The sequence below is a fragment of the Streptomyces sp. NPDC002795 genome (genome assembly GCF_042888725.1).
GTDB lineage: Bacteria > Actinomycetota > Actinomycetes > Streptomycetales > Streptomycetaceae > Streptomyces.
This window is the reverse complement of the sequence record NZ_JBIAQB010000012.1, coordinates 218,551-273,433: the sequence shown is the minus strand read 5'-3', so window position 1 is coordinate 273,433 and position 54,883 is coordinate 218,551. Positions and strand designations below refer to the sequence as shown.

54 protein-coding genes and 1 pseudogene (2 of these 55 running past the window's edge) are annotated in these 54,883 nt (G+C 70.4%); 21 read left to right on the top strand and 34 right to left on the bottom strand.

Annotated elements, in window-relative coordinates; genetic code table 11:
• Positions 1–1,463, top strand: the 3' end of a protein-coding gene (locus ACFYWS_RS32555; protein WP_389282415.1) for an NACHT domain-containing protein. 1,585 nt of this gene lie to the left of the window's left edge; the window shows 1,463 of its 3,048 coding nt (coding positions 1,586–3,048); the start codon falls outside the window, past its left edge; the stop codon is at positions 1,461–1,463.
• Between the two features lie 83 nt (positions 1,464–1,546).
• Here ACFYWS_RS32555 and ACFYWS_RS32550 read toward each other — a convergent pair whose 3' ends face one another.
• Positions 1,547–4,075: an ATP-dependent Clp protease ATP-binding subunit gene (locus tag ACFYWS_RS32550; protein ID WP_389282414.1), complete on the bottom strand. Its 2,529-nt coding sequence runs from the start codon at positions 4,073–4,075 to the stop codon at positions 1,547–1,549.
• A gap of 430 nt (positions 4,076–4,505) precedes the next feature.
• Here ACFYWS_RS32550 and ACFYWS_RS32545 point away from each other — a divergent pair, with 430 nt between their 5' ends.
• On the top strand, positions 4,506–5,153 hold the full coding sequence (locus tag ACFYWS_RS32545; protein WP_389282459.1) for an SCO3374 family protein: 648 nt from the start codon (positions 4,506–4,508) through the stop codon (positions 5,151–5,153).
• On the opposite strand, the gene ACFYWS_RS32540 is transcribed toward ACFYWS_RS32545, so the two are convergent.
• From ACFYWS_RS32540 to ACFYWS_RS32495, 10 genes are all read right to left on the bottom strand, one after another.
• On the bottom strand, positions 5,132–5,470 hold the full coding sequence (locus ACFYWS_RS32540) for an Lsr2 family protein (protein ID WP_389282413.1): 339 nt from the start codon (positions 5,468–5,470) through the stop codon (positions 5,132–5,134). The genes ACFYWS_RS32545 and ACFYWS_RS32540 overlap by 22 nt on opposite strands.
• Positions 5,471–5,719: 249 nt before the next feature.
• Complete coding sequence (locus ACFYWS_RS32535; RefSeq protein ID WP_351343040.1) at positions 5,720–6,280, bottom strand: amino-acid N-acetyltransferase; 561 nt, start codon at positions 6,278–6,280, stop codon at positions 5,720–5,722.
• Between the two features lie 9 nt (positions 6,281–6,289).
• Entirely contained in the window at positions 6,290–6,706 is a 417-nt protein-coding gene (locus ACFYWS_RS32530; RefSeq protein ID WP_266711308.1) for a BlaI/MecI/CopY family transcriptional regulator, read from the bottom strand.
• A gap of 126 nt (positions 6,707–6,832) precedes the next feature.
• On the bottom strand, positions 6,833–7,021 hold the full coding sequence (locus ACFYWS_RS32525) for a hypothetical protein (protein ID WP_389282411.1): 189 nt from the start codon (positions 7,019–7,021) through the stop codon (positions 6,833–6,835).
• Positions 7,022–7,034: 13 nt separating this feature from the next.
• Complete coding sequence (locus ACFYWS_RS32520) at positions 7,035–7,634, bottom strand: hypothetical protein (protein WP_389282410.1); 600 nt, start codon at positions 7,632–7,634, stop codon at positions 7,035–7,037.
• A gap of 84 nt (positions 7,635–7,718) precedes the next feature.
• A complete protein-coding gene (locus tag ACFYWS_RS32515) occupies positions 7,719–8,516 on the bottom strand; it encodes a type III pantothenate kinase (RefSeq protein ID WP_389282409.1) in 798 nt (265 codons plus the stop codon).
• Entirely contained in the window at positions 8,516–9,517 is a 1,002-nt protein-coding gene (gene nadC / locus ACFYWS_RS32510; protein WP_389282408.1) for a carboxylating nicotinate-nucleotide diphosphorylase, read from the bottom strand. The genes ACFYWS_RS32515 and nadC overlap by 1 nt, the downstream gene beginning before the upstream one ends.
• Positions 9,514–11,229 carry an L-aspartate oxidase gene (locus tag ACFYWS_RS32505; RefSeq protein ID WP_389282406.1) on the bottom strand — a complete coding sequence of 572 codons (1,716 nt, stop codon included), beginning with the start codon at positions 11,227–11,229 and terminating at the stop codon, positions 9,514–9,516. The genes nadC and ACFYWS_RS32505 overlap by 4 nt, the downstream gene beginning before the upstream one ends.
• Complete coding sequence (panC, locus tag ACFYWS_RS32500) at positions 11,226–12,185, bottom strand: pantoate--beta-alanine ligase (protein WP_389282405.1); 960 nt, start codon at positions 12,183–12,185, stop codon at positions 11,226–11,228. Before panC ends, ACFYWS_RS32505 begins: the two co-directional genes overlap by 4 nt.
• Before the next feature lie 95 nt (positions 12,186–12,280).
• Positions 12,281–13,180: a Rossmann-like and DUF2520 domain-containing protein gene (locus ACFYWS_RS32495; RefSeq protein ID WP_389282404.1), complete on the bottom strand. Its 900-nt coding sequence runs from the start codon at positions 13,178–13,180 to the stop codon at positions 12,281–12,283.
• A 170-nt stretch (positions 13,181–13,350) separates the two neighbouring features.
• Between ACFYWS_RS32495 and ACFYWS_RS32490 the strand changes: the two genes are divergently transcribed.
• Positions 13,351–14,514, top strand: coding sequence for a threonine aldolase family protein (locus ACFYWS_RS32490; RefSeq protein ID WP_389282402.1), 1,164 nt, complete (start codon positions 13,351–13,353; stop codon positions 14,512–14,514).
• Between the two features lie 21 nt (positions 14,515–14,535).
• Here the strand turns inward: ACFYWS_RS32490 and ACFYWS_RS32485 are convergent, their stop codons facing one another.
• The gene (locus ACFYWS_RS32485; RefSeq protein WP_389282400.1) at positions 14,536–14,805 is read right to left on the bottom strand and encodes a hypothetical protein; all 270 of its coding nucleotides are present in this window, start codon (positions 14,803–14,805) and stop codon (positions 14,536–14,538) included.
• 144 nt (positions 14,806–14,949) lie between these two features.
• On the opposite strand from ACFYWS_RS32485, the gene ACFYWS_RS32480 reads away from it, so the two are divergent.
• Positions 14,950–16,056 carry a DUF5937 family protein gene (locus ACFYWS_RS32480; protein WP_389282399.1) on the top strand — a complete coding sequence of 369 codons (1,107 nt, stop codon included), beginning with the start codon at positions 14,950–14,952 and terminating at the stop codon, positions 16,054–16,056.
• Positions 16,057–16,072: 16 nt separating this feature from the next.
• Here the strand turns inward: ACFYWS_RS32480 and ACFYWS_RS32475 are convergent, their stop codons facing one another.
• A complete protein-coding gene (locus tag ACFYWS_RS32475) occupies positions 16,073–16,747 on the bottom strand; it encodes a response regulator (protein WP_389282397.1) in 675 nt (224 codons plus the stop codon).
• A 62-nt stretch (positions 16,748–16,809) separates the two neighbouring features.
• Positions 16,810–18,012: a sensor histidine kinase gene (locus ACFYWS_RS32470; RefSeq protein ID WP_389282395.1), complete on the bottom strand. Its 1,203-nt coding sequence runs from the start codon at positions 18,010–18,012 to the stop codon at positions 16,810–16,812.
• Between the two features lie 126 nt (positions 18,013–18,138).
• Between ACFYWS_RS32470 and ACFYWS_RS32465 the strand changes: the two genes are divergently transcribed.
• The gene (locus ACFYWS_RS32465) at positions 18,139–19,164 is read left to right on the top strand and encodes an SAM-dependent methyltransferase (RefSeq protein WP_389282393.1); all 1,026 of its coding nucleotides are present in this window, start codon (positions 18,139–18,141) and stop codon (positions 19,162–19,164) included.
• Here ACFYWS_RS32465 and ACFYWS_RS32460 read toward each other — a convergent pair.
• Positions 19,129–20,313, bottom strand: coding sequence for an NADH-quinone oxidoreductase subunit D (locus ACFYWS_RS32460; RefSeq protein WP_389282391.1), 1,185 nt, complete (start codon positions 20,311–20,313; stop codon positions 19,129–19,131). The genes ACFYWS_RS32465 and ACFYWS_RS32460 overlap by 36 nt on opposite strands.
• On the opposite strand from ACFYWS_RS32460, the gene ACFYWS_RS32455 reads away from it, so the two are divergent.
• Together ACFYWS_RS32455 and ACFYWS_RS32450 are read left to right on the top strand one after the other, a co-directional pair.
• Positions 20,312–20,827: a PH domain-containing protein gene (locus ACFYWS_RS32455; protein WP_389282389.1), complete on the top strand. Its 516-nt coding sequence runs from the start codon at positions 20,312–20,314 to the stop codon at positions 20,825–20,827. The two genes, ACFYWS_RS32460 and ACFYWS_RS32455, sit on opposite strands and share 2 nt — an antisense overlap.
• A complete protein-coding gene (locus ACFYWS_RS32450; protein WP_389282388.1) occupies positions 20,824–22,188 on the top strand; it encodes a PH domain-containing protein in 1,365 nt (454 codons plus the stop codon). The genes ACFYWS_RS32455 and ACFYWS_RS32450 overlap by 4 nt, the downstream gene beginning before the upstream one ends.
• On the opposite strand, the gene ACFYWS_RS32445 is transcribed toward ACFYWS_RS32450, so the two are convergent.
• From ACFYWS_RS32445 to ACFYWS_RS32430, 4 genes are all read right to left on the bottom strand, one after another.
• The gene (locus ACFYWS_RS32445; RefSeq protein WP_389282386.1) at positions 22,179–23,138 is read right to left on the bottom strand and encodes a hypothetical protein; all 960 of its coding nucleotides are present in this window, start codon (positions 23,136–23,138) and stop codon (positions 22,179–22,181) included. The genes ACFYWS_RS32450 and ACFYWS_RS32445 overlap by 10 nt on opposite strands.
• 122 nt (positions 23,139–23,260) lie before the next feature.
• Positions 23,261–24,229, bottom strand: coding sequence for an ABC transporter substrate-binding protein (locus tag ACFYWS_RS32440; RefSeq protein WP_389282384.1), 969 nt, complete (start codon positions 24,227–24,229; stop codon positions 23,261–23,263).
• Between the two features lie 82 nt (positions 24,230–24,311).
• Complete coding sequence (locus tag ACFYWS_RS32435; RefSeq protein WP_389282382.1) at positions 24,312–24,980, bottom strand: ABC transporter permease; 669 nt, start codon at positions 24,978–24,980, stop codon at positions 24,312–24,314.
• Positions 24,977–25,732 carry an ABC transporter permease gene (locus tag ACFYWS_RS32430; RefSeq protein WP_389282381.1) on the bottom strand — a complete coding sequence of 252 codons (756 nt, stop codon included), beginning with the start codon at positions 25,730–25,732 and terminating at the stop codon, positions 24,977–24,979. The genes ACFYWS_RS32435 and ACFYWS_RS32430 overlap by 4 nt, the downstream gene beginning before the upstream one ends.
• Before the next feature lie 196 nt (positions 25,733–25,928).
• On the opposite strand from ACFYWS_RS32430, the gene ACFYWS_RS32425 reads away from it, so the two are divergent.
• From ACFYWS_RS32425 to ACFYWS_RS32395, 7 genes and pseudogenes are all read left to right on the top strand, one after another.
• Positions 25,929–27,092, top strand: a complete 1,164-nt coding sequence (locus ACFYWS_RS32425) for an ABC transporter ATP-binding protein (RefSeq protein ID WP_389282380.1) — start codon at positions 25,929–25,931, stop codon at positions 27,090–27,092.
• A 168-nt stretch (positions 27,093–27,260) separates the two neighbouring features.
• A pseudogene (locus tag ACFYWS_RS32420) lies at positions 27,261–28,127 on the top strand (phosphatidylglycerol lysyltransferase domain-containing protein); the annotation flags it as partial.
• Positions 28,128–28,213: 86 nt separating this feature from the next.
• The gene (gene folP / locus ACFYWS_RS32415) at positions 28,214–29,077 is read left to right on the top strand and encodes a dihydropteroate synthase (RefSeq protein WP_389282378.1); all 864 of its coding nucleotides are present in this window, start codon (positions 28,214–28,216) and stop codon (positions 29,075–29,077) included.
• Positions 29,074–29,595, top strand: coding sequence for a nuclear transport factor 2 family protein (locus tag ACFYWS_RS32410; protein WP_389282376.1), 522 nt, complete (start codon positions 29,074–29,076; stop codon positions 29,593–29,595). Before folP ends, ACFYWS_RS32410 begins: the two co-directional genes overlap by 4 nt.
• 209 nt (positions 29,596–29,804) lie before the next feature.
• Complete coding sequence (gene folB / locus ACFYWS_RS32405) at positions 29,805–30,164, top strand: dihydroneopterin aldolase (protein ID WP_267070060.1); 360 nt, start codon at positions 29,805–29,807, stop codon at positions 30,162–30,164.
• Positions 30,161–30,760 carry a 2-amino-4-hydroxy-6-hydroxymethyldihydropteridine diphosphokinase gene (gene folK, locus ACFYWS_RS32400; RefSeq protein WP_389282375.1) on the top strand — a complete coding sequence of 200 codons (600 nt, stop codon included), beginning with the start codon at positions 30,161–30,163 and terminating at the stop codon, positions 30,758–30,760. Before folB ends, folK begins: the two co-directional genes overlap by 4 nt.
• 73 nt (positions 30,761–30,833) lie before the next feature.
• On the top strand, positions 30,834–31,316 hold the full coding sequence (locus tag ACFYWS_RS32395; protein ID WP_389282374.1) for a DUF3180 domain-containing protein: 483 nt from the start codon (positions 30,834–30,836) through the stop codon (positions 31,314–31,316).
• Positions 31,317–31,343: 27 nt separating this feature from the next.
• Here ACFYWS_RS32395 and folE read toward each other — a convergent pair whose 3' ends face one another.
• From folE to dacB, 6 genes are all read right to left on the bottom strand, one after another.
• Positions 31,344–31,949, bottom strand: a complete 606-nt coding sequence (folE, locus tag ACFYWS_RS32390; RefSeq protein ID WP_389282373.1) for a GTP cyclohydrolase I FolE — start codon at positions 31,947–31,949, stop codon at positions 31,344–31,346.
• Positions 31,950–32,069: 120 nt separating this feature from the next.
• Positions 32,070–34,085, bottom strand: coding sequence for an ATP-dependent zinc metalloprotease FtsH (gene ftsH, locus ACFYWS_RS32385; protein ID WP_389282372.1), 2,016 nt, complete (start codon positions 34,083–34,085; stop codon positions 32,070–32,072).
• Positions 34,086–34,308: 223 nt separating this feature from the next.
• Positions 34,309–34,869: a hypoxanthine phosphoribosyltransferase gene (hpt, locus tag ACFYWS_RS32380; RefSeq protein ID WP_389282457.1), complete on the bottom strand. Its 561-nt coding sequence runs from the start codon at positions 34,867–34,869 to the stop codon at positions 34,309–34,311.
• Positions 34,870–34,912: 43 nt separating this feature from the next.
• Positions 34,913–35,911: a tRNA lysidine(34) synthetase TilS gene (gene tilS, locus ACFYWS_RS32375; RefSeq protein ID WP_389282369.1), complete on the bottom strand. Its 999-nt coding sequence runs from the start codon at positions 35,909–35,911 to the stop codon at positions 34,913–34,915.
• Positions 35,912–36,135: 224 nt separating this feature from the next.
• The gene (locus tag ACFYWS_RS32370) at positions 36,136–37,293 is read right to left on the bottom strand and encodes a zinc-dependent metalloprotease (RefSeq protein WP_389282368.1); all 1,158 of its coding nucleotides are present in this window, start codon (positions 37,291–37,293) and stop codon (positions 36,136–36,138) included.
• A gap of 89 nt (positions 37,294–37,382) precedes the next feature.
• Positions 37,383–38,879: a D-alanyl-D-alanine carboxypeptidase/D-alanyl-D-alanine-endopeptidase gene (gene dacB / locus ACFYWS_RS32365; RefSeq protein WP_389282366.1), complete on the bottom strand. Its 1,497-nt coding sequence runs from the start codon at positions 38,877–38,879 to the stop codon at positions 37,383–37,385.
• Between the two features lie 56 nt (positions 38,880–38,935).
• Here dacB and ACFYWS_RS32360 point away from each other — a divergent pair, with 56 nt between their 5' ends.
• A complete protein-coding gene (locus ACFYWS_RS32360) occupies positions 38,936–39,427 on the top strand; it encodes an inorganic diphosphatase (RefSeq protein WP_351334330.1) in 492 nt (163 codons plus the stop codon).
• Between the two features lie 123 nt (positions 39,428–39,550).
• A complete protein-coding gene (locus tag ACFYWS_RS32355; RefSeq protein WP_389282364.1) occupies positions 39,551–41,218 on the top strand; it encodes a threonine/serine exporter ThrE family protein in 1,668 nt (555 codons plus the stop codon).
• Here the strand turns inward: ACFYWS_RS32355 and ACFYWS_RS32350 are convergent.
• Together ACFYWS_RS32350 and ACFYWS_RS32345 are read right to left on the bottom strand one after the other, a co-directional pair.
• Positions 41,215–41,916 (bottom strand): DedA family protein, encoded by a 702-nt coding sequence (locus ACFYWS_RS32350; protein WP_389282362.1) that lies wholly within the window; start codon positions 41,914–41,916, stop codon positions 41,215–41,217. The two genes, ACFYWS_RS32355 and ACFYWS_RS32350, sit on opposite strands and share 4 nt — an antisense overlap.
• Before the next feature lie 144 nt (positions 41,917–42,060).
• Entirely contained in the window at positions 42,061–42,819 is a 759-nt protein-coding gene (locus tag ACFYWS_RS32345; protein WP_389282360.1) for a MerR family transcriptional regulator, read from the bottom strand.
• 122 nt (positions 42,820–42,941) lie between these two features.
• Between ACFYWS_RS32345 and ACFYWS_RS32340 the strand changes: the two genes are divergently transcribed.
• On the top strand, positions 42,942–44,234 hold the full coding sequence (locus tag ACFYWS_RS32340) for an ion channel protein (RefSeq protein ID WP_389282358.1): 1,293 nt from the start codon (positions 42,942–42,944) through the stop codon (positions 44,232–44,234).
• A 46-nt stretch (positions 44,235–44,280) separates the two neighbouring features.
• Here the strand turns inward: ACFYWS_RS32340 and ACFYWS_RS32335 are convergent, their stop codons facing one another.
• The 3 genes from ACFYWS_RS32335 to ACFYWS_RS32325 all read right to left on the bottom strand — a co-directional run bounded on the left by ACFYWS_RS32335 (position 44,281) and on the right by ACFYWS_RS32325 (position 46,715).
• The gene (locus ACFYWS_RS32335) at positions 44,281–45,048 is read right to left on the bottom strand and encodes an ABC transporter permease (protein ID WP_389282356.1); all 768 of its coding nucleotides are present in this window, start codon (positions 45,046–45,048) and stop codon (positions 44,281–44,283) included.
• Positions 45,045–45,971, bottom strand: coding sequence for an ATP-binding cassette domain-containing protein (locus tag ACFYWS_RS32330; protein ID WP_389282355.1), 927 nt, complete (start codon positions 45,969–45,971; stop codon positions 45,045–45,047). The genes ACFYWS_RS32335 and ACFYWS_RS32330 overlap by 4 nt, the downstream gene beginning before the upstream one ends.
• A 102-nt stretch (positions 45,972–46,073) precedes the next feature.
• Complete coding sequence (locus ACFYWS_RS32325; protein WP_389282354.1) at positions 46,074–46,715, bottom strand: PadR family transcriptional regulator; 642 nt, start codon at positions 46,713–46,715, stop codon at positions 46,074–46,076.
• A 499-nt stretch (positions 46,716–47,214) separates the two neighbouring features.
• On the opposite strand from ACFYWS_RS32325, the gene ACFYWS_RS32320 reads away from it, so the two are divergent.
• Entirely contained in the window at positions 47,215–47,457 is a 243-nt protein-coding gene (locus ACFYWS_RS32320) for a DUF397 domain-containing protein (RefSeq protein ID WP_389282353.1), read from the top strand.
• A gap of 20 nt (positions 47,458–47,477) precedes the next feature.
• Here ACFYWS_RS32320 and ACFYWS_RS32315 read toward each other — a convergent pair whose 3' ends face one another.
• Positions 47,478–47,975 carry an ATP-binding protein gene (locus ACFYWS_RS32315; protein WP_389282352.1) on the bottom strand — a complete coding sequence of 166 codons (498 nt, stop codon included), beginning with the start codon at positions 47,973–47,975 and terminating at the stop codon, positions 47,478–47,480.
• Between the two features lie 257 nt (positions 47,976–48,232).
• Here ACFYWS_RS32315 and ACFYWS_RS32310 point away from each other — a divergent pair, with 257 nt between their 5' ends.
• The 3 genes from ACFYWS_RS32310 to ACFYWS_RS32300 all read left to right on the top strand — a co-directional run bounded on the left by ACFYWS_RS32310 (position 48,233) and on the right by ACFYWS_RS32300 (position 51,235).
• Complete coding sequence (locus ACFYWS_RS32310; RefSeq protein ID WP_389282351.1) at positions 48,233–49,129, top strand: helix-turn-helix domain-containing protein; 897 nt, start codon at positions 48,233–48,235, stop codon at positions 49,127–49,129.
• A gap of 96 nt (positions 49,130–49,225) precedes the next feature.
• Positions 49,226–50,683, top strand: a complete 1,458-nt coding sequence (locus tag ACFYWS_RS32305; RefSeq protein WP_389282350.1) for an aldehyde dehydrogenase family protein — start codon at positions 49,226–49,228, stop codon at positions 50,681–50,683.
• A gap of 39 nt (positions 50,684–50,722) precedes the next feature.
• A complete protein-coding gene (locus tag ACFYWS_RS32300; protein WP_389282348.1) occupies positions 50,723–51,235 on the top strand; it encodes a hypothetical protein in 513 nt (170 codons plus the stop codon).
• Between the two features lie 2 nt (positions 51,236–51,237).
• On the opposite strand, the gene ACFYWS_RS32295 is transcribed toward ACFYWS_RS32300, so the two are convergent.
• The 3 genes from ACFYWS_RS32295 to bla all read right to left on the bottom strand — a co-directional run.
• Positions 51,238–53,598, bottom strand: coding sequence for an FUSC family protein (locus ACFYWS_RS32295; RefSeq protein ID WP_389282346.1), 2,361 nt, complete (start codon positions 53,596–53,598; stop codon positions 51,238–51,240).
• A 106-nt stretch (positions 53,599–53,704) separates the two neighbouring features.
• Positions 53,705–54,829, bottom strand: a complete 1,125-nt coding sequence (locus tag ACFYWS_RS32290; RefSeq protein WP_389282345.1) for a DUF2786 domain-containing protein — start codon at positions 54,827–54,829, stop codon at positions 53,705–53,707.
• A gap of 18 nt (positions 54,830–54,847) precedes the next feature.
• Positions 54,848–54,883 carry the final stretch of a class A beta-lactamase gene (gene bla / locus ACFYWS_RS32285; RefSeq protein ID WP_389282456.1) on the bottom strand. The gene runs 876 nt beyond the window's last position, so the window shows 36 of its 912 coding nt (coding positions 877–912); its start codon lies beyond the right edge, outside the window; its stop codon occupies positions 54,848–54,850.

Genomic DNA, 54,883 nt, shown 5'->3' with positions numbered 1-54,883 from the left:
CCGTGGCCGCGGCGGCGGCGCACGGCGGCGCGGCAACCGTCCTGCGCACTCTGCTGCTACGGAGCGGCCTGCTGCGCGAACCCGCCGCCGACACGGTCGACTTCGGCCACCGCACCTTCCAGGACTACCTCGCCGCCCGCTACGCCGTGGAGGAGGGCCACGCGCTCCCCTTCGTGCAGCGCCTCGCCGAAGACCCGCAGGGCGAGGACGCGATCCGGATGGCCGTCGCCCACGCCCGTCCCGGCGAACGCGCCCAACTGCTGCGTGAGTTGCTCGCACGCGACCACCCGCGCCTCACGCTCCTGGCACTGGCCTGCCTGGAGCATGCGACGGCCCTCGACCCGACGGTGCGCGCCGAGGTGGAGCACCGGGCCGGGGCCCTGATTCCGCCGCGCACCACGCAGGACGCGAAAACGCTGGCCGAGGCGGGTCCCCTGGTCCTGGAGCTGCTGCCGCACCCGGACGGCCTCGACGACGACGCGGCCCACGGTGTCGCGGTGACCGCGTCGCTCCTTGGCGGCCTGGAACCGGCGGGCGCGCTGGGCGTCCTGCGCCGGCTGCGCGGGCACCCGTCGCTTGAAGTACGGCGCCAACTCGCCGGTACCTGGAGCCGGTTCCCCACCGAGGAGTACGCGACGGAGGTCTTGGACCACCTGGTGCGCAGCGGCCTGCTCATCACCTGCGAGACCGAGGAGCAGCGCGCCGCCCTGGCCGGGATGCGGCCCTGGAAGCGGCTGGAGTTCCGCGGCCCGCACGCGCTGCGCGACGTGGTCGGCGCGATCCCGGATCCGGGCGCTGTGCGGCTCGTCTACTTCCAGGACAACCCGCTGGCCGGGGATCTCGGCGCCCTGACCGTGTTCCCGGCGCTGTCCGGGCTGTGGGTCGCGGGCTGCCCCGCTGCCCGCGGGCTCGGCTCGCTCGCCGGTCTGCCGCTGGTCGACGTCACATACGGGCACAGTGACTTCACGGGCCTGTCCGCCCTGAACTCGCTGCGCCGGCTGTCCCTCAACGGGGAACTCGCGGTCGACTCGCTCGCCGAGGCACTGCCGACCGGGGCCCCGTTGGACTTCCTGTTCCTGGGCGGCGACGCCACCCGCGACACCGGCCTGCGAGGTCTCGACGCCTGGCCCACGCTGACCACCCTGAGCCTCGGCCGCCTCACCACCCCACCGGCCCTCCAGGACTGGCGCCACGTCGCCGCGCTCCCCGCACTGACGCACCTCTACCTGAACGCGGCCTTCTTCACCGACCAGCCCGAATCCGTCGAGGCCCTGCCCGAACTCCCCGGCATCGAGGTGCTCCGCCTCGCGGCCCTGCACGGCGACGAGGACCTGTCGGCGCTGCCGCCGCGCCTCCCCTTCGTACGCGAGGTCGTCGTCCAGACCGCCCCCGGCGTGACCTTCCCGCCCGACCACCACGCCCGCCTGTTCCCCACCGCCCGGATCACAGTCGAACAGCGCTGAGCGGCACACGGAAAACGGGTGGGCCCGAACCGCTCCGTCAGGAACAGCTCGGGCCCACCCGTATCAGGCTCGCCCCGGAGGGGTTACGCCTCCTTGCTCAGGTTCGGGCCGCCACCGGCAGCCGCGTCCTCGATCGGCGGGGCGTCGGGCAGTGCCGCCTTCTCCTCGCCGCGGAAGGTGAAGGTCTTGTTCTCGCCCTCGCCCTCCGTGTCCACGACCACGATGTGGCCCGGGCGCAGCTCGCCGAAGAGGATCTTCTCCGACAGGCTGTCCTCGACCTCGCGCTGGATCGTGCGCCGCAGCGGACGCGCGCCGAGCACGGGGTCGTAGCCCTTCTTCGAGAGCAGCTCCTTGGCGGACTGCGAGAGCTCGATGCCCATGTCGCGGTCCTTGAGGCGCTCGTCCACCTTCGTGATCATCAGGTCGACGATCTCGAGGATGTCGTCCTGGCTGAGCTGCGGGAAGACGACGACGTCGTCGACACGGTTGAGGAACTCGGGGCGGAAGTGCTGCTTGAGCTCGTCCGACACCTTGTTCTTCATGCGCTCGTAGTTGGACTTCGAGTCGCCCATGGCGGCGAAGCCCAGGTTGAAGCCCTTCGAGATGTCACGGGTTCCAAGGTTGGTCGTCATGATGATGACCGTGTTCTTGAAGTCCACGACGCGGCCCTGGGAGTCGGTCAGACGACCGTCCTCCAGGATCTGCAGAAGGCTGTTGAAGATGTCCGGGTGAGCCTTCTCGACCTCGTCGAAAAGAACCACCGAGAACGGCTTGCGCCGCACCTTCTCGGTCAGCTGACCGCCCTCTTCGTAGCCCACGTATCCGGGCGGGGAACCGAAGAGACGCGACACCGTGTGCTTCTCGCTGAACTCCGACATGTCGAGGGAGATCAGCGCCTCCTCGTCACCGAAGAGGAACTCGGCGAGGGCCTTGGAAAGCTCCGTCTTACCGACACCGGACGGGCCCGCGAAGATGAACGAACCACCGGGACGCTTCGGGTCCTTCAGACCGGCCCGCGTACGGCGGATCGCCCGCGAGAGCGCCTTGACGGCGTCCTTCTGGCCGATGACCCGCTTGTGGAGCTCGTCCTCCATGCGCAGCAGACGCGAGGACTCCTCCTCGGTCAGCTTGAAGACCGGAATGCCGGTGGCGGTCGCGAGGACCTCGGCGATCAGATCGCCGTCGACCTCGGCGACGACGTCCATGTCGCCGGCCTTCCATTCCTTCTCGCGCTTGGCCTTCGCGGCGAGCAGCTGCTTCTCCTTGTCGCGGAGAGAGGCCGCCTTCTCGAAGTCCTGGGAGTCGATGGCCGACTCCTTGTCGCGACGCACGCCCGCGATCTTCTCGTCGAACTCGCGGAGGTCCGGCGGCGCGGTCATCCGGCGGATGCGCATCCGGGAACCGGCCTCGTCGATCAGGTCGATCGCCTTGTCCGGCAGGAAGCGGTCCGAGATGTACCGGTCGGCCAGGGTCGCGGCCTGGACGAGGGCCTCGTCCGTGATGGAGACCCGGTGGTGGGCCTCGTACCGGTCACGCAGGCCCTTGAGGATCTCGATCGTGTGCGGCAGCGACGGCTCCGCGACCTGGATCGGCTGGAAGCGGCGCTCGAGGGCCGCGTCCTTCTCCAGGTGCTTGCGGTACTCGTCGAGCGTCGTCGCACCGATGGTCTGCAGCTCACCGCGGGCCAGCATCGGCTTCAGGATGGAAGCCGCGTCGATGGCGCCCTCTGCGGCACCCGCACCGACCAGCGTGTGCAGCTCGTCGATGAACAGGATGATGTCGCCGCGGGTGCGGATCTCCTTGAGCACCTTCTTGAGGCGCTCCTCGAAGTCACCGCGGTAGCGGGAGCCCGCGACCAGCGCGCCGAGGTCAAGCGTGTACAGGTGCTTGTCCTTCAGCGTCTCCGGCACCTCGCCCTTGACGATCGCCTGGGCGAGGCCCTCGACGACCGCCGTCTTGCCGACGCCGGGCTCACCGATCAGGACCGGGTTGTTCTTGGTCCGGCGCGACAGGACCTGCATGACGCGCTCGATCTCCTTCTCGCGCCCGATGACCGGGTCGAGCTTGGACTCACGAGCGGCCTGCGTCAGGTTGCGGCCGAACTGGTCGAGCACCAGGGACGTGGAGGGCGTGCCCTCCGCAGGACCGCCACTGGCGCCGGCGGTCTCCTTGCCCTGGTAACCGGAGAGCAGCTGGATGACCTGCTGCCGCACCCGGTTGAGGTCTGCGCCCAGCTTGACCAGGACCTGGGCGGCGACGCCCTCGCCCTCACGGATCAGGCCGAGCAGGATGTGCTCCGTGCCGATGTAGTTGTGGCCCAGCTGAAGGGCCTCGCGGAGCGACAGCTCCAGGACCTTCTTGGCACGGGGGGTGAAGGGGATGTGGCCGGACGGAGCCTGCTGGCCCTGCCCGATGATCTCCTCCACCTGCTGGCGGACCGCCTCGAGCGAAATCCCGAGGCTCTCCAGGGCCTTAGCGGCGACACCCTCGCCCTCGTGGATCAAGCCCAGGAGGATGTGCTCGGTGCCGATGTAATTGTGGTTGAGCATCCGGGCTTCTTCCTGAGCCAGGACGACAACCCGCCGCGCGCGGTCGGTGAACCTCTCGAACATCGTTAATCGCTCCTCAGAGCGGTCAGGCAGTTAGGGGTCGGTCCCCTCCCTGTCCTTCCGCAGCTTAGTCCCGCAAGCGGGGACCGCTCATTCCATCTGCCGACACCCGTTCATGGTCTCCTGCCCCGAACGCCGACAACTGCTCCAACCCGATGGTGCGAGACGATGTTCCCGCAGGCCAGGCAGATACCCCCACCATCAGTACGCCGATGGCGAACGCAGGCTGCCCGTCCCGCACGTGTCGCCCCTCCCACTAGGGATGTCTTACCCGCACGGACTGACACTCCATGCGGCGCGCCCCGGTTCCCTCCGCTACGGGCGAACATCTTTGCGCCGCCCAGCGCTCCCGTACGCCCCTTTTGCAGACACGGTACGCATGCACTCGGAGACGTTGCGTAACTCGGGAGCGTCGGTGGCTGTTGCTCCTGGCATGGTCACCACCTCCGGCACGACCGTTCCCGCTCCCCGACCCCCGCTGACCGACACCGGACGCGATCCGGTCCGGCGGTGGTACGACGACGAGCTCGGCTGGGCGACCGCGGCAGGGCCCGACGGCGCACTGCTGCACACCGGGCTGCGCTTCGACGTCCTGGAGGTGCCGGCCGACGCCGGCTTCGCGATGCTGCGCAGACTCGATCCCCGGTCACCGGTGGCCGTGTGCGGGGAAACGATGCGTCTCCTTGTCGCCGCGGGCAGCGCGGACGAGTTGCCGGGGCTGCTCGACTGGCTGGAGTGGGGGGCGCTGCCCCTGGACCTCGTCGCCGTCGGAGCGGGCGGTCTCATCGACGCGCCGACGCCTCCGGGGTGGTCCGGCTCGCAGGAGGCCGCTGTCTGGGTGCGGCCCCCCGAGCCCGGCTGCGAGGTGGAACCGGTGCTACCGGCCCTGACGAGCCTGACGGCCGTCTCGACCTGGTCGGTCGTGGGGGGCGGTGGGGGCGCCCCCGATCTCGTACGCCTCGTGGACACGGCGGCGACGCACTGCCACCGGGCCCGCCTGCGTCGCGGCGCGGCTGCGCCGGCGACCACGTCAACAAAGCGACCAATGCGGCCGTCCCGTCAGCCGTTGGCCTTCTCGTAGGCCTCACGGATCGACTGGGGAACACGGCCGCGGTCGTTGACCTCGTAACCGTTCTCCTTCGCCCACGCGCGGATCTGCGCGGTGTCCTGGTTGCCACCGCCGCCGGACGTGGCGCGCGCCTTGCCCCGGCCGCTGGAGCGGCCACCGGTGCGACGACCGCCCTTGAGGTACGGCTCAAGGGCGCCACGGAGCTTGTCCGCATTGGCGGTGGTGAGGTCGATCTCGTACGTCTTACCGTCGAGCGCGAACGTCACCGTCTCGTCCGCCTCGCCACCGTCGAGGTCATCGACAAGAAGGACCTGAACCTTCTGTGCCACCGGATTTCCTTTCATCGAAATCTGAAGGCCGGCCCCGCGACCACGGCCGCCGATTCGCCGTCCCCTTGTTATATGCAGTACTGCAGTACGTCGGAAAGCAAACCGCTTTTGCCCGAAAAACACAAACCCCTGGCTGAGATCGGCAAGAGATCCCGGAGTTGAACACTGCCCGCGCGGACCAAAAACATGCGCGATTCGGACATAGGGAACCGTTGCAAGCACGCATGCCGGAATAGCGCCCGGCGGCGATCACAGATGCAGAAGCATCCGGCTGTTGCCCAAGGTGTTCGGTTTCACTCGTTCGAGACCGAGGAACTCTGCTACGCCCTCGTCATAGGAACGCAGCAGCTCACTGTAGACATCGGTGTCGACCGTATCGACGGGTGTCTCACCGATCTCCACGAAGGCGTGCTTGGCGAAGAACTCGACTTCGAAGGTGAGGCAGAAAACCCGCCGAACACCGATCCAGCGCGCGGTCTGCAACAGCTTCTCGAGCAGCAGATGCCCCACGCCCGAACCCTTGACCTGCGGATCCACCGCGAGGGTGCGGACTTCCGCGAGGTCTTCCCACATGATGTGCAGTGCGCCGCAGCCGACGACAGCGGCGTTGTCGTCGCGTTCCGCGACCCAGAACTCCTGGATGTCCTCGTAAAGCGTCACGGTGGCTTTGTCGAGCAGGATCCCCTGTCGGCTGTACGCGTCGAGCAGGCGGCGCACCTCCGGCACATCGGCCGTCCTCGCCCTGCGTACGGTGACTGCTTTACGGGTCGATTCGACGGTTGACCCGACTTCTGGGAGCTCTGCTGGCATGTCCGGACGCTATCGCCCGGCTCCGTCGCCCGCTTCCTCGGGGGCCGAGGGGACTTCAGCCGGCAGTTCGGGCGAGACGATCCGCATGGCATCCCTGAGTGCCTCGCGCTGCCCCTGCGACATCATCCCGAAGAAGGCGACGAGGGCGGCGGCCGGGTTGTCGCTCTGCGCCCAGGCCTCGTTCATCAGCGCCGCCGAGTACGCGGCCCGTGTGGAGACCGCCTCATATCGATAGGCCCGGCCTTCCGCTTCGCGGCGCACCCAGCCCTTCTGATGGAGATTGTCCAATACGGTCATGACGGTCGTGTAGGCGATGGACCGTTCCTGTTGGAGGTCCTCCAGGACTTCCCTCACGGTGACCGGGCGGTTCCACTTCCACACCCGCGTCATCACTGCGTCTTCGAGTTCTCCCAAGGGGCGCGGCACGAGAAGCACAATAGTGGGAGAAGTCGGTAATTCAACGTGGGACGTGGCGATGATCGCCGAGCAATGACAAAAGGGGCGCCCGATGGGCGCCCCTCACTGCGGTTTCCGTACCGGTCGCGACCGCGCTCAGGCGGTCGCGTCCTGCTGCGCGCCGCCGCTCTGCCGGGCGGACTCGGCGCGCGCGATGGCGGCGTCGACGGCCGCGTCCTCCTTGGCCTTCTTGTCGCCGCCCTGCGACTTCACGATGGTCACGATCAGACCGATGAAGAGCGCAGCCATCACGACCGGGGGCACGAGCGCGGAGACGTAGTCCATGCCCCCAGAGTAGCTACCCCACGGCCAGCCGCCGCGTCGGGGCCGGAGGTTGGGCGGGGCGGCGCTTCGGCGGGAAGACCTCGGCAGGGGTGGGGACCGGGCGTTGCGGCGCCTGGGGGGCCGGATTGGCGGGCTTGCCGCCGTCCGCCGCCGAGAGGCCGCCCGGCAGGGCGAGCAGGTGGGTGCGGGAGGCCGGGACGAGGGGCCGGTGCCGCGCGTCGAACTTGTCGCGTACGCCCTGTTCCGCCAGGTCACGGCAGTGGGCGAGGAGGGCCGCCGCTCCGGGGTTCCCGGGGAGCGCGCGCAGCGCCGCGAGGTCGTCGGCGCCTGGCCTGTGGCCCGCCGCCAGAGCCTCCTTGAGGAGGCTCAGATAGCCGGGAGCGGAGCCGGGCAGGGCGGTCCGGTAGCGGTCGAGGTCGGAGCGGAGGAAGGCCCGCATACGGAGGCCTTCCCTGGTCACTTCGTCGACCGACTCCGCGAGTCGCAGACAGGCCCGGACCTCTTCGTCCGAGACGGGGCTGGGATGGAGGGCTAGGGCGAGGGCGCGTCGGAGCACACGCAGCTCTTCTGCACCGAACGCCATGCCGCCGCGGTTTCCGTAGGGCGTGGGCATGAAATGACGGTACGGCCTATTACGGACAAATCGGCTTAACCGGCAATTTCCGGGCGCGCCTTATCGGGTGCCCCGAAGATGTCCTCAGAGCCGCGAAACGTTCCGCTCGTACACAAGACGCAGCCCGATCAGCGTCAGCCACGGCTCGTGCTCGTCGATCACTGTGGCCTCGCCGAGGACCATCGGCGCGAGCCCGCCCGTCGCGATGACGGTGACGTCGTCCGGGTCGTCCGCGAGCTCCTTCGCCATCCGGTTCACGACCCCGTCGACCTGGCCCGCGAAGCCGTACACGATGCCCGCCTGCATCGCCTCGACGGTGTTCTTGCCGATGACGCTGCGCGGCCTGGCCAGCTCGATCTTGCGCAGCTGGGCGCCGCGCATGCCGAGCGCCTCGACGGAGATCTCGATGCCGGGCGCGATCACGCCGCCCGCGTACTCGCCGCGCGCGGACACCGCGTCGAAGGTCGTCGCCGTGCCGAAGTCCACGACGATCGCGGGGCCGCCGTACATCTCGACGGCCGCGACCGCGTTGATGATGCGGTCCGCGCCGACCTCCTTGGGGTTGTCCATGAGGATCGGCACACCAGTCTTGATGCCTGGCTCGACCAGGACGGCGGGTACGTCGCCGTAGTAGCGGCGGGTGACCTCGCGCAGCTCGTGCAGGACCGAGGGGACGGTCGAGCAGATGGCGATGCCGTCGATGCCGTCGCCCAGTTCGTCGCCGAGCAGCGGGTGCATGCCCATCAGACCCTTGAGCAGGACGGCGAGTTCGTCGGCGGTTCTGCGCGCTTCCGTAGAGATGCGCCAGTGCTCGATGATCTCCTCGCCGTCGAACAGGCCGAGGACGGTGTGGGTGTTGCCCACGTCGATGGTGAGCAGCATCAGGCGTCCGCCTCGCACAGGTCGAGCCCGATGTCGAGGATCGGCGAGGAGTGGGTGAGTGCTCCTACGGCGAGGTAGTCGACGCCCGTCTTCGCATACGTAGCGGCGTTTTCCAGCGTGAGGCGGCCGGAGGACTCCAGGAGCGCGCGACCGTCGGTGAGGGCCACGGCCTCCTCCGTCTCGCCCGGCGTGAAGTTGTCCAGGAGGATCAGGTCGGCGCCCGCGTCGAGGACCTCGCGCAGTTGGTGCAGGGTGTCGACCTCGACCTCGATCGGCAGGCCGGGGAAGCGCTCACGTACGGCCTGGAAGGCCTGGGCCACACCGCCGGCCGCGACCACGTGGTTGTCCTTGACCAGGGCCGCGTCCGACAGGGACATGCGGTGGTTGACGCCGCCGCCCATGCGGACCGCGTACTTCTCCAGGGAGCGAAGGCCGGGGGTCGTCTTGCGGGTGTCGCGGACCTTCGTCTTCGTACCGTCCAGAACGTCCGCCCACGCGCGCGTGGCCGTCGCGATGCCGGAGAGGCGGCACATGATGTTGAGCGCGGTGCGCTCGGCGGTGAGCAGGTCGCGGGTGCGGGTGGTGACGGAGAGCAGCTTCTGGCCCGCCTCGACCCGGTCGCCGTCCTCCGCGTGCCGCTCGACCTCGAACTCGTCCGTGGCCACTACGGAGACGACCGCCTCAGCGACGCGCAGGCCCGCCACGACGCCCGCCTCGCGGGCCGTGAAGTCGGCAGTGGCGACGGCCTCTTCGGGGATCGTGGCGACGGTCGTGACGTCCACGCCGCCGTCCAGGTCCTCGGTGATCGCCATGTGGGCGATGTCCTCGATCTCGACCGGGTGCAGGCCCGCGTCGAGCAGCAGCTGGGCGAGCGACGGGTCGAGGCCGCACTCCATGACGTCGGCGGCGGTCTCGTCGCTGCCCTGCGCGCAGCCGCAGCTGTCGCCGCAGCCGCCGCTGTCGGCGAGGGGGAGGTCGGGGGTGGCGCTCACGTCGGTCACTGCTCCTGAGGGTTCTCTGCCGTTGCCGGGAAGTCTGCTGTGGGTGTGGTGTACGTGGCCAGAGTCCTGTCCGGATTCAGGCGTACGACGATGTGGCGGCGCCACGTGGCATCGTCGCGGTCCGGGTGGTCCTCGCGCCAGTGGCAGCCGCGGGTCTCCTCGCGGCGGCGGGCGGCGGCGACCAGGACGCGGGCCACGCACAGGAGGTTGGTGGCCTCCCAGGTGTCGACCCCCGGCTCGGCCGTCTTGCCGTTCTCCGTGAGGGAGTTGACCGCTTCGGCGTGGATGCGGCCGAGCTGGGCGGCGGCCTCGGCGAGGGAGTCGGCGGAGCGCAGGACGCCCGCGCCCGCCGTCATTACGCGCTGGATGGCGAAGCGTGCCTCCGGGGGGAGCAGCGGGTGCGTCGGGGTCCGCGGGTGCTCCACTGGCACGGGCACGCGCGCGTGGAGGCCGTTCGCCGCGTGCTGCCGCTCGATGTCGTCCGCGATGCGCTCCGCGTAGACGAGGCCTTCCAGAAGGGAGTTGGAGGCCAGCCGGTTCGCCCCGTGGACGCCCGTGCAGGCGGTCTCCCCGCACGCGTACAGGCCGGGCACCGTGGTGCGGCCGGAGAGGTCGGTGCGGATGCCTCCGGAGGCATAGTGCGCGGCGGGGGCGACCGGGACGGGCTCGGTGACCGGGTCGATCCCGTGGGCGCGGCAGGCCGCGAGGATCGTGGGGAACCGGTGCTCCCACATGTCGGCGCCGAAGTGCCGCGCGTCCAGGTACATGTGCTCGGCGCCCTGCTCCTGCATGCGGCGCGTGATGCCCTTGGCGACGATGTCGCGGGGCGCCAGTTCGGCGAGTTCGTGCTGCCCCACCATGAAGCGCACGCCGTCGGCGTCCACCAGGTGCGCGCCTTCGCCGCGTACGGCTTCGGAGACGAGCGGCTGCTGGCCCTCGGCGTCCGCGCCCAGGAACAGCACGGTCGGGTGGAACTGGACGAATTCCAGGTCGCTGACCTCGGCGCCCGCGCGCAGGGCGAGGGCCACGCCGTCGCCCGTGGACACGTGCGGGTTCGTGGTCGCCGAGAAGACCTGGCCCATGCCGCCGGTCGCGAGGACGACGGCGGGGGCCAGGACCGCGCCGACGCCGTCGTGCTGGCCCTCCCCCATGACGTGCAGGGAGACGCCGGCCGTACGGCCCTCGGTGTCCGTCAACAGATCGAGGACCAGGGCGTTCTCGACGGTTTCCACTCCACGCGCACGTACGGCTTCCACCAGTGCGCGGGAGATCTCCGCTCCGGTCGCGTCGCCGCCCGCGTGCGCGATGCGGCGACGGTGGTGGCCGCCCTCGCGGGCCAGCTGGAGGTCGCCCTCGGCGGACTCGTCGAAGTGCGCGCCGGTCTCGATCAGCCGGCGGACGGCGTCGGGGCCCTCGGTGACGAGGACGCGCACGGCCTCCTCGTCGCACAGTCCCGCGCCCGCGACCAGGGTGTCGTCCAGATGCTGCTCGGGGGTGTCGCCCTCGCCGAGCGCCGCCGCGACACCGCCCTGCGCCCAGCGCGTGGAGCCGTCGTCGAGGCGGGCCTTGGTGACGACGACCGTGCGCAGGCCCGCGGCCTGGCAGCGCAGCGCCGCGGTCAGGCCCGCGACTCCGGAGCCGACGACCACGACGTCGGCCGCGACGGACCAGCCGGGGGTGGGGGCGTGCAACCGAATGCCGGTGTTGCTCACGAGTGGCCTCCGAAGGTCAGCGGCAGGTTGTCGATGAGGCGGGTGGCGCCCACGCGCGCGGCGACCGCGAGCACGGCCTCGCCCTCGAAACCGTCGGTCACGTCGGTGAAGTCGCGCGGGTCGACCAGGGCTACGTAGTCGAGCTTGATCGGCGGCTGGAGGCGCTTGGCCTCGTCGAGGATCTGGCGGGCCGCCGCGAGGACGGTCGAGGGGCAGCCCGGGGACGCCGTGGCGACGGCGTGTGCGTCGGCGGCGGCCCTGGCCTCGCCGATCCTGCCGAGCGCCTTGGCCCGCGCGCGCGAGGTGGGGCTCTCGGCGGCACGCGCGCGCAGGGCCTCCTGCGCCGCATGCCGGTCGCGGCCCGTGAACAGGGCATCGGAGAGGGCCAGCGCGGTGCGGCGCTCGGCCGGCGACAGGTAGCGGTTGCGGGAGGAGAGCGCGAGCCCGTCGTCCTCGCGGACCGTGGGCACGGCGACGATCTCCACGTCGAAGTTCAGATCCCGCACCATGCGGCGCACCAGGGCGAGTTGCTGCGCGTCCTTCTGGCCGAAGAGGGCCACGTCCGCGCGCGTGAGGTGCAGCAGCTTGGCGACCACGGTGAGCATGCCGTCGAAGTGGCCGGGGCGTGAGGCGCCTTCGAGCCGCTCCCCCATGGGGCCCGCCGTGATGCGGACCTCGGGCTGCCCGCCCGGGTAGACCTCGTCGACGGACGGCGCGAACACGGCGTCCGCGCCCGCCTGTTCGGCGATCTTGACGTCCGCTTCCAGCGTGCGCGGATAGCGGTCGAGGTCCTCCCCCGCACCGAACTGGAGCGGGTTCACGAACACGGTGACGACCACTTCGCCGTCCGCTCCCGCGCGGGCCCTCGCCGCGCGGATCAAGGTCGCGTGGCCCTCGTGCAGGGCGCCCATCGTCATGACGACGACGCGGCGGCCGGTACGCGTGCGTGCCCGCATGTCCGCGCCCTTGTGGACGAGCCGCGTAGGCGACGTCTTCGAAGAGCTCGCTTTTGACGTCTCCGTAGAGCTCGCTTCTATGGAGTCCGTGGGGCTCATCGGGTCTCCTCCGCGCCGGTCGCGAGGACACCCAGCAGGTCCTCGGCGAGCTCCGGCTTCAGCAGACCGCGATCGAGCGCGCGGTCGGCGGTCGCGCGGGCCATCGCGAGATAGCCGGCGACGGTCTGCGGCGCGTGCTCGCGCAGCTCCGCGATGTGGGCGGCGACGGTGCCCGCGTCGCCGCGCGCCACCGGGCCCGTGAGGGCCGCGTCGCCGGACCTGAGCGCGTTGTCGAGCGCCGCGCCGAGCAGCGGGCCCAGCATCCGGTCGGGGGCGGCCACGCCCGCCTCGCGGAGCAGTTCCATGGACTGTGCGACCAGGGTGACCAGGTGGTTGGCGCCGAGCGCGAGGGCCGCGTGGTAGAGCGCGCGGTTCTCCTCGGCGATCCACTCGGGTTCGCCGCCCATCTCGATGACCAGGGCCTCCGCGGCCAGCCGCAGTTCCTCGGGCGCGGTGACACCGAACGAGCAGCCCGCGAGCCGCTGGACGTCGACGGCGGTGCCGGTGAACGTCATCGCGGGGTGCAGCGCGAGCGGCAGGCCGCCCGCGCGCAGCGCCGGTTCGAGGACCTTCGCGCCGTACCGCCCCGAGGTGTGCACGAGGAGCTGTCCCGGCCGTACGGCGCCGGTCTCGGCGAACCCCTCGACCAGGCCCGGCAGGACGTCGTCGGGGACGGTGAGGAGCACCAGGTCGGCCTGCGCGAGGACCTCGGCGGGCGGCACCAGGGGCACGTCGGGCAGCAGCGTCGCGGCCCGTCGCACGGAGGCGTCGGAGACTCCGGAGACGGCTACGGGGCGGTGCCCTGCCAGTTGCAGGGACGCGGCGAGCGCGGGACCGACACGGCCCGCGCCGACGACGCCTACGGTGAGGCGGGCGGGGCGGTCCTTGGGATCCATGGGTTCGGGTCGCGGGTTCGGAGGGGGTGTTGTCACGAGGCGATGGCCTTCCGTTCCAGTCCGCTCGGGGTACCGGACGATTTCTCGTCATGTTAACGCTATCTGTGGGTGCGGGTCCCAGCTGTCCACAGGCTGTGGGCAAGCGCACGCGGGTGCGCCATGATCGACGAATGGACGGAACCGCCGAGAACACTGCCACCTCCGAGAAGACGCAGGCCGACCGGCTGATCGCGGCATTGCGGGGTGCGCGGCGCACGCTGGGCCGCAGGCCGAACGAGGCCACGCTGGGCGAGCGGTGGGAGAGCCTGTACGGCGCCGCGGCGGCGGTGGCCGACCTGTCGGGCGACGTCGACATCTACGGGGACGGCGTCGTGGCCGACCTGGAGACGAAGGTCGCCGCGCTGCTCGGCAAGGAGGACGCCGCGTTCTTCCCCACCGGCACCATGGCCCAGCAGGTCGCGCTGCGCTGCTGGGCGGGCCGCACCGGCAACTCCACGGTGGCCCTGCACCCGCTGGCACACCCGGAGGTCCACGAGCGGGAGGCGCTGACCACGGTGGCGGGGCTGCGCACCGTGCACCCCACGAGCGCGGCGCGGCAGATCGACGCCGAGGACGTGCACGACCTGGACGAGCCGTTCGGCACGCTGATGCTCGAACTGCCGCTCAGGGACGCCGGGTTCGTACTGCCCACCTGGGAGGAGCTGGAGGAGGCCTGCGAGGCGGCACGCGCGCGTGACGCCGTGATCCACTTCGACGGGGCCCGGCTGTGGGAGACCACGGCGCACTTCGGGCGCCCGCTGGACGAGATCGCGGAGCTCGCGGACAGCGTCTACGTGTCGTTCTACAAGTCGCTCGGCGGCCTCAGCGGCGCGGTGCTCGCGGGCCCGCGGTCGTTCGTCGGCGAGGCCAGGGCATGGCGGCACCGCTACGGCGGCCAGGTCTTCCAGCAGTTCCCGCAGGCGATCGCGGCGCTGGTGGGGCTTGAGCGGGAGTTGCCGCGGCTTCCCGATTACGTGGCGCACGCGCGCGTGGTCGCGCAGGCGCTGCGGGAGGGTTTCGCCAAGGCCGGTGTCGCCGGGGCGCGGGTGTTCCCCGAGGTGCCGCACACGCACCAGTTCCGGGTCTGGCTTCCCTACGACGCCGAGGCGCTCACGGAGGCCGGGATCACGCAGGCGCAGGAGACGCGGACGGCGCTGTTCGGGACCTGGCGGGCCGAGGGCGCGGTGCCGGGACTCGCGACAACGGAGGTCACGGTCGCCGCGGCGGGGCTGGAGTGGAGCCCGGACGACGTCCGCGCGGCCGTCGCGGACTTCGTGGGGCGGCTCCCCTCGTAGGCCGCTCATGGGCCATGGGGGTCAGCAACCGGCGGGATGGCCGCGGCGCCCCGACAACCGGCGTCCTGCGAGCCGGCGGGCCAGGGCCGCCCGGATCCGGCCGCGGGCCGGGCGGCCGGCCACGACCGCCTTGAACCGGCGGTAGTCGCGCAGCTCCCGGAAGGCGGCGACCTCGTACAGGCCCGGCGCCGGCGGGGCTGCTTCGCCGCGCTGAGCGGCCCGGTAGAGGTCGATGGCGTACTGCTGGGTGACGCTCATGTCGAACACCTCGCCCTTCATCTCAATTGTCATGCTGCGCCCCAGAAACATCCTGTTTGCTGCTGTTCGGGGCCGATGAGTACGAGATTGCGCCCGGCGCCACCGCTCGGTCACGTCGATTGACGGGAGCCGTCAATCGACGACCCGACTGTCAGTGGCGGCGTGCACCATGGGGTCATGAGCGTGAGCATCGACATCACGGGCCTGGCGCCCGAGCGCATCGACGTCGTGCCCTCGCCCCTGGCCGAGCTCGGCACGGCGCTGCACGCACTGTCCGAGCCCGCGCACCACCCGGGGCTGCAGGGCTGGACGACGAGTGTGTCCGCGCGCCTGGAACCGTGCCTCGCGGACCGGCTCTCCGAGGCGGACTTCCTGTGGCGGACGACGTTCTCGGACGTCTTCATGCCGTTCGCCGGCGTGCCGGGGCAGCGCACGCTGCCGGGTGCCACGCTCACCGAGGACCTCGACCTGCTCGACAAGTTGTCCGACGAGCAATTCGTGGACGCCGCCCTGGAGTTCACCTGCCAGCTGTCCTACGGGAGCCCGGGCCATGGCCGACTGTCGGACCCGCGCACCCGCGAGCGTGCCCTCGATCTCGCGGCGGCGCGCGGGGCGCACCAGGTGCGGTTCACCCAGCGTCTCCTGGACGATCCGCCGACCATGCGCGCCTGGTTCCGCGAGCTGATGGAGGACTGCGACGAGGCCTTCTTCGCGGACACATGGCCGCGCCTTCAGCACCAGTTGGCCGCGGACGCGCGGCACAAGAAGGAGCTGCTGCGCCACAAGGGCCTACGGGAAGCGCTCACGTCCGTGTCCGCGGCGGTCTCGGTGGACGAATCGGGGCGCACCATCTCCGTCGACAAGGTCGTGGAGGGTCGTACGGTGACGGCGCACGGCGGCCTGGTCCTGTTGCCGACGAGCCTCGGCTGGCCGCACCTGATGGTGCTGCACCGGCACGACTGGCAGCCGGTGATCCACTACCCCGTGGCCTCGCCCGGCCTCGCGTCACCGCCCTCCGTGGAGCAGCTGACCCGAAGGATGTCAGCCCTCGCCCACCCGATGCGGATACGGCTGTGCCGACACCTGGCCCGCGGCCCGTACACGACGGGCGAGCTGGCCGACGCGCACGGAATATCGGCGCCGGAGATATCCCGGCACCTGTCGGTCCTGAAGAAGGCCGGCCTGATCACGACGCGGCGGCACGGCCGCTATGTGCAGCACCAGCTGGACCTGAGCGCGGTCTCGCGCCTCGGCGGGGACTTCATCGAGGGAGTGCTCCGCTGACCGCCCGGACGGGACCTCAGGCCCCGGCGCCGCCCGCCCGGACGACCCCCGTCTCGTAGGCGAGGACGACGACCTGGACCCGGTCGCGCAGGTCGAGCTTGGTCAGGATGCGGCCGACATGGGTCTTCACCGTGGCCTCGGAGAGGACCAGGCGCGCGGCGATCTCGCCGTTGGAGTGCCCCTGGGCGACCAGGACCATGACCTCGCGCTCGCGCTCGGTCAGCCGCTCCAGCTGCTTGTGCTGCGGCTGGTCGGGACCGCTGGGCAGCATCGGCGCGAACCGGTCGAGCAGGCGCCGGGTCGTGGACGGGGCGACCACCGCGTCGCCGCTGTGCACCGAGCGGATCGCGGTGAGCAGTTCACCCGGCGGCACGTCCTTGAGCATGAAGCCGGAGGCCCCCGCCCTGAGCCCCGAGAACGCGTACTCGTCGAGGTCGAAGGTGGTCAGGATGAGGACCTTGGGCGGGTCGGTCTCGGCGCAGATCCGCCGAGTCGTCTCGACTCCGTCGAGCTTCGGCATGCGGACGTCCATGAGGACCACGTCCACGGAGGCGGAGCGCAGCACCTCCAGCGCCTCGACGCCGTCGCCCGCTTCGGCGACGACCTCCATGTCCGGCTGCGCGGCGAGCACCATCCGGAAGCCGGTGCGCAGCAGCACCTGGTCGTCGACGAGCATGACCCTGATCGGCATCGGGCGGTCCTCACTTGTACGTGTCGGTGGACTTGTACGTGTCGTAGGTGGACTTGTACGTGTCAATGGGCGGGCTTGAGAGGCAGCAGCGCGCTGATACGGAAACCACCGCCGGGACGCGGGCCCGCGTCCAGCGTGCCGCCGACCATACCCACGCGCTCACGCATCCCGATGAGGCCGTGGCCCCGGCCGTCCGCACCCCCGTCCTCGTACAGCTCGTGCGGGGCGCCCTTGCCGTCGTCCTCGACGAGCAGGCCGAGGCCGTCGTCGAAGTAGACGAGGCGGACGCTGGCGCCCACGTTGGGACCGCCGTGCTTACGGGCGTTGGTGAGGGCTTCCTGGACGATGCGGTACGCGGTCAGCTCGACGCCGCTGGGCAGCGGGCGCGGGGTGCCCTCCACCCTGAAGTCGACCGGGAGGCCCGCCGTGCGCACCTCGTCGACGAGTTCCTCTATCTGCTCGACGTCGGGCTGCGGAACGTACTCGCCGGCCTCCTCGTGCTCGCCGGTGCGCAGCACGCCGAGCAGCCTGCGCATCTCCGCGAGCGCCTGCCTGCCGGTGCCCGAGATGGTCTCCAGGGCCTTCTTGGCCTGGTCGGGTGCCTGGTCGAGGACGTACGCGGCGCCGTCGGCCTGCACCACCATCACCGACACGTTGTGCGCGACGACGTCGTGCAACTCGCGTGCGATGCGCGCCCGTTCGGCCGCCACCGCGACCTTCGACTGCGCCTCGCGCTCCTTCTCCAGGCGGTTGGCACGCTCCTCCAGCTGTGCCAGATACGCGCGTCTGGTGCGCAGCGAGTCGCCGAGCACCCAGGCGAGCGCGAACGGCACCATCTGGAAGACCGTGACGAGGATCTGGCCCGTGGTGCTGATCTGGCCGACGGTGGGCCAGCGGAGCTGGGAGAGCGGCGCCGCGAGCAGTCCGCCGATCAGGCCGAAGCGGGACGCCCAGCTCGGGCCGCTCACCGCGCAGGTGTAGATGATGACCAGCATCGCGAAGTCCGAGGGGTTGACCCTGGCGTCGAACACCAGCTGGCCGAGGCCCGTGGCCACCGCGAGCAGCAGCATCTTCTCCGGCATCCGGCGGCGCAGCGCGACCACCAGGGACATCAGGACGGCGCAGACGAACAGCGCCACCTCGTTCCCGTGCCGCGCACCGACGCCCCCGTTCGCTCCGACCACGGACATGCCGAGAAGGATCACGGCCCAGAAGCCGTCGACCCAGGTCGGGTGTCTGCGGATGAAGTCGTAGACGCGCTGCACGTAACCCAGAGTAGGGAAGCGTGCAGCGTGCAGGGGTCAACCGGAGGGTCGATCCGGACCCGGCGCGCGTACTCCTGAAGGTGGAGACCCCACGGCGCACGCGCCCGGCGCACTTAGCCTTCAGGTGTGGAGAACGGACGACATAGGGCACCGCGCGGATGGCTCGCGGCCACCGAGGAGGCGCTGTACGGGCCGGCCGGCTTCTACCGCGGCCCCGAGGGCCCCGCCGGGCATTTCCGCACGTCAGTGCATGCGTCGCCGCTGTTCGCCGGGGCCGTCGCCGAGCTGTTGTGCCGGGTGGACGCGGTTCTCGGCGAGCCCGCGGAGTTGGCGTTCGTCGACATGGCCGCGGGGCGCGGCGAGCTGGTTTCGCGCGTCCTACAGGTGCTGCCGGAAAAAGTGGCGCTACGCGTGCGTGCCTACGCCGTGGAGAAGGCGGAACCTCCCGCAGGACTCGACCACCGGATCGAGTGGCGGGCCGAACCGCCCACCGGGGTCACCGGCCTCCTCTTCGCGAACGAGTGGCTCGACAACGTTCCGCTGGAGGTCGTCGAGGCGGACACGGACGGCACGGCCCGGCTGGTCCTCGTACGCGAGGACGGCATGGAGACCCTCGACGCGGCGCCCCTCGACGAGGCCTCGGCGGACTGGCTGCGGCAGTGGTGGCCGCTGCCGTCCGAGCCGGGCCTGCGCGCCGAGGTGGGGCGGCCCCGCGACGCGGCCTGGGCGGCGGCCGTACGGACCCTGGAGCGCGGCCTGGCGGTCGCGGTGGACTACGCGCACACGCGTGCCTCCCGGCCGCCCTTCGGCACGCTCACGGGCTTTCGCGAGGGCCGGGAGACGACACCCGTGCCCGACGGCTCCTGCGACATCACGGCGCACGTGGCGCTGGACGCGTGCGCGACCACTCCGGGAGCCCGTCTCCTCACGCAGCGCGCCGCTCTGGGCGCCCTGGGAGTGCGGGCCGGCCGGCCGCCACTGGCCCTCGCCTCGCAGGACCCGGCGGCGTACGTCCGGGCGCTCGCGGGTGCGGGAGAGGCGGCGGAGCTGACGGCGCGGGGCGGGCTCGGCGACTTCGGGTGGCTGGTCGAACCGGTGGATCTCCCCGTGGACGGCCTACTTGTCGATGTCCCCGACCACGAAGAACAGTGACCCGAGGATCGCCACCATGTCGGCGACGAGCGTCCCCGGAAGCAGCTCGGTCAGCGCCTGGATGTTGTTGTACGAGGCGGAGCGCAGCTTGAGCCGGTACGGCGTCTTCTCGCCCTTGGAGACGAGGTAGTAGCCGTTGATGCCGAGCGGGTTCTCCGTCCACGCGTACGTGTGGCCCTCGGGTGCCTTGAGGACCTTCGGGAGGCGCTGGTTGACCGGGCCCTGCGGGAGTTCCGCGATCCGGTCGAGGCAGGCGTCGGCGAGGTCGAGCGCGTTGTGCGCCTGCTCCAGGAGGCACTCGAACCGGGCCAGACAGTCGCCTTCTTGTCGCGTGACGACCTTCAGGGTGTCCTGCAGCTCTCCGTAGGCGAGGTACGGCTCGTCGCGCCTGAGGTCGAAGTCGACGCCGGAGGCGCGGGCGATCGGCCCGCTGACTCCGTAGGAGTGCGCGGCCTCGGCGGACAGCATGCCCACCCCGCGCGTGCGGCCCCGGAAGATCTCGTTGCCGAGGACGAGGTTGTCGTAGACGTCCATGCGGGAGCGCACGCTGGCGACGGCCGCACGCGCGCGGGAGGTCCAGCCGAGCGGCAGGTCCTCCTTGAGGCCGCCGACGCGGTTGAACATGTAGTGCATGCGCCCGCCGGAGACCTCCTCCATGATGTTCTGGAGTTCCTCGCGCTCACGGAAGGCGTGGAAGACGGGCGTGATTCCGCCCAGTTCGAGCGGGTACGAACCCAGGAACATCAGATGGTTGAGAACCCGGTTCAGCTCGGCGAGCAGCGTCCGCAGCCACACGGCGCGCTCCGGTACCTCCATGCCCAGCATCCGCTCGACGGCGAGCACGACGCCCAGCTCGTTCGAGAACGCGGACAGCCAGTCGTGGCGGTTGGCGAGCATCACGATCTGCCGGTAGTCGCGCGCTTCGAAGAGCTTCTCCGCTCCGCGGTGCATATAGCCGATGACCGGCTCCGCGTGCTGGATCCGCTCGCCGTCGAGCACGAGACGCAGGCGCAGCACACCATGGGTGGAAGGGTGCTGCGGACCGATGTTGAGCACCATGTCGGTGCTCTCCGCGGCACCACCGATGCCGACCGTGGCCTGAGTCGTGGGCGTCATGGACACAGTCTGTCGTACGTAGGGTGACCTCATGAAGACAGGGGCGGCAGGGGCGGCGGGTCCGGCGGGACCGGCGAGCACGACAGGGCCGGACTGGACCGGGCTACCTACCGGGTTGCTGAAACTGCGCCGCTTGCTGCTGCTCGTGTGGCTGGTGCCGCTGACGGTGGCACTCGGGGTGCTGCTCGCCATGTTCGTGGGCCCCGGCTGGACGGCGTTCGCCGTGCTCCCGCTCGCGCTCCTCGCCTGGGGCTGGGTGATGCTCGGCCGCAACTGGCGCTCGTGGCGGTACGCGGAGCGGGCCGACGACCTGCTGATCAGCCGCGGCGTCCTGTGGCACCAGGAGACGATCGTGCCGTACGGGCGTATGCAGCTCGTCGAGGTGACATCCGGCCCGCTGGAGCGGAAGTTCGGCCTGGCCAGCCTGCAGCTGCACACCGCCGCCGCGGCCACCGACGCGACGATCCCCGGCCTCGTGCCCGCGGAGGCCGAGCGCCTGCGCGACCGGCTCACCGAACTCGGCGAGGCCCGATCGGCGGGCCTGTGACGGCCTCCCGCGCCCCCGAGGGCGTCCCGGTCCAGGAGGCCGCCGGGAACGTGCGAGAGCGGCGCCTGCACCCCGTCACGCCGCTGCGCCGCGCGTGGGCGCCCATCGCGATCCTGCTCGGCTGGGCCGTCCACGACATGGACCAGGCGCAGCGCCAGCTGTCCCACCTCAGCACCGCCATGCTGCTGATCGGCATCGGAGTGCTGGTGCCGGCGGCCGCCCTGTACGGATTCCTCACCTGGTGGTTCACGCACTTCGCGGTGACCGACACCGAACTGCGCATCCGTACCGGCCTGTTGTTCCGCCGCACCGCCCACATCCGGCTCGACCGCCTCCAGGCGGTGGATGTCACGCAGCCGCTTCTCGCCCGCTTCGTAGGCGTGGCAAAGCTGAAACTCGACGTAGTAGGAGCCGACAAGAAGGACGAGCTCGCCTTCCTGGGAGAGCGCGAAGCGGGGAAGCTGCGTGCCGAACTCCTCGCGCGGGCCGCCGGATTCGCGCCAGAGTCGGCGCAGGACGTCGGCGAGGCGCCGGCGAGGCCGATCCTGCACACGCCCCCGCGGATGCTCGCGGTGGCGCTGCTCCTGACGGGCACACCCTGGGCGATGCTGCTCGCCGCGGTCGCCGTCCCGACGCTCCTGTGGTTCGCCACCCACAACCTGTGGACAGTGATCGCGGTCGCGGTGCCGCTGGCCGGCGCGGCCTTCACCAACAGCGCGGGCCGGTTCATCAAGGAGTACGACTGGACGGTCGGCGAGTCCCAGGACGGGCTGCGCATCGACCACGGGCTGCTCGACCGGGTGCACGAGACGGTGCCGCCTGGGCGGGTGCAGACCGTACGGATCGTCGAGCCGCTGCTGTGGCGGCGCCGCGGCTGGGTCCGCGTCGAGCTGCACGTCGCCGGGTCGTCGAACACCGTGCTCGTCCCGGTGGCGCCGCGCGAGCACGCCGAGGACGTCGTCGCGCGGATCCTGCCGGGAGTCTCGGTACCGAAGCCGGGCGACTTCGCGGGGGCGGAGCGGCGCGGGCGCTGGTGCGTGCCGGTGTGGTGGCGGAGCTACGGGGTGGCGGTCACGGAAACGGTGTTCGCCGCGCGCCACGGACTGCTGCAGCGCCGTCTCTCGCTCGTCCCGCACGCCAAGGTGCAGAGCGTGCGCGTCACTCAGGGGCCCTGGGAGCGCTACTGGCGCGTCGCCGATCTGCACCTCGACACGGGCGCCAACAAGACGGTGACGGCCCGCCTCAGGGACGTGGACGAGGCGTCCGACCTCCTGCGGGCGCAGGCGGACCGCTCCCGCACGGGGCGGCGGGACGCGCGGCCCGACCGGTGGATGGCGTCACCCCCAGAGCGTCACGCCTGAAGCGCCGACCTCAGCTCGCCCATGTCGATCTGCTCCGTCTCGTCGTGCGCGGTGAGGTCGATGACCTGCTGCTCGCGCTCGGCGTTTGCGGTGTCGTCAACGTCTTCTGAGGCCTCGGGGACCTCGGGGGCCTCGGTCTGGTCGGCGCCATCGCTGGCTTCGGTCTCCGCCGCGACCTCCGCCGCCAGCTCCTCGCCCACGACATCCGCCAGGTCTTCCCCGTCCTGCGGGGCGCTCCCCGAGCCGAAGAAGTCGAAACCGCCCTGGGGGACCTTCCGCGCGGGTGCCGCGGGTACGACCATCGCGGCGGCAGGCACGGTGAAGTGACCGGCCGCCGCCTCGGACTTCCCCCGGGAATCGGCCTCCTCCGCCACGGGCGCCGACGGTTCGGGCCGCGCGAGACGCTTGAGCGCGACATTGGCCCGCCGGTACATCTCCGGGGTCGGCCTGCCCGGCACGGCCGGGGGAACGGGCGGCAGCGCCCTCGCCGGGGCGGCGGCCTCTATCGCGAGCCGACGCCGGCCTTCGAGCGCGCTGGCCCGCTCCGTCTCCGCGTTCGCATACCGCCGCAGCAGCGCCGCGTGCTCGCCCCGCAGCGCGGCGAGCTCGGCACGCTTCGCCCGCAGCTTGCCCTCCAGGCGGGTGCGCAGCTCACGCGACTCGTCGAGGTCGCCCTCCAGCTCCGCCACGGCCTCCTCGTGCCGCCACCGCTCGCTCGCGGCGCCACGCGTCAGCTCGGCGACACGCTTGCCGGCGAACCTGTCCCAGCGGCGCATCACCACGGCGCCGACCACCGCCGCCGCGGCGGCCGCCGCGGCGACGCCCCGCAGTACGAGCGGATCCTCGGACAGCCAGGCGGCCCCCGCGCAGACGAGAGGCACGCCGGCGATCACCGTCGGAGGCAGGAGGCGGTGCAGGGGCGGAGAATGGCGGTGGCGTCCACGTGGCATGGCCAGAAACTTACCGCGCGTAGGCAAATCGCGAAGCCCCGCCCGGCAATATTCGGACACACCTGTCACAGAAACCACCTAACCCCCGTACGGGGAAGGTCACTTACCGCCACCGCTCAAGATCATTTAGCGATGAGGTCCTTGGACTGCAGATACTCCTTCGCGACATCGCCTTCCTTCTGCCGCTCGGCGTCGACCTTCCGGTTCAGCTCGACGAGATCATCGGTCGTGAGCGCCTTCGTCAACTTCCCGAGGGCATCGGCAATCTTCTTGTCGCCCGCATCCTTGGCGTTCACAACCGGAACGATGTTGTCCGCGTTCTGCAGCTTCTTGTCGTCCTCCAGAAGAACAAGCCCGAAGTTCTCCAGCGTCGCGTCGGTCGTGGTCGTCAGGACCAGCTGGTCCGTGCCGTTCTTCACCGCCTGCTTCGACTGCGTGGTGCCGACGCCCTTGGGGTCGATTCCCGTGACATCGATACCGTAGGACTTCTTGAGTCCCGGCGCGCAGAACGGCCGGGTCTCGCATTCGTCACCGGCCGCGATCTTCACCTTCTGGCCCGACTTGCCAAGATCCGAAAGGGTCTTCAACTTGTGCTTGTCGGCGAAGTCCTCGCTCACCGCGAACGCGTTCTGATCGACGGCCTCTCCCGCGTCCAGAACCTTCAGACCCTGCGGCTCGGCCAGCTTGCGCAGAGCGGTCACCGTGGCATCGACATCACTCGACGCGACCGGCTTCGCCTTGGACCCGTTCTTCTTCAGATTGAGAAATTCGGCGAGCGTCGCCGCGTATTCGGGCACCACGTCGATGGCGCCCTTGGCGAGCTGCGGTTCGTAGATCTCGCGGTTCTCCACCGTCTTGACCGACGCGTCGTACCCGGCGTCGGCCAATATCTGCCGGTACAGCTCACCGAGCACCTTGGCCTCGGTGAAACGCGCGGCGCCGATGACGACCTTGCCCTTGCCGCCGCCACCCGACCCGCCCGCATCGTCCTTGTCCTCGAGGCTGTCACCACCACCGCACGCGGTGAGCCCCGCGGTCAGCGCACCCACGGTCACGGCCGCCAGGGCCACTCGACGCGTTCTGCTGTTCATCGCTCTCCTCGTCGCACTACCGGAACTGACAACAAACCCAAGCCATCGGACCCGGGCCCGGGACCTGCCCGGAGCCCCCGGGTCACGCCCGCCTCCGCATGGGGTCGAAGACCCACCCCGCCGCGACGAACAGGCCCTCCACCGCCAGCGCGAGCGCCGCCACGAGCACCGCTCCGGCGACCACCTGCGGCGTGTCCTGGAGGTTGAACCCCGCCGTGATGATCCGCCCGAGCCCGCCTTCCCCGGCCATCGCCGCCAGCGTCGCCGTCGCGATCACCTGCACCGTCGCGGACCGCAGTCCGGTCATCACCAGCGGGTACGCCAGCGGCAGTTCGACGCGGGCGAAGACCTGGCGGCCGCTCATCCCCATGCCGCGCGCGGCCTCCACCACCGAGCGGTCGACCTCGCGCATCCCCACGTACGCGTTGGTGAGCAGCGGCGGCACCGCGAACAGCACCAGCGCGATCAGCGTCGGCACATCGCCGTGCCGGCCGAGCGGGGTGAGCGTGAGCAGCACGAGGACGGCCAGCGTCGGTACCGCGCGCCCCACGTTCGAGATGTTGATCGCGAGCGCGCCGCCCTTGCCCTTGTGTCCGAGCCACAGGGCCAGCGGCAGCGCGATCAGGCAGGAGACGGCGAGCGCGACACCGCAGAAGTACAGGTGCTCGGCGAGGCGGTGCCACACCCCCTTCTCCCCTTGCCAGTTGGCACCCGTGGCCAGCCAGTCGTAGGCCCCCGATATCGCGTTCATGCCACCTTCTCCGGCTCGACGCGCGCCACATCGCCATCGCCGCGGCCGCGGAGCCCCCGTATTCGGAAGCCGCCCCGCGCGGGCGCCCCCACCCTCGTCCACGGCGTCAGCCGGCGCTGCACGCCGAGCAGCAGCAGGTCCGCCAGGATCGCGAGCAGCACGCACAGCACGGACGCGGTGAGCACCTGCGCCTTGAAGTCGCTCTGCAGGCCTCCGACGATCAGCGTGCCGAGCCCGCCGTAGTCCACGATCGAGCCGACCGTCGTCAGCGCCACTGTGGAGACCGTCGCGATCCGCACCCCGGCGAGCATCGCCGGGAGCGCCAGCGGCAGTTCGACCTCCCACAGCAGCCGCAGCGGCCCGTACCCCATCCCGCGCGCGGCCTCTCGCGCCTCCTGCGGGACCGCCTGAAGTCCCGCCAACATGTTCCGCACGAGGATCGTCAGGGAGTACAGCACGAGCCCCGTGATCACCAGCGAGACCGAGAGCCCGAACAGGGGCAGCAGCAGCGAGAACATCGCGAGCGACGGGACCGAATAGAGCACCGTGGTCACACCGAGCACCGGTCCCGCGAAGGCGCGTGCGCGCCGGGCGAGCAGCGCGAGCGGGAAGGAGACGAGGACACCGATCACCACCGACGCGGCGGTGATGCCGAGGTGCTGGACGGTCGCGTCGACCAACTCCTGGCTGCGGGTGCGCAGATACTCCCCGCACACCCAGTCATTGGCCACCAGGCAGTTCCGCTCGCTCACGCCGGCCACCTCCCCCGATTCCCCGAACGTATGTCAGCCGACCGCACAGCCGCACGCACGTTTCCCAACTGCCGACGACCCTAACCGGGCCCACTGACAATGGCCGAGGCCCAGGCGCCGGACGCAACACGGCCGTCACATGACTGCCTCGTACGGGCATCCCCAACCGGGCCGCGGCGCGGCAGAATGGGGTCCCATGATCCGGTTCGAGCACGTCAGCAAGCGGTACGCGGACGGCACCACCGCCGTCGACGATCTGTCCTTCGAGGTGAACGAGGGCGAACTGGTCACGCTCGTCGGCCCGTCGGGCTGCGGCAAGACCACGACGATGAAGATGGTGAACCGGCTCATCGAACCCACCGCGGGCCGGATCTTCCTCGGCGGCGACGACATATCCGGGGTCGACCCGGTCCAACTGCGCCGCCGCATCGGCTATGTGATCCAGCAGGTCGGTCTGTTCCCGCACAAGTCGGTTCTCGACAACACCGCGACCGTGCCGCACCTGCTGGGCGTCAAGCGCGCCAAGGCCCGTGAGAGGGCAGCGGAGTTGCTCGACCTGGTGGGCCTCGACCCGAAGGTGTTCGGGGAGCGCTACCCCGAGCAGCTCTCCGGCGGGCAGCGCCAACGGGTGGGCGTGGCAAGGGCCCTGGCGGCCGACCCGCCCGTCCTGCTGATGGACGAGCCGTTCGGCGCCGTCGACCCCGTGGTGCGCGAGCGCCTGCAGACCGAGTTCCTGCGCCTGCAGCAGACGCTCGGCAAGACCGTCCTGTTCGTCACGCACGACATGGAGGAGGCCGTCCGGCTCGGCGACCGTATCGCCGTCTACGGAGAGGGCCGTATCGAGCAGTACGACACCCCGTCGGCCGTCCTGGGCACGCCCGCCACCGACTACGTGGCCGACTTCGTGGGCGCCGACCGCGGGCTCAAGCGTCTCTCGGTGACCCCGATCGAGGAGGGCGACCTGGAGCAGCCGCCCGTCGTGCACCTCGACGACCCGCTGCCCAGGGAGCTCGACGCCCGCTGGGCCGTCGTCCTGGACCACGACAACAACCTGCACGGCTGGATCTCCGCCGAGCACGCGCGCGTGGCCGCGAACAAGGGCGACACCGTGCGGGACCACGCGCGCCGCATGGAGGCCTGGCTGCCCGTGGGCGCCCCGCTCAAGCAGGCGTTCGCGACGATGCTCCAGCACGACGCGGGCTGGATCGCGGTCATCGACGAACACAGCGAGGGCCGCTTCCTCGGCGTGCTCACCCCGGCCCGCCTGCACGAGGCACTGCGCCGCTCCACGGCCGCGGACGCGCGGGACATCACGCGCGCGGAGGTCGACCTGGAGACGGTGGAGCAGCTCCTTCCCTAGGGTTTCCTAGGGCGTGCCGAGGTTCGCCGTTCACACTCTCGTGGGGTTCACCGTCCACGAGTGAACCCGCGTCGCTCCGCTTCCGTCCTACAGGGCGTACGTCACGGATGCGGCATTCGCACCGTGTTCATATGTCTCGCGGGGCGAGCGGCTGGAGGAGGCGCGGGGATGCGGCGGATCGCGGGCGCCTGCCTCCTGGCCGGCGGCGCGGACATCGTGGCGGGTGTCCTGCCGCGGTTCGCACGCGGCCGCACGGGCGCCGTCACGGAGGCACTCCCGGGCCCGCTCAGCCCCTACGCCGCGGCCCTCGCACTCGGCAGCGGCGTGCTGCTCGTCCTGCTCGCGCGCATGCTGCGGCGCCGCAATCGGCGGGCCTGGTGGGCGGCGACGGTGCTGCTGCCGCTCGGCGCCGCCGGACAGTTCGCGTACCGGGACTCGCTCATCGGGGTCGTCGGCGTCGCCCTGTCCCTGGTGCCGTTGTGGCTGCTGATACGCGACAGGAAGCGGTTCGACGCACCGCCCGACCCGCGCGGCCGCTGGCGCGCCCTGTCCAACTTCGTGCTCCTGGGCGCCGGTTCACTGCTGATCGGCCTCGCCGTCGTCAGCGCGCACCCGCAGCGGCTCGCCGGCGCCCCGAGCCTCGTGGACCGCCTGGAGCACGTCCTGTGCGGACTGCTCGGCATGGAAGGGCCGCTCGTCTACGTAGGCGGCACGGCGCGCACGGTCGCTCTCTCGCTCGGCGCCCTCGGGCTGGTCACCGCGCTGACCACGCTCTACCTCGCGTTCCGCCCCGAGGACCCGGCCGCCCGCGACAAGGGGATCGTGTTCTCGCCCAGCGGCAAGGCGGCGGTCCGCTACCGGGTCGTGTCGGGCGTGATGCTCGCCAAGGGCGACCCCATGGGCGACGTAGAGGCGTGGCCAGGGGCGATGGAGCGCTTCATGGACGAGGCGCGGACCCACTCCTGGACGCCGGCCGTCATGGACTGCTCCGAGACGGGGTGCGCGGTCTGGACCCGCGAGACCGGCCTCGCCGCGCGGCCCCGCCACGAAAAAGGCGGCGCCTTCAGAGGCCGCCAAAGCCGCGAGTTCCGGCCCGCCGCGAAGGGCCTAGGCTTGAGGCCATGAGCACGTCGCAGGTCCGCCGGGGCCACGTAGCCAACCTCCCCGTTTGGGACCGCTGCGCGGTCATGGGCGTCGTCAACGTGACGCCGGATTCGTTCTCGGACGGCGGCCGCTGGTTCGACACGACCGCCGCGATCAAGCACGGCCTCGACCTGGTCGCCGAGGGCGCCGACCTCGTGGACGTCGGCGGCGAGTCCACCCGCCCGGGCGCCCGCCGCGTCGACGAGGACGAGGAGCTCAGGCGCGTCATCCCCGTCGTACGAGGACTCGCCTCCGAAGGCGTGACGATCTCGGTCGACACCATGCGGGCCTCCGTCGCCGAGCAGTCCCTCGCCGCGGGCGCCTCCCTGGTCAACGACGTGAGCGGCGGCCTCTCCGACCCGGAGATGGTCCCGGTCGTCGCCGCCACGGGAGCGCCCTTCGTCGTGATGCACTGGCGGGGCCTCCTGGAGGGCACCAATGTGCCCGGCACCTACGAGGACGTCGTCTCCGAAGTCGTGAACGAGCTCCACGCGCGCGTGGAGGCCGCCATCGAGGGCGGCATCGCCCCCGACCGCATCGTCCTCGACCCGGGCCTCGGCTTCTCCAAGAACGCCGAGCACGACCTCTCCCTGCTCGCCCACCTCGACCGGTTGCACGCGCTCGGCCACCCCGTCCTCGTCGCGGCCTCCCGCAAGCGGTTCCTCGGCCACGTACTGGCCGGCGAACAGGGCGCCCCGCCGCCCGCCCGCGAGCGGGACGCCGCCACCGCCGCCGTCTCCGCGCTCGCCGCGCAGGCGGGCGCCTGGGCCGTACGCGTCCACGAGGTGCGGGCCACCGCCGACGCCGTCCGCGTGGCACGCGCGGTCGAAGGAGCCCAGTGACCGAGGCCGACGTCCAAGCCGTCGACACCGCCAACCGCACCTACTACGAAGCCGTCGAACGCGGCGCCTTCGAGGAACTCACCGCCCTGTGGCTCGCCCCCGAGGACGCCGAATACGCCGAGGACGCCGACCCGGACGAGGCCGAGGACACCTCCGTCAGCTGCGTGCACCCCGGCTGGCCGGTGCTCACGGGCCGGGGCGAGGTGCTCCGCTCGTACGCGCTGATCATGGCGAACACCGAGTACATCCAGTTCTTCCTGACCGATGTGCACATCAGCGTGGTCGCCGACACCGCCCTGGTGACCTGCACGGAGAACATCCTCAGCGGCGGCCCCGCCCCCAAGGAGGGCGACGAGCTCGGCCCGCTCGTCGGACAGCGCGTCGTCGCCACCAATGTGTTCCGGCGCACCCGCGACGGCTGGAAGATCTGGTCGCACCACGCCTCCCCCGTCCTCGCGGAATCGGATGACGAATCCGACGAGATGGGCAACGGGGACGACGACGTCTCACCCGCCTGAAATCCGGATGCGAGGTTGCGCTCTCGACGGCCTGGGTATGGGCGGCTACCAGCAGAGAGTGCACCGTGGGGCCGGTGTGCCGGGTGGGATCAGTCATAGCCCCCGCGGACCGGTGCTGTCAGTGCCCGAAGGTAGATTCGATCGAGGCCGGGACATCGACCGCACATCGGTGGGACCGGCCGTCACCAACGACAGCAGGAGTGATTCGCGTGGATCGTGTCGCGCTGCGCGGCCTCAAGGCCCGTGGGCACCATGGCGTCTTCCCCAAGGAACGCGAGGAGGGTCAGACCTTCATCGTGGACCTGGTGCTCGGCCTGGACACGCGAGCGGCCGCGGCCGACGACGACCTGGCGAAGACCGTGCACTACGGCATCGTGGCGGAGGAGGTCGTGGCCGTTGTCGCGGGCGACCCCGTGGATCTCATCGAGACACTCGCCGAGCGCATCGCCCAGACCTGCCTGAAGCACGAGGGCGTCCAGGAGGTCGAGGTCTGCGTCCACAAGCCGGACGCGCCGATCACCGTGCCCTTCGACGACGTGACCGTCACCATCACCCGGAGCCGAGTATGAACAAAACTCCGTTCGACCCGACCGTCCAGCCGGTGCCGACTTCCGTGGTGGAGCAGGTCGACGCCGCCGACACCACGCTCTCCAACCCCAAGCGCGCCGTGATCTCCCTCGGCGCGAACCTGGGCAACCGCCTGGAGACCCTCCAGGGCGCCGTCGACGCCCTGGAGGACACCCCCGGAGTCCGCGTCAAGGCCGTCTCGCCCGTCTACGAGACGGAGCCCTGGGGCGTCGACCCGGACAGCCAGCCCTCGTACTTCAACGCCGTCGTCGTCCTGAAGACGACGCTGCCGCCCTCCTCGCTCCTGGAGCGCGCGCACGCCGTCGAGGAGGCCTTCCACCGGGTACGGGACGAGCGCTGGGGCGCCCGCACCATCGACGTCGACATCGTCGCGTACGCCGATGTGGTCTCGGACGACCCGTACCTCACGCTCCCCCACCCGCGGGCCCACGAGCGGGCCTTCGTGCTCGTCCCGTGGCACGACGTGGAGCCGGAGGCCCAGCTCCCGGGGCACGGCGCGGTCGCCCAGCTGCTCGACGCCGTGACCCGCACGGGCGTCGCGGCACGCGCCGACCTGGAACTCCGCCTCCCCGAGTAGTCGTTAGGGTCTACCGGACACGGTTAACGGCCCGAACAACAGGGCCAAGACGGACAAGGGGCGACCAACCGGGATGAAGCAACTGCGCATCAGGACGCTGGTCGGCCTCTTCGTCGTCGCCGGAGTGCTGTCCTGGGCGGGCGCCCGCCTGTGGGACTCGCTCGGCACGCTGCCGAAGGTCCCGCTGGCCGCGCCCATCGTGCTGGCCGTGATCGCCGTCGTGCTGCTCGCGACGGCCCTGTCCATCCGCTCCCGGCTGCGCGCACAGCGGGAGCGCCGCCCCGAGGCCAAGGGCGTCGACCCCATGATGGCGGCGCGCGCCCTGGTCTTCGGCCAGGCCAGCGCGCTGGTCGCCGCGCTGGTGGCGGGCATGTACGGCGGAACCGGCGTCTTCCTGCTGGAGTCCCTGGACGTCCCGGCCCGCCGCGACCAGGCGATCTACGCCGGGCTCTCGGTGCTCGCCGGCATCGGCGTCATCGCGGCGGCCATCTTCCTGGAGCGCGTCTGCAAGCTCCCGGAGGACGAAGACCCCGAAGAGGCGGCCCCGGCCGCCTAGGGTCCTCGCGCGCCCCGCAGTCGCGTATCAGCGACCGATGATCAGGCTCATCGCCTCGCTGCGGGTCGCCGGGTCCCGCAGCTGACCGCGCACCGCAGACGTGATCGTCTTCGCGCCGGGCTTGCGCACCCCGCGCATCGACATGCACATGTGCTCGCACTCCACGACGACGATCACACCGCGCGGCTCCAGGATCTCCATCAGGGAGTCCGCGATCTGTGTCGTCAGACGCTCCTGCACCTGCGGACGGCGCGCGTACACGTCGACCAGCCGGGCCAGCTTCGACAGGCCCGTGATCTTGCCGTCGGCGGACGGGATGTAGCCGACGTGGGCAACCCCGACGAAGGGGACCAGGTGGTGCTCGCAGCTGCTCTGCACCTCGATGTCCTTCACCAGGACCATCTCGTCGTGCCCGAGGTCGAACGTCGTCGTCAGGACGTCCGCGGGCTGCTGCCACAGGCCCGCGAATATCTCCTTGTACGCGCGGGCGACCCGCCCCGGGGTCTCCCGAAGGCCCTCGCGTTCCGGGTCCTCGCCGACCGCGATGAGCAGCTCACGCACGGCGTTCTCGGCCCGCTTCTCGTCGAACTCGCCGATCGAGCCCTCACCGTCCAGCGTCACCGCGTCGGTCATCTGGTGCCTCTTTCTCTACTTACATCCCCGCGCGGCAGCGCAAAGGCCGCGTCCCCCACACCGTAAAGCGTGGGGGACGCGGCCTGCATTCCGGGTCTGGCCTGCCCAATGAGGGCGGGGTCAGCTCTCGGGGCGCTCTTCCTTCACCGTGTCCACCGGGGTGGTGGTCTCGATGGCGGGCGTCGCTCCGTTCGCCCCGTTCGTCAGTGAGAGCTCCTTGGGGGAGAGCACCGGCGGGCGGGTCGAGGGGGTACGGCGGTTGGAGCCGGTCCACGCGGGGCGGGCCGGGCGCTTCACGATCGGAGTGAAGATCTCGGCGATCTGCTCCTTGTTCAGCGTCTCCTTCTCGAGCAGCGCGAGGACCAGGTTGTCGAGAACGTCGCGGTTCTCGACGAGGATCTCCCAGGCCTCGTTGTGCGCGGTCTCGATGAGCTTCTTGACCTCTTCGTCGACGAGCGCGGCGACCTCTTCCGAGTAGTCGCGCTGGTGACCCATCTCGCGGCCCAGGAAGGGCTCGGAGTTGTCGCCGCCGAATTTGATCGCGCCGAGCCGCTCGGTCATGCCGTACTGCGTGACCATCGCGCGGGCCGTGCCAGTGGCCTTCTCGATGTCGTTCGCGGCACCCGTGGTCGGGTCGTGGAAGACGAGCTCCTCGGCCGCGCGCCCGCCCAGCATGTAGGCGAGCTGGTCGAGCATCTCGTTACGCGTGGTCGAGTACTTGTCCTCTTCCGGGAGCACCATCGTGTACCCGAGCGCGCGGCCGCGGGACAGGATCGTGATCTTGTGGACCGGGTCGGAGTTCGGCGAGGCCGCCGCGACCAGGGCGTGACCGCCCTCGTGGTACGCGGTGATCTTCTTTTCCTTGTCCGACATGATCCGGGTCCGCTTCTGCGGGCCCGCGACCACACGGTCGATCGCCTCGTCGAGCATCTGGTTGTCGACCAGCTTCCGGTCCGAGCGGGCCGTCAGCAGAGCGGCCTCGTTCAGCACGTTGGCGAGATCGGCACCGGTGAAGCCCGGCGTACGGCGGGCGACGGCCGACAGGTCGACGTCCGGAGTGACCGGCTTGCCCTTCTGGTGAACCTTGAGGATCTCCAGACGGCCCTGCATGTCCGGACGGTCGACCGCGATCTGGCGGTCGAAACGGCCGGGACGCAGCAGCGCCGGGTCGAGGATGTCGGGCCGGTTCGTGGCGGCGATCAGGATGACGCCGCCCTTCACGTCGAAGCCGTCCATCTCGACGAGCAGCTGGTTGAGCGTCTGCTCGCGCTCGTCGTGTCCACCGCCGAGTCCGGCACCACGGTGCCGGCCGACCGCGTCGATCTCGTCGACGAAGACGATCGCCGGAGCGTTCGCCTTGGCCTGCTCGAAGAGGTCGCGGACACGGGAGGCACCGACACCGACGAACATCTCGACGAAGTCGGAACCGGAGATCGAGTAGAACGGAACGCCGGCCTCGCCCGCGACAGCGCGCGCGAGCAGCGTCTTGCCCGTTCCGGGCGGGCCGTACAGGAGTACGCCCTTGGGAATCTTGGCGCCGACAGCCTGGAACTTGGCCGGTTCCTGGAGGAACTCCTTGATCTCGTGGAGCTCCTCGACGGCCTCGTCGCTGCCGGCGACGTCGGAGAACGTCGTCTTGGGGGTGTCCTTGGTGATGAGCTTGGCCTTGGACTTCCCGAACTGCATGACTCGGGAGCCGCCGCCCTGCATCTGATTCATCAGGAACAGGAACACGACGACGATGAGAACGAAGGGCAGCAGCGAGAGCAGGATGCCCACGAAGGGGTTCTGCTTCGAGGGCGAGACGGTGTACCCGTCCGGAATCTGCTTGTCCTCGAACTTGGCCTGAAGAGTCTTGGCCACGTCGACGCCCTGGTCGCCGATGTAGCTGGCCTGGATCTTGTCCGAGCCGTCGACCTTCTGGCCGTCCTTCAGCTCGACCTTGATCGTGCTCTCATCGCCTGTGGTCAGCTTGGCCGAGTCCACTTTGTTGTCGTTGATGGCCTGAATGACCTGGCCGGTGTCCACCGTCTTGTAGCCGCCGGACGAACCGACGACCTGCATCAACACGACCACGGCAAGGACGGCCAGCACGATCCACATGACCGGCCCACGGAAGTATCGCTTCACGTCCATCCATACGGAGCGGTGTCGCCCCGTCCCTCCTGCCATAGTGAGTTTGATAAGGCTGTTTGGAGCTCTTGGTGCTGTTGTAGCCAATTGAAGAACTGTTCTTCGGACGGTACCCCAGCATTGTCACCCGAAGCCGCAGGGGACGAGCGGGAATCTGCCCTTCGCATGCTCCAACGGCGGGAGACCCGCGAGGGTTCCCGTCCCCGCGATCAGGACTGACGACTCCTCAGCCGCCATAGACGTGCGGCGCGAGGGTGCCGACGAACGGCAGGTTCCGGTACTTCTCCGAGTAGTCCAGGCCGTAACCGACCACGAACTCGTTCGGGATGTCGAAGCCGACCCACTTCACGTCGATGTCGACCTTGGCCGCCTCCGGCTTGCGCAGCAGCGTGCACACCTCAAGGGAGGCGGGCTCGCGCGAACCGAGGTTGGTGAGCAGCCAGGACAGCGTCAGACCGGAGTCGATGATGTCCTCGACGATCAGGACGTGCTTGTCCTTGATGTCGGTGTCGAGGTCCTTGAGGATCCGCACGACGCCGGAGGACTGGGTGCCCGAGCCGTACGAGGACACCGCCATCCAGTCCATGGTGAGCGGGGTGGACAAGGCGCGAGCCAGGTCGGCCATGACCATCACGGCACCCTTGAGGACCCCGACGATCAGCAGGTCCTTGCCCGCGTACTCCGCGTCGATCTTCGCGGCCAGCTCGGCCAGCTTCGCGTCGATCTCTTCTTTGGTGATGAGCACCGATTGAAGGTCGGTGCCCATGTCTTTCGCGTCCACCCGCATCACTTTCGGTCGTCCCACCGGCCGCCGCGACGTGACCGTCGAGTCAGCCTTGCCGGATCACCAGTCTGCCACCCTGCCGCTGAGCGAGAACTTTGCCCGGCAGATTGATCTCTCCCTGGCCCCGCCACCCGGTGATCAGGCGGTCGATCTCCTCGATGTGCCGGGCGAACAGCGCTCCGGCAGGGGCGCCGGCCTCGATGGCCGTCCTGCGCAGGATTCTGCGGCGTACGGCGGGCGGCAGGGCGTACAGCTTGGCGCATTCGAGGAGTCCGGCCGCGTCCCGTACGGAATCGGCGGCGTCGCGGGCCCAGGTGTCGAGTGCGTCGGCATCGTCGCGCGACAACTGGGCCGTCCGGGCGAGAGCCTCGACGACGCCTTTGCCGAGCGCCTTCTCCAGGGCGGGCAGGCCCTCGTGGCGGAGTCTGGACCGGGTGTAGGACGGGTCGGTGTTGTGCGGGTCGTCCCAGACGGGCAGGTGCTGGACGAGGCAGGCCTTGCGGGCGGTCTGCCGGTCGAGCGTGAGGAAGGGGCGTCGGTAGCGGCCGCCGGCGCCCGACGTCGCGGCCATCCCGGACAGGGAGCGGATGCCGGAGCCGCGGGCGAGGCCGAGCAGGACCGTCTCCGCCTGGTCGTCGCGCGTGTGGCCGAGCAGGACGGCGGCGGCGCCGTGGTGCGCCGCGGCGGCGTCGAGGGCGGCGTAGCGGGCGTCGCGGGCGGCGGCCTCGGGCCCACCGCCGCGGCCCACATCGACGGCGACGGATTCGACGGGCTTCAGGCCGAGGGCGGCCAGGCGCAGGACGACGTCCTCGGCGCGGGCGTCGGAGCCGGGTTGCAAGCCGTGGTCGACGGTGATGCCACCGGCGCGGATGCCGAGTTTGGGGGCCTCGAAGGCGAGGGCGGAGGCGAGGGCCATGGAGTCGGCTCCGCCGGAGCAGGCGACGAGCACCACGGGCTCGGTGTCCGGCCGGGAGTCGTTGAGGATGTCGTGGAGGACGCGGCGGACCGCCAGGCGTATCGCCGCGACCGCAGGATGGGGACCCATGTCCGGTTCCCTTCATTCCGTTGTCTGGGGGGTGGGCGCTGCTGGACAACTCGAACCGGACCAGCGCCGGCCGGCCCGGCTCATTCGCTCAACGGTGACCGGGTGAGATCGGTCACGCAGAGTGTGTCGATGGTGACAGAGCCGAGCGGTTCCCCGAGCATTGCACGCCAGCCCACGGCCTACGGTCCCTCGGATGGGTGATCCTGGGCAATTATGGGCGTGCCTTACGGAGCTTCCTGAGCGCCGTCCGACTTGTTGTGCACCCGCGCGACCCAGTCCGCCGGTTTGGCGATCTCCGCCTTCGTCGGCAGCGTGTTGGGAGACGTCCAGACGCGGTTGAAGCCGTCCATGCCGACCTCGTCGACGACGGCCCTGACGAACTTCTCGCCGTCGCGGTACTGGCGCAGCTTGGCGTCGAGACCGAGCAGCTTGCGCAGGGCCAGGTCGAGCCGTGAGGCCCCCTTCTGCCTGCGCTGTTGGAACTTCTCGCGGATCTCCTCGACGGACGGCACGACGGCCGGTCCCACACCGTCCATCACGTAGTCGGCGTGCCCTTCGAGGAGCGACATGACGGCGGTGAGGCGGGCGAGGATGTCGCGCTGCGCCGGGGTCTGCACCAGTTCGACGAGCGAGCGGCCGCCGTCGGCTCCCTCTTCGACATCGCCCTCGGGGCGCCCTCCCGCGAGCGACTGGGCCGCTTCCCGTACGCGCTCCAGGAACGTCGTCGGGTCGACCTCGGTCTCCTCCAGGAATGACTGGATCTCGCCCTCCAGGTGGTCGCGCAGCCAGGGCACGGCCGTGAACTGGGTGCGGTGCGTCTCCTCGTGGAGGCAGACCCAGAGCCTGAAGTCGTGCGGTTCCACGTCGAGTTCGCGCTCCACGTGCACGATGTTCGGCGCGACCAGCAGGAGCCTGCCGCCGCCGTTCGGCGCGGCGGGGAGGTCACGGGTGGCGGGGGCGAAGGTCTCGTACTGGCCGAGGACGCGGGAGGACAGGAACGAGAGCAGCATGCCCAGTTCGACGCCCGTGACCTTGCCGCCGACCGCGCCGAGCATCGCGGGTCCGGGGCCCGAACCGCGCCGCTCGTTCATCTTGTCGAGCAGCGGCCTGAGCACCTCGCGGAAGCCCGCGACGTTGGCCTTCACCCAGCCGGCCCGGTCGACCACGAGCACCGGGGTGTCGTGCTCGGAGTCCGTGGCCATGCGCGTGTACGCGCGTACGTGCTCCTCGGACGCCTTGGCGTGCCGGCGCAGCTCCGCCACGACGGCCCGTGCCTCGTCCCGACTGACTTCGGGACCTGGTCGTACCAGTCGGGTCGCGGTCGCCACCGCGAGGTTCCAGTCGACCATTCCCGAAGATGCCGCACCGCCGAGGCTCGTCATGCGTCAACGGTACGTGACCTCTCGCGTACCGGAAGGGGGGTTGGCCCCGGAGCGCCGCCCCACTTCTGCCCCTGGAAACCCTTAAGGGTTCACCTGCAGCCGCAGTTGGCGACGGAGGAGGCGAGGCGGTCGAGGGCCGACTGGGCGGCCTTGGGGTCATTGGCGCCCTCCGTCATGAAGGCGAAGACGAGGAGGCGGCCATCGGCGTCGACGACCGTCCCGGCGAGCGTGTTGACCCCGGTGAGGGTGCCGGTCTTGGCGCGTACCAGGCCTGTTCCGGAGGCGACGGCCGCGTCCTCGTAGCGGCTCGCGAGGGTTCCGGTGAAGCCGGCGACCGGCAGGCCCGTGAGGACGGAGCGCAGCTCCGGGCGGGACGGGTCGGCGGCCTTGGCGAGCAGGCCGGTAAGCAGGTCGACGGAGATCTTGTCGGCGCGGTCGAGGCCGCTGCCGTCGGCGAAATGGGCGTCCTTGAGCGGTAGCCGGAGCTTCCCGAGCTGCTTCTCGACGGCCTTGCCCGCGCCGTCGAAGTCGTGGCTCCCGCCCGCGGCGATCGCGGTCTGCCGGGCGAGCGCCTCGGCGATGTCGTTGTCGCTGTGCGTCAGCATCCGCTCGACGAGCGCGGAGAGCGGCGGCGAGGACACCTTCGCGAGCTTCCGCGCCCGTTCGGACGCCTTGCCGGAGGCCGGGTCGCCCTTGGTCCTGATGCCGCGCTCGCCGAGCATGTCCGCGAACTTCTTCGCCGCGGCCGCCGCCGGATCGCCCTCCCGCGCGGCCGGCCCGCTGTCGGAGTCGTCGGTGCGGGCCTCGTCGGCCATCAGCGGGGTGACCCGGGCGAGGTTCTCGTTGGGGCCGATGGGGTGGATGTCGGGGCCCGAGTACAGCGAGGTGTCGTACGTGAGGGTGACCTCGCCGATGTCGAGCCGCTTGAGGTCCTTGGCGGTCTCGTCGGCGAGGGTTCCCAGGTCGGCGGCGCCGTAGGGGTTCTTTTCGCGGGCGGTCAGGGTCGGATCGCCGCCGCCCACCAGAATCAGCTTCTTGGAGTCCTTCTCCAGGGCCGTACGGGTGGCGATGCGGTGGTCGGGGCCCGCGGCCGAGAGGGCCGCGACCGCCGTGGCCAGCTTCGTCGTGGACGCCGGGGTGAGCGTGTCGCCCGGTGACCGTCCGTAGAGCCGCTTCCCTGTGACGGCGTCGACGACGGCGGCCGTGCGCCGGCCGCCGAGCGCGGTGCCCTTCAGGAGCGGGTCGAGCACGTCGGCCAGGGCGCTCTTCGTGGGGCCCGGCACGGCCGCGCCGGGGGCCGCGAGCACCACGGGCGCGCTCGGCGCCGCCTCGGCCGCACCGCCGTGATCTGCGCCACCTCCGGCCTCCGAGGAGGCGGCCCGGTCGGCCTCGGCCTTACGCTGACCGGAAGCGTCCCAGGGACCGGCCGCGACCGCCACGACGGCCGCGAGGGCGAGACCCACCGCCGTCGCACCCACCGTGACGTGCTTGGTCTTGGATCCGGCAACAGTCTTCGCCGCACTCTTCACGAGCTGCGAAGCCTTCGGCTCCGGCACCGCGGACCAGCCCCTTTCGCGATCACACATCTGCGTAGGGGACACTTAACCACCAGACGTTTGTGTTGATCATTGAGGAGCCACCGGTGGAGTTCGACGTCCTGATCGAGATCCCGAAGGGATCGCGGAACAAGTACGAGGTCGACCACGAGTCCGGTCGTATCCGCCTCGACCGTCGTCTGTTCACGTCGACCGCCTACCCCGCGGACTACGGCTACGTCGAGGACACCCTCGGCGAGGACGGCGACCCGCTGGACGCCCTGGTCATCCTGGACGAGCCGACGTTCCCGGGCTGCCTCATCAAGTGCCGTGTGATCGGCATGTTCCGGATGACGGACGAGGCCGGCGGCGACGACAAGCTGCTGTGCGTCCCGGCGACGGACCCGCGGATGGAGCACCTGCGCGACATCCAGCACGTCTCGGAGTTCGACCGCCTGGAGATCCAGCACTTCTTCGAGGTCTACAAGGACCTGGAGCCCGGCAAGTCCGTCGAGGGCGCCGACTGGGTCGGCCGTACCGAGGCCGAGGCCGAGATCGAGCGTTCCTACAAGCGCGCTCAGGACAACGGCGGCCACTGAGTCCCCAGCGTTCACATCCGGGCCGCCCCCCTGGGGCGGCCCGTTCGCGTATCTGTGCGCATACTGAGGCGTACGTGCGGTGACACGGATCCGCAGTGACGCGAAGGGTGAGGAACGACAGAGGTGACGGAGCGGGAATCCGAGGCCCCCGAGGACCGCAAGCCGCAGTCCGACGAGGCGCGCAGCGCGTTCACGCAGCCCATCGGGATCATCACGCCGCCCCCGGTGGTCGACGAGGAGTCGTCGACCACCTCGGAGTTCGCGGTCCCCAATGGGCTCAACGTGCAGGCGACGGAGCCGGTGGACACGGAGGGCTCCGCGTTCACGCGACCGCGGACCTACAGCGCCCGTGAGTCGCCGGCCGCGTTCACCCCGCCGCACGGCATCCCCATGGTCAGGCTGACCAAGGAGGCGCCCTGGCAGGACCGGATGCGCACCATGCTGCGGATGCCGGTCGCCGAGCGGCCGGCCCCCGATCTGGTGCAGAAGCACGACGCCGAGACCGGCCCCGCCGTTCCGCGCGTGCTCGACCTGACGCTGCGTATCGGGGAGCTGCTGCTGGCCGGTGGTGAGGGCGCCGAGGACGTGGAAGCGGCGATGTTCGCCGTGTGCCGGTCCTACGGGCTCGACCGCTGCGAGCCGACAGTAACGTTCACTCTGCTGTCGATCAGCTTCCAGCCGTCCCTGGTGGACGACCCGGTGACGGCCTCGCGCACCGTGCGGCGCCGCGGCACCGACTACACGCGCCTCGCGGCCGTGTACCGGCTCGTCGACGACATCAGCGACGAGGAGGCCGACGTCTCCCTGGAGGAGGCCTACCGGCGCCTCGCCGAGATCCGCAGGAACCGGCACCCCTACCCGGGCTGGGCGCTCACCGCGGCGAGCGGGCTGCTCGCCGGGTCCGCCTCGATCCTGGTCGGCGGTAACGCGCTGGTGTTCGTCGTCGCCGCGATAGGCGCGATGCTCGGCGACCGTCTCGCGTGGCTCTGCGCGGGGCGCGGGTTCCCGGAGTTCTACCAGTTCACGGTGGCCGCGATGCCGCCCGCCGCGATGGGCATCGCGCTGACGCTGGCGCACGACTACGTAGACGTGCGGGCGTCCGCGGTGATCACCGGTGGGCTGTTCGCTCTGCTCCCCGGGCGGGCACTCGTGGCCGGTGTGCAGGACGGTCTGACCGGCTTCTACATCACGGCCGCGGCCCGCCTCCTGGAAGTCATGTACTTCTTCGTGGGCATCGTCATCGGCGTCCTGATCATGCTCTACGTAGGCGTGCAGTTGGACGCGCAGCTCGACCCGGAGGAGGCGCTGGGGTCCAACAACCGGCCCATCTGGCAGATCCTCGCGTCGATGTCACTGTCGCTCGCGTTCGCCGTCCTGCTGCAGCAGGAGCGCAAGACGGTGATCGCCGTGACGCTCAACGGCGGGGTCGCGGGCGCGATCTTCGGGGCGCTGCACTACCAGGGCGGGATCTCGCCGGTGGCCGCGACGGCCGCGGCGGCGGGGCTCGTGGGCCTGTTCGGGCAGCTCTTCTCGCGGTACCAGTTCGCGTCGGCGCTGCCGTACGTCACGGCCGCGATCGGCCCGCTGCTGCCGGGTTCGGCGACGTACTTCGGTCTGCTCGCGATCGCCCACAGCGATGTGAACAACGGGCTCACGTTTCTGTCCAAGGCGGCCGCGCTGGCCCTCGCCATCGCGATCGGCGTGAACCTCGGTGGCGAGATCTCCCGCCTGTTCCTGCAAGGGCCGGGCGCCGCTGGACGGCGCGCGGCCAAGCGCACGAGGGGCTTCTAGCGCTTCGCGTGGCGGCGCCGCGTGGGCGCCGACGGGGGTTCCCCGGCCTCTCCCGCCTGCTCGGACCGGGCGGCCGCCTTCTTCGACTTGCTGCGGGCCCGCAGGAACTCGATCGCGATCGGCACCACCGAGATCAGGACGATCAGGATCAGGATCGCCTCGATGTTCTTGTGCACGAACTCGATGTTGCCGAGCCAGGAGCCGAGCAGCGTCACGCCCGCGCCCCACAGCACGCCGCCGATCACGTTGAACGTGAGGAACGAGCGGTACCGCATGCCCGAGACGCCCGCGATGATCGGCGTGAACGTACGGACGATGGGCACGAAGCGGGCCAGGACCAGGGACTTGGGGCCGTGCTTCTCGAAGAACTCGTGCGCCTTCGTGACGTTCTCCTGCTTGAAGAGCCGGGAGTCCTCGCGCTTGAAGAGGGACGGGCCGACCTTCTTGCCGAACATGTAGCCCGCCTGGTCGCCCAGGATCGCCGCGACGCAGATCAGCCCGACCGCCCCCCACAGCGGGAAGTCCAGCTGCTTCGAAGTGATCAGCAGACCCGTGGTGAAGAGCAGCGAGTCGCCCGGCAGGAAGAAGCCGATCAGCAGGCCCGACTCGGCGAACACGATCAGCAGCAGGCCCCAGATGCCGAACGTGTTCAGCAGATAGTCCGGGTCCAGCCAGCTTGGTCCTAGAGCAAGCGTCATCACGGGTCCGGACTCCTGAGGGGCTTCGGCGACAAAGGCAGGGCAAGGCAATGGCGATGCAAAGTTATCAACGCCGGTCGTCCCTGCCAGGTTCCAGTGGTCCCCTCAGGATGCACTGTGCGGAAACCGTGGCATACCTGTGGTTCAGCCGTTCCGTACCGAGTTCGCCTGGATCGCGGCGCTCAGATGGTCGGCGACGCCCTCGCCCATGGCGTCGTAGTACGCCTTGAAGCGCTCGTCGGCCACGTACATGGCGCCGAGGCAGGCGTGCATCTCGTGCGGGCAGTCGTAGAACCACCGCGAGATCTGGCCGCGGTGTTCCTCGGCCAGGTCCATGGCGCGCTCGCCGTCCGCCGGTTCTCCGGCCGTGACGAGGGCCACGTAGCGCGCGAGCCAGTCGTCGTTCTCGGTCTTCATGCGCAGCCAGTCCTCCTTGGAGTACGTCGCTGCCCTGCGCTGCGACTCGGCGTACGCCGCCGTGCCGCCCCAGCGCTGCTCGGTCTCCTCGGAGTACTCCTCCGGGTCCTTGTCCCCGAAGACCTCGAAGCGCTCTTCCGGTGTGAGCTGGATGCCCATCTTCTGTGCCTCCATGGCGTGTTCGACGGCTTCGGCCATCTTCTGCAGTTTCTCGATGCGGACGGTCAGCAGTTCGTGCTGGCGCCGCAGGTGTTCGCGCGGGTCGGATTCCGGGTCGTCCAGCAGGGCCTGGATCTCGTCGAGCGGGAAGCCGAGTTCCCGGTAGAAGAGGACCTGTTGGAGCCGGTCGAGGTCGGCCTCGCCGTACCGGCGGTGGCCCGCCGTGCTGCGCTCGCTCGGGGTGAGCAGGCCGATCTCGTCGTAGTGGTGCAGGGTGCGCACCGTGGTTCCGGCGAAGCGGGCGACCTGACCCACGGAGTAGCTCATCCGCCGCACCTCCTTTCTCGTACGTGATTCAGCTTGGGTCCTCACGTGACGTGAGGTGCAAGTCGTTTCCTTCGACGGATTCTCGGGGTGTTATGCCTTTTATGTCCGCCTAAAGTGGCGCCGTGAGCACGCATACCGAGATCGAACCGCCGCCCCCGCCCGCCGTGTCCGCTCGCACCTTGCTGCCATTCGTCCTACCCGCGCTGGTGGTGGGTGTCGGATGCAGCGTGCTGTTCCTCGCGCTCGACTGGATCGCGGAGAAGCTGGCGCATCTGGTGTGGGAGGAGCTGCCCGACGCGCTCGGCATCGGCGGCTACTCCGCGCTGTGGATCATCGTGATGCTGACCCTCACGGGCGTCCTCGTCGGGCTCGTGGTCTGGAAGGTGCCGGGGCACGCGGGCCCCGACCCGGCGACGATGGGGCTGGGCGGCGAGGCCCCGCTGCCGCCGTACGTGCTGCCGGGGCTCGCGCTCGCCGCGGCGCTGATGCTGGCCGGCGGGCCGAGCCTGGGCCCGGAGAACCCGATCATCGCGGTGAACGTGGGACTCGCGTTCTGGCTCGGCAAGAAGCTGGTGCCGAACTCGCAGGCGACGATGTGGGTGAGCCTGGCGACGGCGGCGACCATCGGCGCCCTGTTCGGTACGCCGATCGCGGCCGCGCTGCTCGTCTCGGAGGCGCTGGCCGGGAAGGCGATGCCGATGAAGGGCTCGCTGTGGGACAACATGTTCGGGCCGCTGCTCGCGGCGGCCGCGGGCTCCATGACCACTGCCCTGATCGCCTCGCCCACTTTCGACCTGGGACTGCCGCCCTTGAGCGACCCCGGCTGGGCCGACCTCCTGTCGTCGATCGTGATCGCGTGCGCGGCCGCGGTGTTCGCGATGACCGCCGTGTACGCCTTCCCCTACGTGCACCGCGCCTTCGGCCGCCTCGGCCACCCGATGCTGACGCTGCCGCTGGGCGGGCTCGTGCTCGGCCTGCTCGGGGCGCTCGGCGGCGAACTGACGCTGTTCAAGGGGCTCGCGGAGGTCAAGGAGATCGCCGGGTCGCCGGACGACTGGTCGGCCGGGGAGTTCGCCCTGATGACCGTGGTGAAGCTGGCGGCGCTGCTCGTCGCCGCCACGTGCGGGTTCCGGGGCGGGCGGATCTTCCCCGCCGTCTTCGTGGGCGCGGCCTTCGGCCTCTTCGCGCACGCGCTCGTGCCCGGCGTGAACCCGTCGGTCGGCATCGCGGCCGGCGTGCTCGGGGTACTCCTCGCGGTCACCCGCCAGGGCTGGGTCAGCCTGTTCACGGCGGCCGTCCTGGTGGCGTCCCCCGCGATCATCGCCCTGATGTGCATCGCCTCACTGCCCGCCTGGCTGCTGGTGACGGGTCGGCCGCAGATGCAGCTGTCGGAGGACGGGGCGGCGATCCGCTGAGGGCGTCGAGCCGGGGCTCCAGGGCCTGGGCCCCAGAGCCTGGGCCCTACCGGCTCAGCCCCGCGAACCTCCGTACCGCCAGCGGGAAGAAGACCGCCACCAGGCCCACCGGCCACGCCACCGCCAGCCACACCTCGTCCGCGCCGCCCGGGTTGCCGAAGAGGTGGCGGACCGAGGAGGCCGTGGCCGACATCGGGTTCCACTCGACCACCGCGCCCAGCCAGTTGGGCATGGTCGACGGCACCGTAAAGGCGTTGGAGAGGAACCCGACCGGCCACACCAGGATCTGCACGGCCTGCACCAGCTCCGGCTTCCCCGCCACCATGGCCAGCCAGATGCCCATCCACAGCATCGCGAAGCGCAGCAGGAGCAGCAGCCCGAAGGCCCCGAGCACCGCGCCGACCGAGCCGTGCACCCGCCAGCCCAGCGCGAGGCCGACCCCGGCCATGACCGCGATCGACGCCGCCGACTGCAGCATGTCCGCCACCGAACGGCCCACCAGGACCGCCCCGTTGGTCATCGGCATGGACCGGAACCGGTCGATCACCCCCTTGTTGAGGTCCTGCGTGATCGCCACCATCGTCGACTCCAGGCCGAACGCCATGGTCAGCGCGAGCATGCCGGGCACGAGGAAGTCGACATAGTCGCCCTCGACGCCCTTGCCGCCCCCGATCAGGTAGCCGAACATCACGAGCAGCATCACAGGGAAGACCAGGCCGACCACGACCTGGACCGGTTGCCGCCCCCAGTGGGCGAGTTCACGCCGGGTCATCGTCCAGGAGTCGGCGACCGCCCAGCTCATCGACGTACTCATGCGGGGACCTCCGTCAGGTGCAGGAACACCTCGTCGAGCGTGGGGCGGCGCAGCGCCACGTCCTCCGCCTCGACACCGGTCTCCTGAAGGGCTCGTACGACATCGGTGAGCGCGTGCATCCGGTCGTTCACCGGAGCGCTCACCAGGCGGCGGTCCGCGTCGACCGTGGCGCCCGCGGGCAGCATCGAGGCGACCAGCGGCAGCTGCGCCGCGTCCCTGACCACCACGTCGATCCGGTCACCGCCCAGCTTCGCCTTCAGCTCGTCGGGGCTGCCGTCCGCCACGACCCGGCCCCGGTCGACCACCGAGACCCGGTCGGCCAGCTGGTCCGCCTCCTCCAGGTACTGCGTGGTCAGCAGCACCGTCGTGCCGCCGCCGACCAGTGAGCGCACCGCATCCCAGACCTCGGCGCGGCCGCGCGGGTCGAGGCCGGTCGTCGGCTCGTCGAGGAAGAGGACTTCGGGGTCGGTGATCAGCGACGCGGCGAGGTCGAGGCGGCGCCGCATGCCGCCGCTATAGGCCTTGACCGCCTTGCGGCCGGTGTCGGCCAGGCCGAAGCGGGCCAGGAGTTCGTCGGCCCGCACGCCCGCGCGCCCGGCCCCCAGGCGGTGGAGCCTGCCGAACATCTCCAGGTTCTGCCGGCCGCTCAACTCCTCGTCGAGCGCCGCGTGCTGACCGAGCAGGCCGATGCGGTGGCGGACCTCGTCCGGGGCGCGTCGCACATCGTGGCCCGCCACCTCGACGCGGCCCTCGTCGGCCCTCAGCAGCGTCGTCATGATGCGTACGGCGGTGGTCTTGCCCGCCCCGTTCGGCCCGAGCACGCCGTGCACGGTGCCCCGGCCCACCGCCAGGTCCAGGCCGTCGAGTGCCGCCTTCTCCCCGTACCGCTTCCGCACTCCCTCGGCGACGATCGCGTCCGTCATCCGCGCTCCCTCCGTTGCCCGGCCGTCACACGCCCGGCCGCCATAGTCAAACTTGACTAGATGGGCGAAGGTAAGGGAAGCGAGGTCATTCGTCAAACTTGATTAGCGATCGTTCGCCGCGGGCCGTTCCCCCGCCGCGAACGGGTTCTCCTGCCCCTCCGCGAGCACGCCGACGAAGGGCTCACCCTCACCCGCGAAGGTGTAGGCGCCGCCCTCGATGCGGGCGATCAGGCCCCTGGTCCACTCCGCGCCGGTGTCGGCCGAGAAGACCCAGTGGTTCATGATCTCGCCGATGTGGCCCAGCTGCTCGGGGCCCTCTTCGGGCGTGTAGTACTCCGTGACGGAGCGCCGCCACTCCTCCATGCTGCGCACCCGCTCCTTGAGCAGGCCCACGACCTCGCCGCGCGGCAGGTCCACCATGCAGCCGAGCGCCGCCGTGAGGATGTCGGGCCGCTGGTCGTACGAGGTCAGCGACGCGCGGACCAGGGCGAGGTACTCCTCCTGCCCCTCGCCCGTGAGCTCGTACTCGGTGCGCGGCGGGCCGCCGGCCGTGGAAGGCGCGACCTCGTGGGCGCGCAACAGCCCTTGCTTCGCCATCTGCTTGAGCGCGTGATAGATCGAGCCGGGCTTGGCGTTCGACCACTCGTGGGCGCCCCAGTACTCCAGGTCGTTGCGTACTTGATAGCCGTGCGCGCGGCCGTGCTGACGTACGGCCCCGAGAACCAGCAGACGGATCGCTGACATGCGGTCCAGCGTAGACGCCGAGGCACAGGACTCCGCCGCCGGTCAAGCGCCACGGACGCGCGCTGTGCCCGGCACGAACCGCTTCGACGGCCCGGCCCAGCTCTTTTCCGATACGGATCCCGCGGATGCGCCAGGCTGATGAGATCCGGCCAATTCCGCCGGCTTGCCGATCCCTTGGGCGCGGTACGGCGAAGGCCATGTGACGCGTATTTTCGTGGGTCGCGAAGGATTTGATCCGGGCGCTCCGGCCCAGGCGGTGGCTCGAAAGATCATGGCCGGTGGATGGCCCTCGCATGTAATGCAGGCCCCGGGGCAGGCGTTTTTCGAGCTGTAACTGCGAGAACACCCCGCGTGCACGTGCATCTGCCCATGCAAGGGCATATGAACGCAGCTATGATCCTGGACAGTTGGGGCAGATGATCACTGCCGTCCCGGCTTTCACATTGACCACAGAATCATTCACTGTTAGAGCACTGACAGCACCACCGGGGAGCGAACCGTGCACCACGTGTACAACGGCATGGCGGCCACGGACTTGCACGGAGTGGTCTGGCAGAAGAGCAGGCACAGCAACTCGCAGGGATCCTGCGTGGAGTTCGCGAAGTTGCCCGGCGGAAGGATCGCCGTGCGCAACTCGAACTTTCCGGAGGGGCCCGCGCTCGTCTATACGCCCGCGGAGATAGAGGCGATGCTCCTCGGCGTGAAGGACGGGGAATTCGACCATCTGACGGCCGGGGCCTGACGCGACAGCAAGAGCCGTTCTCAGATCCTGAAGAGGGCCCAGACGACTTTGCCGCTCAGCGGTCCTGCCAAGGGGTGCCAGCCCCAGCTGTCGGCGAAGGAGTCGACGAGGAACAGGCCGCGCCCCGACTCCGCCGAGAAGTCGGCGTCGATGTCCACCTCTTGGGCGGCCGGACTGTCGTTGCTGGGGTCACGGACCGCGCACACTACGCGCGAAGACCAATGCATCAAATGGAGCCGCACGGGCGGATCCTGGCCGTGCGGGGTGTCCGCCGGGAGACCGTGCCGCAGGGCATTGGTGACAAGTTCGGAGACGACGAGACAAATATCGTCGAAGCGCTCCAACGCCTCCCAGTCGGCGAGCGTCCTGCGACTGAACTCCCGTGCGGAGCGCACCGCTTCATAGCGGGCGGGCAGAGCACACGACGCGGTGCTGGAGACAGCCGAGGGGTCGACCGGAGGCAGGCTCTGCCTCAACGCATCTAAAGGCTCGAGCATGGTCGATCCATTCGTCCCCATGCGAGGTACTCCCCATTTTTCGCAGTACGCAGCGAGCGGTGGTGGCGCCATCGTTCCGAATGCGTACAGCGGATGCAAGGGCAGATGCACGTGCACGCGCCCGACTTGAGCACCCCCGTACCGCTTCTCGCGCATTTCTTCCTACGACTTCTTGCGCATGTAGTTCGTGATCTTTCCGTTTCTGTAACCGAACGAGTACAGGCTGGAGCGTTTTGATGGCAGACTTCGGCCGTGGACCAAGGGGAGGGTGAAGAGACGTGACCGCTGGGGAGGCATGGGGGTCGCCCCAGGCGCTGAACTCTGGTGGAGGCTCGGTGGTGCGACGCATCCTGCTGGGCTCACAGCTGAGGCGCCTGCGGGAATCGCACGGGATCACCCGCGAGGCCGCCGGCTACTCGATTCGCGCCTCCGAATCGAAGATCAGCCGCATGGAGTTGGGACGGGTGAGCTTCAAGACACGCGATGTCGCCGACCTGCTGACGCTGTACGGAGTGGATGACGAGGCAGAGCGCTCCGCGCTGCTCTCGCTCGCGAAGGAGGCCAACCTCGCGGGCTGGTGGCACAGTTACAGCGACGTACTGCCCGGCTGGTTCCCCACGTACCTCGGGCTCGAAGGCGCGGCGACCCAGATCCGAGGGTACGAGGCCCAGTTCGTGCACGGACTGCTGCAGACCGAGGACTACGCCCACGCGGTCGTCGAGCAGGGCATGAAGGGGGCCGCGCGCGAGGACATCGAGCGGCGGGTCGCGCTGCGCATCGAGCGGCAGAAACTGCTGGTCGACGAGCGTGCGCCAGAGGTGCACATCGTGCTCGACGAGGCCACGGTACGGCGCGTGCAGGGAGGGCGCGAGGTGATGCGCGGGCAGCTGGAGCACCTCATCGAGCTGGCCTCGCTCCCCCATCTGACCCTGCAGATCATGCCGTTCAGCCATGGCTGGCACCCCGGCGAGTCCGGCACGTTCACCATTCTCACGTTCCCGGAGTCCGACCTCTCGGATGTCGTCTTCCTCGAACAGCTCACCAGCGCCCTGTATTTGGACAAGCGCGAGGACGTGGCGCAGTACGAGAAGGCCATGACGGAACTCTCGAACCAGTGCCCCTCTCCCGAGGACAGTGCGCGACTACTCCGTGACGCGTTGTCCGAATTGGCGTGAGCCTGCTGTGAGTTGACGGATCTCTTGCTGTAACTGTCGGTACCCGCCAGTACGATGACATGCGTCAAGGGTGCCCGCGCTGCAGCAAGGGATTACATGTCCTACTTCACGGAACTGGACCGGCAGTACATCGACGGCTCGTGGCGTCCCGGACGCGGCGCGTGGGACATCATCGACTTCAATCCCTATAGCGGGGACAAGCTCGCCTCCATCACCGTCGCCTCCGTAGAAGAGGTCGACGAGGCGTACCGCGCGGCCGAGCGGGTCCAGAAGGACTGGTCGAGGACCAACGCGTACGCGCGCCGTGCCGTCTTCGAGCGCACCCTGCGTCTCCTGGAGGAGCGCGAGGAGGAGATCACCGAGGCGATCATCGACGAGCTCGGTGGTACGCGGACCAAGGCCGGCTTCGAGCTGCACCTCGCCAAGGAGTTCCTGCGCGAGTCGGCCCAGCTGGCGCTGCGCCCGCAGTGCAGCGTGATCCCCTCGCCCGTGGACGGCAAGGAGAACCGGCTCTACCGGGTGCCGGTCGGGGTGGTGGGCGTGATCTCGCCGTTCAACTTCCCGTTCCTGCTGTCCATGAAGTCCGTCGCGCCCGCGCTCGCGCTCGGCAACGGCGTGGTCCTCAAGCCGCATCAGAACACCCCGGTCACCGGCGGCTCGCTGGTCGCGAAGCTCTTCGAGGACGCGGGCCTGCCTGCCGGTCTGCTCAACGTCGTGATCACCGACATCGCCGAGATCGGCGACGCGCTCCTGACCCACCCCGTGCCCAAGGTCATCTCCTTCACCGGCTCCGACCAGGTCGGCAGGCATGTCGGAGTCGTCTGCGCCGCGCAGTTCAAGCAGGCGATCCTCGAACTCGGCGGCAACAGCGCACTGACCGTGCTCGACGACGCCGACATCGACTACGCCGTGGACGCCGCGGTCTTCAGCCGGTACGTCCATCAGGGCCAGGTCTGCATGGCGGCGAACCGGATCCTCGTGGACCGCAAGGTGGAGAAGGAGTTCACGGAGAAGTTCGTGGCGAAGGTCTCCTCCCTCAAGACCGGCGACCCACGCGACCCCGACACCGTCATCGGCCCGGTCATCAACTCCACGCAGGCGGAAGCGATTTCGGGCGTCGTCGCCACCGCCGTCGCGGAGGGCGCCACCGCTCTCGTACGCGGAGGTGTGGACGGGAACATGGTGGAACCGGTCGTCCTCACCGGACTGCCCGCCGACTCCCCCGTCCTGCGCCAGGAGATCTTCGGCCCTGTCGCCCTGCTCATCCCGTTCGACGGGGACGAGGAGGCGGTGCGGATCGTGAACGACACCCCGTACGGGCTGAGCGGCGCCGTGCACACGGGCGACGTGGAGCGCGGGGTGGACTTCGCCCAGCGGATCGACACCGGCATGTTCCACGTGAACGACGGGACCGTGCACGACGAGCCGCTCGTCGCCTTCGGCGGGCAGAAGCAGTCGGGGATCGGGCGGCTCAACGGCGAGGCGACGCTGGAGGCGTTCACGACGCAGAAGTGGATATCCGTGCAGCGGGGGCGCTCGCGGTTCCCGTTCTAGAGACGTACTGATCCAGACGTACTGAGGTTGGGAGACGTTGTGCGCAGCAGGACCGTGCGGTTCGGGGTGGGCGCTGCCGCCGTGGTGGTGGCGCTCGCGCTCGGCGGGTGCAGTGGTGGGGGTGACGAGGACGGCGGAGAGGCCCAAGGCAAGGGTTCAGCCTCCGCCTCCGCCTCCGCCTCGGCCTCGGCCTCGAAGGGGAGTTCGCCCGGGTCCGGGGCCGGGGCCGAGCCCGGTTCCGTGAAGGACGCCGAGGGCATCTGGAAGGCGTCCACGGGCGGCAAGCCCGTCGTCCTCGTCGTCGGCGAGAAGCAGGCCGCGCTGACCACCGCCGACGGACACCTGTGCACCGGGACCCTGGCCGGCACCGGCAGGCCGACGCTCACGCTCAGGTGCGCGGACGGGAACACCGACCGCACGAAGGGCGCGGTCGAGTCCAACGACGGCAGCACGATGCGGGTCTCGTGGGACGCGGGCACGAAGGACACGTTCAAGAAGTCGAAGGACGGCGAGCTGCCGACCGCCCTGCCCAGCGGCCTCCCGACGAACTGAAGTCACCTCTGGTCGGTCGACTCCCGGGTCATCGGCGGTACGTCGGTGTCGAGCGCGTCGGAGAGTTCGTCCAGCGTTTCGAGGAACAGCACCGCTCCGCGGCGCACCACCCGGTCGGGGACGCCCTCGCCATCCCACGCGTCGAGGGCCTCGCGGACCGGCTTCCAGCGTGGGATCCGGCGCTCGCGGATGGCCTGGGCGCCGTCGCGGGTCGCGGTGCGCAGCGCGTCGGCGAGCGCGTCCGCGGCGGGCACGGGGGTCGCGCCGCGCTCCGGAAGGTGCGCCTCCATCAGCATCACGACGCGGCCGATGTGGTGCAGGGCGTGCGCGGCCTCGTCGGCGGCGGCGTTGGACAGGCCGCGGTGACGTACGGGTTCGGTCTTGGCGCGGGCCGCGGCCTGCTCCCAGGCGATGTGCGCGTCACGGGCCTTCAGGAGGGCCTCGCGCACGTCCGGGCAGCTCTTGCCCGCCGGGCTCGCGTAGTGCGCGACGACCGCGGCGGCGTAGTCGCCGAGCGCGGCCAGCCAGTCGGCGAGCCGGGTGCGCAGGCGCGGGGTCTCCCAGGCCGGGTACAGCGCGTACGACAGCATCGCGAGCACGCCGCCGACCAGCGTCAGCACGACACGTTCGGGGACCGTCTGGCTCCACTCCTGGCCGCCCATGCCGAGCAGGAACACCACGTACATGGCGATGCAGCCCTGGGCGGCGAGCTGCCCCGTGCGCATCAGGAGGTACATCAGCCCCGCGCACACCACGGCGAGCACCGCGGAGAGGTACGTGCCGGGGTGCGCGAGCTGCAGGATGGCGGTGGCCACGATGACGCCGACGAGCGTGCCGCAGAACCGGGCCACCGCCCGTGAGTACGTCTGCGAGAAGTCGGGGCGCATGACCATCACGGCCGACATCGGCGCCCAGTAGCCGTGCCCGAACGGGAGGAAATCACCGATCAGGTACCCGGCGACGGCGACGGCGGCCACGCGATTCGCATGCCGCAAAATCGGCGACCCGGGCCGCGCCTCCCTCCGAATCGCCCGCACGGCCACGGGGAGCAGCTGAAAGATGCTGGGCCGGCGTAGAGGTTGGGCATTCTCAAGCCCCTGCGGCGGATGAGCACTTTCCAGCCCCTGCGGCGATTGAGCAGCGGGGTCCGGGGCGGAGCCCCGATCTTTCAGCCCCGCCGGCGCTTGAGGCGCGGGGTCCGGGGCGGAGCCCCGATCTTTCAGCCCCGCCGGCGCTTGAGACGCGGGGTCCGGGGCGGAGCCCCGATCTTTCAGCCCCGCCGGCGCTTGAGACGCGGGGTCCGGGGCGGAGCCCCGATCTTTCAGCCCCGTCGGCGCTTGAGGCGCGGGGTCCGGGGCGGAGCCCCGTGGCGTGGGGGCGGTGCCGCCAGCCGTCTCCAGGACGTCGCGGAGGAGGGAACCCAGACGGGTGGCCGCCCGCTGCGGCGGCCCGGACAGAATCCCCCCGATATCCGGGGACCGAAACGCCGCGATCGCATCCGGCGGAACCTTCACCGGCGACCCGTGCCGGATGGCCCTCGCCGCGACGTCAAGGATCGCCCCCGTCGCGGCAAGCAACTCCCGCACACGGTCCCGCTCCGTCCCCTCCTCCGGCACCCCGACCGCCGGATCCGCGAGCGAGGCAAGCACTGGCCGAATCCGCTCCGCGAGCCCCCGCGCCCCGTGCAGTTGGGCGGGCCGGGTGCGCGCCTGCCGCGGGGTGAGCGCGGCCGCGTTCCGCGCCAGCATCAGCGGCTCCGGATCGAACGCGGCGACGGGATCGTGCCGCAACCGCCGCGCGTAATCGGCCTCCGCCGCAAGCGCGTCGGCGAGGGCGTCACGGTGCGCTCCCCATCTGCGTACGGGAAAGAGGATCACCAGCGCCGCCTGGACCAGGCCGCCGAAGGCCATCATCGCCGCGTGGCCCGCGGCCTCGGCGATCGTCGTCGGCAGGGTGATGGTCACGAGCATCATCGCGACGTTCGACGACGCCATGATCCCGATGGTCGGCCCCGCCGCCCACGCGAGGCCGGCGAGATACGTCCACAACGCGAGCAGTGGCAGGAAGAAGAAGAGGTGGGAGCCGGTGAGATAGCCGAGGAACGTCGAGATGCCGAGGCTCGCGCCGGAGGCGAGCGCGAGTTCGGGACGCGGCCGCCAACTCCGCTGGAACGTGGCGATCGCCGCCTGGAACGCACCGAAGGCGGAACCGGCCGCCACCGCGGGACCGAACAGCGACAGGCTCACCGCGAGCACGATCGCGAGCCCCGCGGCGCCGCGCAGGGCGATCAGCGGTTCGAGGCGCTTGCGCTCCACGGTCAGGCCCGAGCGCGTGGTCACCTTCAACGCCCGGAACCAGCTCATTTCGCAAGAATACGGGCATTGACCATTCAGGCAGCGGGACCTTACGAGCGCGCGGCACAGACGGAAGTGTGAAGACAGCCCTGGAGACCCCGCCCCAGCCCCCGACTCAGCCGCCGAGCCGCGCCCGCTGCGCCGCCTCGGTGCCCTCGGTCCAGCCCGCGTCGTCGGTGACGCCCCTCATCCGCGTCGTCACGGTCTCGGGGAACATCTCCTCGGCCCGCCCCGTGACCGCGACGTCCCGCGCGGCGAGCACCGGCAGCACCTCGCCCGCATCGGCCGCCTCACCCGTCACCCGCTCGGCGACGGCGGCGAGCCGGTCCCCGATCCGGTGCGCGTACGCGGCGAGGAACGACTGCCGGAAGGTCTTCGTACGCTTCCTGCCGCCCGCCCGCTGCTCGGCCTCCGCGCGCGTCATCGCCGCCGTGGCCTGCACGAGCAGCGACGTATGGAGCACCTCCACGGCCTCCAGATCCGGCTCGAACCCGACCACCGTCGAGAACCCGAACGCCGAGTTCCACACCGCGCGGCAGCGATTGGCGCCGGCCACCGCGTCGAGGAGGACCGCCTTCGCCGTCTCGTAGGGGGCGTCGACACCGATCCGGCAGGCGGCGGGCACGTCCTTCGCGTGCGTACGGGAGGCGAGCAGCGCCTCGTCGACCGAGTGCCGGGCCATCAGCTCCTGCGCCTTCGCCGACAGCGCCTCCGCCTCCGGCGGGTACCCGGTCCGCTCCGCCTTGGCGAGCAACGCGCGGATCTTCGCCAGGGCGCGCGGCTCGCCCGCCACGGGGACGGTGATCGACTCACCCGGCACCGGGCCGACCGGCTCAATGGCGGGCAGCCGTGCGAGCAGCCGGTACAGCTCCAGGGCGGTGGTCGCGTACGAGAACCGGTCCGTGCGCGCGGGTTCCTCCGCGGGCAGCTCGGCGAGCTGGGCGGCCCAGCGCGGCGGCAGGTTCTCGTACCGCTCGGTCTCGGTGCGGATCAGGCGGGCCGCCAGCCGTTCATGGCCCGCGTCAAGACCCTCCTGCCGTACGACCATCCGCAGCACGTCGGCCGGCTGCCAGCCTCGCTCCCACGCCCGCCGCACGAACTCCCGCCCCCGCAGGGCGAGTTCATCGTCGGAGGAGGGAGCGGCGGCGAGCAGTGAGGCACCGGTGTCGAGATCGCCGCCGTCGTGCAGGGCGGCGGCGAAGGCCCGCTCGACCGTGCTGTCACCACTCGTACCGCTCATACGGCCATGATCTCAGCCCTACGAGGTCAGGGACTCCACCATCAGTTCGGCGGC

Excerpts from the sequence above, each read along its gene's own strand:
- ACFYWS_RS32335 (WP_389282356.1), bottom strand. The coding sequence starts at position 45,048 with ATGAGTACGTCGATGAGCTGGGCGGTCGCCGACTCCTGGACGATGACC.
- ACFYWS_RS32460 (WP_389282391.1), bottom strand. The coding sequence starts at position 20,313 with ATGAGGTCACCCTACGTACGACAGACTGTGTCCATGACGCCCACGACT.
- ACFYWS_RS32305 (WP_389282350.1), top strand. The coding sequence starts at position 49,226 with ATGTCCTACTTCACGGAACTGGACCGGCAGTACATCGACGGCTCGTGG.
- ACFYWS_RS32455 (WP_389282389.1), top strand. The coding sequence starts at position 20,312 with ATGAAGACAGGGGCGGCAGGGGCGGCGGGTCCGGCGGGACCGGCGAGC.
- ACFYWS_RS32445 (WP_389282386.1), bottom strand. The coding sequence starts at position 23,138 with ATGCCACGTGGACGCCACCGCCATTCTCCGCCCCTGCACCGCCTCCTG.
- ACFYWS_RS32535 (WP_351343040.1), bottom strand. The coding sequence starts at position 6,280 with ATGCCAGCAGAGCTCCCAGAAGTCGGGTCAACCGTCGAATCGACCCGT.
- ACFYWS_RS32350 (WP_389282362.1), bottom strand. The coding sequence starts at position 41,916 with ATGACGCTTGCTCTAGGACCAAGCTGGCTGGACCCGGACTATCTGCTG.
- ACFYWS_RS32475 (WP_389282397.1), bottom strand. The coding sequence starts at position 16,747 with ATGCCGATCAGGGTCATGCTCGTCGACGACCAGGTGCTGCTGCGCACC.
- folK (WP_389282375.1), top strand. The coding sequence starts at position 30,161 with ATGAACAAAACTCCGTTCGACCCGACCGTCCAGCCGGTGCCGACTTCC.
- tilS (WP_389282369.1), bottom strand. The coding sequence starts at position 35,911 with ATGGGTCCCCATCCTGCGGTCGCGGCGATACGCCTGGCGGTCCGCCGC.
- folP (WP_389282378.1), top strand. The coding sequence starts at position 28,214 with ATGAGCACGTCGCAGGTCCGCCGGGGCCACGTAGCCAACCTCCCCGTT.
- hpt (WP_389282457.1), bottom strand. The coding sequence starts at position 34,869 with ATGCGGGTGGACGCGAAAGACATGGGCACCGACCTTCAATCGGTGCTC.
- ACFYWS_RS32485 (WP_389282400.1), bottom strand. The coding sequence starts at position 14,805 with ATGACAATTGAGATGAAGGGCGAGGTGTTCGACATGAGCGTCACCCAG.
- ACFYWS_RS32370 (WP_389282368.1), bottom strand. The coding sequence starts at position 37,293 with ATGACGAGCCTCGGCGGTGCGGCATCTTCGGGAATGGTCGACTGGAAC.
- ftsH (WP_389282372.1), bottom strand. The coding sequence starts at position 34,085 with ATGGACGTGAAGCGATACTTCCGTGGGCCGGTCATGTGGATCGTGCTG.
- ACFYWS_RS32515 (WP_389282409.1), bottom strand. The coding sequence starts at position 8,516 with ATGCTGCTCACCATCGACGTGGGCAACACCCACACCGTCCTCGGCCTG.
- ACFYWS_RS32550 (WP_389282414.1), bottom strand. The coding sequence starts at position 4,075 with ATGTTCGAGAGGTTCACCGACCGCGCGCGGCGGGTTGTCGTCCTGGCT.
- ACFYWS_RS32545 (WP_389282459.1), top strand. The coding sequence starts at position 4,506 with ATGGTCACCACCTCCGGCACGACCGTTCCCGCTCCCCGACCCCCGCTG.
- ACFYWS_RS32520 (WP_389282410.1), bottom strand. The coding sequence starts at position 7,634 with ATGCCCACGCCCTACGGAAACCGCGGCGGCATGGCGTTCGGTGCAGAA.
- ACFYWS_RS32425 (WP_389282380.1), top strand. The coding sequence starts at position 25,929 with ATGATCCGGTTCGAGCACGTCAGCAAGCGGTACGCGGACGGCACCACC.
- panC (WP_389282405.1), bottom strand. The coding sequence starts at position 12,185 with ATGCGGGCACGCACGCGTACCGGCCGCCGCGTCGTCGTCATGACGATG.
- dacB (WP_389282366.1), bottom strand. The coding sequence starts at position 38,879 with ATGTGTGATCGCGAAAGGGGCTGGTCCGCGGTGCCGGAGCCGAAGGCT.
- ACFYWS_RS32325 (WP_389282354.1), bottom strand. The coding sequence starts at position 46,715 with ATGTCAGCGATCCGTCTGCTGGTTCTCGGGGCCGTACGTCAGCACGGC.
- ACFYWS_RS32480 (WP_389282399.1), top strand. The coding sequence starts at position 14,950 with ATGAGCGTGAGCATCGACATCACGGGCCTGGCGCCCGAGCGCATCGAC.
- folE (WP_389282373.1), bottom strand. The coding sequence starts at position 31,949 with ATGACCGACGCGGTGACGCTGGACGGTGAGGGCTCGATCGGCGAGTTC.
- ACFYWS_RS32395 (WP_389282374.1), top strand. The coding sequence starts at position 30,834 with ATGAAGCAACTGCGCATCAGGACGCTGGTCGGCCTCTTCGTCGTCGCC.
- ACFYWS_RS32330 (WP_389282355.1), bottom strand. The coding sequence starts at position 45,971 with ATGACGGACGCGATCGTCGCCGAGGGAGTGCGGAAGCGGTACGGGGAG.
- ACFYWS_RS32345 (WP_389282360.1), bottom strand. The coding sequence starts at position 42,819 with ATGAGCTACTCCGTGGGTCAGGTCGCCCGCTTCGCCGGAACCACGGTG.
- ACFYWS_RS32525 (WP_389282411.1), bottom strand. The coding sequence starts at position 7,021 with ATGGACTACGTCTCCGCGCTCGTGCCCCCGGTCGTGATGGCTGCGCTC.
- ACFYWS_RS32435 (WP_389282382.1), bottom strand. The coding sequence starts at position 24,980 with ATGAACGCGATATCGGGGGCCTACGACTGGCTGGCCACGGGTGCCAAC.
- ACFYWS_RS32295 (WP_389282346.1), bottom strand. The coding sequence starts at position 53,598 with ATGAGCTGGTTCCGGGCGTTGAAGGTGACCACGCGCTCGGGCCTGACC.
- ACFYWS_RS32290 (WP_389282345.1), bottom strand. The coding sequence starts at position 54,829 with ATGAGCGGTACGAGTGGTGACAGCACGGTCGAGCGGGCCTTCGCCGCC.
- ACFYWS_RS32315 (WP_389282352.1), bottom strand. The coding sequence starts at position 47,975 with ATGGGGACGAATGGATCGACCATGCTCGAGCCTTTAGATGCGTTGAGG.
- ACFYWS_RS32490 (WP_389282402.1), top strand. The coding sequence starts at position 13,351 with ATGGACGGAACCGCCGAGAACACTGCCACCTCCGAGAAGACGCAGGCC.
- ACFYWS_RS32495 (WP_389282404.1), bottom strand. The coding sequence starts at position 13,180 with ATGGATCCCAAGGACCGCCCCGCCCGCCTCACCGTAGGCGTCGTCGGC.
- ACFYWS_RS32440 (WP_389282384.1), bottom strand. The coding sequence starts at position 24,229 with ATGAACAGCAGAACGCGTCGAGTGGCCCTGGCGGCCGTGACCGTGGGT.